This is a genomic window from Rhodococcus sp. P4_F3_2, assembly GCF_056401335.1.
In genome coordinates, this window is sequence record NZ_JBFUJN010000022.1 from 57,672 (window position 1) to 115,342 (window position 57,671).

The window sequence follows — 57,671 nt, forward strand, 5'->3', positions numbered from 1 at the left end:
CAGAAGGTATTTCTGGCAGAAGATCTCGCGATTTCATTCGACCGAGATTTCCGGTACCCAGTGGTGGGTGGCCTGTCGCCGATAACCGCCACAGCTGACAGCGTCGGAAAACTCGAGGTCGATCGGGTACGAGTGAGCTTCGACGTCGCGACGCGAGACGCCGAGATTCGTGTGAGCGATGAGAGCCGCAGCTTCCGTTTGGTGATGACACCTCCCTACGTGGAGATGCGGTTGGACCCAGTCGGGAAGCCGGCACAGTGGCGTACTTCCGTGCAGGTCCTCACCCCGGGCGACTTGGAGGACTACTCCATAATCGCTGCACGAATCCCTGGAGATGTCGCTGTCTCCTTCGCGCTACTCTCACGCAATGGCGACCTGCTTCAAGAGATCACTCCGGATGTACCGTCCGACAACACGTTTCAAGTCCTCTCGCGTACATTTGTCGACGCGGTTCGGACGGCTACGGGAGACTGTCGTATCGCGGCACTGGTAGACGATTCCGACGGCACGACAACGAGTGTGGCACTTGCCAATATTCGGCCGGCGGAACTGTGCAGCGGAATCGCCGTCGTCGATGGAACGTTGATCTTCGAGGATCTTGCAGCCGAGGACGACCTCGCGATCTATTTGTGGTCGACAACAGCGCCCTGGCTACCGATGCGAACGCTCGAAATCAGTGAAGGCCGAGTTGTACTGCCGGCGGAACTCGTGGATGCCGGGCCTCTCCTGGGGCAGGTCTTCGTCGACGATCCATGGGTGACTATCACTCCGCCGCGCTGGCCGGACTCCTCAGCAATCAGAATCGAACAGCGTGGGTGGGTTCGTGACGCCAACGGAACCAGGGACAAGTTGGCTCGGTTCCTTGCCGGGGAAGGCTCGCCGCCCACCTCGGGATTAGCGATGCCGGAGACCTGGGCTGCACTTGCGATGCTGCGCGAAGATGCAGAAGACGTCGCAACGCAGAGATTGCGTGCGGCACTTGTTCGCATTCTCGCGATCCACCCTCGGTCGGCCTTGGAAGCGTTGGGTAGCAGCACCATTCCTGCCGAGGAGATGGTGGCACTGCTGATCCGGACAGGTCTCGTGAATCGAAGCTTCAGCGCCGAGTACACGCTCAATGATCTCCACACCAACCCGTGGGTCGGTTCGATGGTTGAAATCGCTGACCTTCCGTCCTTGTTCGAACGGCGTGGTGCTGTCGGGGAGGAGCGGGCCGAAACAATCTCCTATCTCTCCGAGCAGTGCGGTCCGGTGCTGCTCGAGGTATTGCGAGGCAGCTCAGAGGCTCTGAATTCAGGGTACTTCGATCTGAATGTCGCACGCGTACACTCGCTTTCCAAGCCCGCGGTCGACAAGATGTTCGAGCAATTCCGGCTAGTTCCCGGAGCTCTGCTCGATCTCGATACCCGTGTGGACGCAACAATCGATGCTTTTCACCGCCGAGGCGAGTGGATGTCATCTGGAGCACATCAGATGCTCGCCTCGGAATCGTTGAAGTCGCTGCGTTTGGTTCGACAATCGTCGAAGGCGATCTACAACGTCATCTCATCCCGAAGCGAGGCGTTGGACGGAGTCGACACAGTGACGCATCCGTGGATGCTGCTGTCGATGCAATCTTTGACGCTCGCAGCCCTTGCGAGGCTGGACGCCCACGGAATGCTCGCATACTCCCCATTGACGACGGGGTTGATGGAAGCCTGGGCACGTATGGCTTGGCTGTGCCCGAAACTCGTTATGACTGACCTGCTGATCGCTGAAGCGCTGGTGACTTATGCCCATTGTGGGGACTTGATCGGAGTGGAAAATGAGTGATCGTCTAGACCCGCTGGAAACCGGGCACCAGATCGAAGACGGGTACAAACGCTATCTCAAGACACTCCTAGCTCCGAGTGATCCTGCGATCGCGCACGCGTTCTCCGGCGCTATCGACAACACAGATCTGTTGACCAAGGGGCCATTGCTCGAGCTGACACCGCCGTACGCGGCCGGCAGCACTTTGCAGGAGATGGTCAACGACGGCGTGCTGCACCCGGAATTCGTGGGGATCAACAGCCGCGTCGTCCCTTTGGATCGACCTCTGTACGTGCATCAGGAGACAGCGATCCGCAAAGTTGTGGCTGGGCGCAACCTAGTCGTCTCGACCGGTACGGGTTCTGGCAAGACAGAGAGCTTTCTGCTTCCCATCCTGAATTCGCTGATTGCGGAGCGTGCGGCGGGGACATTGGGACCAGGAGTGCGGGCATTGCTGCTCTACCCGATGAACGCGCTCGCGAATGACCAGCTCGGGCGTCTCCGCGAGATGTTGAAGGTGCTGCCAGACATCACTTTCGGACGCTATACCGGCGAGACGCAGGAAACTGCAGCAAGAGCGGAATCTCTGTTCAAAGCCACGAACCCAGGGCAGGAGCGACTGCCCAACGAACTGCTCAGCCGTCAGGAAATGCGCGAGAACCCGCCCAACATCCTGCTGACCAACTACGCGATGCTCGAATACCTGTTGCTGCGTCCGACCGATCTTGATCTATTCGACGGTCCGCACGCGGGAACGTGGCGATTCATCGCACTCGACGAGGCGCACGTATACGACGGTGCACAAGGCTCGGAAATCGCGTTGCTCTTGCGGCGACTCCGCCAACGAGTATCTGCAGGAAATGATTTGCAGTGCATCGCCACCTCAGCATCTCTGGACGGTGATCCAGCGGAAGCAATGACGTTTGCACGCAATCTGTTTGACGCCCCATTCGAGTTTGTCGACGGAGATGCCAACCGTCAAGATTTAGTGCGAGCGACGCGTCAAGCGCGAGCGGCCACGCCAACATGGAAGATGACAGACGAAGAGCTCTTCGAATGGGCTGCCGCTGACGGTGACCTCACGAAACTCGAGACCAAGACGTCTTCAGGCGATGCTGCGGACGCATTGCATAGTGAATACCGGATCGCTGAACTTCAAACGCACCTACGGGCTGAAGACGGTGAAGCGATTGGCTTACCTGTCGCCGCACAGGACTTGAAAGGTCGCCTCTGGCCGCATGATTCTGCGGCCGAAGCGAAGCTGGAAGCGCTTGTTGCGCTTGGAAGCAAAGTTCACGACGCCTCTGGCAATCCTGTGTTGTCGGCCCGGTATCACATGTTTGTGCGTGCTACTGAAGGCGCTTTCATCAGCTTTGTTGACGAAGGTCCGAAGGTGATGCTTGGCCGTCACGAAATCGATCCGGAAACCAGCCGTGCAGTATTCGAGTTCGGTACCTGCCAACGTTGTGGTGCTGTCCACTTGGCGGGTGAAGTGGAGAACCGACAGCGCCAGCAGTTCTTCATCCCGCCAAAGGACGATTCGTCTGTGCGCTGGCTTGTGCTGGCAGATGGAGACTCCGACAGCACAGTGGACGAGGACGAAGCGACCTTGTCCGACGAGGAGGCCAAGGAAGAGCCAGGTATTCGGTACCTGTGTACGGGATGCGGTCATCTCGGTGATACCGACGCAGGCTGCGGTCATTTGGACTGCCCCGGGGGCGCGGTGCGTCGTGTACGAGAACACAAGTTTGCGACCAGAGTAATGAGTCAATGTACCGAGTGCGGTGCCCGCGCAAGGCAAGTGATTCGCCGTCTGCGAACTGACACAAATGCTGCTCCGGCTGTGATCACCACCGCGCTGTATCAACAGCTACCACCAGCAACGGATTCGACGGTCGAAGAGGTTGGTGAGGGTCGCAAGCTGCTGATGTTCTCGGACTCGCGGCAGTCTGCAGCCTTTGCGGCGCCGTATCTCGAACGAACCTACGGACGATTGCTTGAACGTCGGTATCTCACTCAAGCATTGCAAGATAAGAAGTACGAGGACGACGATCTCACGGTCGAAGACTTGGCGTTGGTGGTCCGCAAGAAGGCTAAGGACGCCAGCCACTTTCCCGAGAATGCCGGGCGTGTGGCCATGGAGAAAGCCGCCAACGAGTGGGTGGTCGGCGAACTCATGACTATGGACCAACGACAGTCGTTGGAAGGGCTCGGACTCATGCGTGTCTCGCTGGCACGTTCGAAGAAGATAGCGCTTCCAAAGGCATTCGGTCGACTCGGACTCACAGAGGATGAGAGCTGGGGCCTACTCGATGAACTGGTAAAGACTGCCAGGCTTCAGGGCGTCATGAACCTGCTCGACGAGGTCGACATCAAGAGCGAGCGATTCGAGCCGCGAAATATGCGGATTCGCATGCGGCTGATGGAATCCGACCGAACCAGGAAGGTCCTCAGTTGGCTGCCTAGTGGTCGTGCAGGTACGACGAACAACCGTGTGAAGTTTGTCGACAAGGTTCTTCGCGCGGTGGGCGTCGATGCGCCTGTGGAGAAGGTTCTTGATGGGTGTTGGCGTTTCTTGCTCGATGCCGGCTACATCTCACCTGAGAGTGACAAGTTCGCAGCCGACGTTTTTCAGATCAATCACGCCAAACTGTGCGTTTACAACGGTCTTGATGTCGACTGGTATCGCTGCGATGCATGCCGCCGCGTGACGGCATTCAATGTGCGGGGCGTGTGCTCAAACAGCAGCTGCCCAGGGACGTTGGAGTCGTATGTGATTCCGTCCGTCGAAGCTGACAGTAACCACTACCGCAACATCTACCGGACTCTCAATGCTGCGCCGATGTCGGCGATGGAGCACACCGCACAGTGGGATGCGAAGGAAGCAGCCACTATCCAGAAAGACTTCATCGACGGCAGAGTCAACGTTCTGTCATGTTCGACGACATTCGAGCTCGGTGTAGATGTGGGCGACCTTCAATCCGTCGTCATGCGGAACATGCCGCCGAAGACCTCCAACTATGTTCAGCGGGCCGGTCGAGCTGGTCGACGAGCGGCTTCGGCGGCATTGGTCGTGACATACGCCAACCGCAACTCTCATGACCTGGCGAAATACCAGAGCCCTGAATCCATGATCGCAGGGAAGATGCGTATCCCGTGGGTGCCTATCGAGAACGAACGAATTGGCCGTCGGCATGCACATTCAGTTGCTCTGTCCGCATTCTTCCGGTATGCGTTCCAATCGGCCGGGACTACGTGGAAGTATGCCGGAGAGTTCTTTACCCCACCTGAGGCGCAACAGGATTCGCCAGCATCGACTGTGCGTGCATTCCTCACTCCGGTCCCTGCGGAGATCAAGGATGCATTGCGTCAGGTCTTGCCGCTGGAAATCCAGGAGGAGATCGGCGTCGAGACCAACGCGTGGGTCGAGTACTTGGACAAGCTGCTTACGCTGGCTGAGGAAGACGTTCGAGAAGACCTGAAAGTCTTCCGGCAACTGATCGACGATGCGAAAGAGGTTGACCAACTTGGCTTGGCCAACAAGCTGTTGAAAACCCTTCGGACAATCGAGAATCGTCAATTGCTGGGATTTCTCGCGAACAAGAACATCCTGCCGAAGTACGGATTCCCTGTTGACACAGTCGAACTGCGTACCCTGCACTGCCAGGAGCCAATCGGCAGCAAGCTGGAGCTGTCGCGCGACCTGAGCCAGGCGATCTACGACTACGCGCCTGGCAACCAAGTTGTTGCGGGCGGCAAAGTCTGGACGTCACGTGGGTTACATAAGCTTCCCAAGAGAGAACTCGACGAGCTCAAGTACAGGGTGTGTCGCAACTGTGCTCGGTTCCAATGCGGTCGCGAACTCGATGTCGATGAGAGGTGCCCGAGCTGCGATGCTCAGTTCGACAAGATCCGTTCCTTCGTGATTCCCGAGTACGGGTTTGTTGCGGATCGCGAAGCGCACGATGTTGGTACGGTGCCCCCTGAACGGCGTTGGCACGGAGCAAGTTACGTCGAAAATGTAGGCGACCAAATCGACATCTTCACATGGAACTCTACGGGCGGAATGGAAGTATCCGCGCGGGCTGGAACGAGAGCCACGTTGGCAGTCATCTCAGACGGTGATGGCGGCGGCTTCTACATCTGTGATTGGTGTGGGTGGGGTAAACCGGTTGGCGGAAAGCTCTCGAGTCGGAAGCATGAACGGCCGCATACTGGTCAAGCGTGTGATGGCCCACTTCGAGTTGTTTCGCTTGCACATCGATACCAGACCGACGTTGCCGAGTTCACGTTCGCGGACGTTGCCTACAGCAAGGAAAGCGAAGCGCAGTGGATGTCGGTGCTGTATGCGCTGTTGGAGGGTGCATCGGAAGCACTCGAGATCAGCCGGGACGATATTGACGGAACGCTGTCGTGGAGCGCTGACGGGCGACGAAGCATCGTACTGTTCGACACCGTCCCGGCAGGTGCGGGTGCAGCGAAGAAGATCGCCGAGAACCTCGGAGCCGTTCTGGAAGGAGCCGTGGAACGCGTCCAGTCATGCGAATGCGGCGAAGAAACGTCCTGCTATGGCTGCCTTCGGTCGTACAGAAACGCGAGGCACCACGAGAAGCTCTCGAGGAGAGGCGCTCTGGCGATCTTCCGGCATCTACAGATAGACGGTGCGGATTCCACTGGCGCATGGGGGCAGGATCTAGAAGGGACTTCAGCGTCAGTTTCCGAGTTGCTGTTGGCACTCGCTTTGCTCGGGGTTCATAAGCCGGAGATGGGAATCGAAATGGGCGACGTCGGGTGGCCGGTCGAAGCAGTATGGCGCCAACCTGCCGTCGTCCTGGTTGAAGGAATTGACGGGGAGCGCGACACCTGGCTCAAGGACGAAGGCTTTGCCGTGGTCCATACAGAAGAGACAGACACAGACATGTTGGTCGGGATGCTGAAGCAAGCCTAGCTCGGGTCAGCGGAACCAAGCTCTCGCGACAACTGGTCGTAGATGAGCGTGGTTCCTGATGACTGTGTAATTGTGAGTGGCCGTTCGGCGATCGGGGTTGGCACAGGCGCCCCGATCGCCGGGAATGATTCGAGCAACACAGCGATCAAGCGTTCTGCCATCTGCTGATCCAACTGAATGGACTGGCTGCTCTTCGGTGAAGACTTGCGATGGTCCGAACCGAATGTGCTGAGATGGACCAACCGCGCTCCAGACTCGTCATCAACCAGGTTGTAGAAGCAGTCAACCTCGCTACTGTGTGCGCGAATCGACTGTGTCCCGGGCTCGATGGTGCGGATGCGTGCCATGTCCGAATCGTATAGAGCATCCCGGGCTTCAATCAATTGAGCACCGGAATGCGCAGAAGTGCCGTCGATGTCTCGGGGAAATTCTGCTTCGTTGCGTGGCAGGTTAAGTAGCGTAATTCCTCCCTGCTAGGGAGGTATATATCTTCTCCGCGGTGGACCCAGGCGGATTCGCTGCGCCAGGAAGTAAGCGCAATGACTGGCTGCGTGAATCCCTTGATTCGCGACTTTTCCATCGACGAATCCAGGCGAATGCACGCAAAGCGTCGACCTTTGGCCGTAACCTACGCACAATGCCGAATGCCCGATTGGGGCAACTTCTGGAGAGACGCAATGAACATCACGAAGATAGCCGCATGTGCGGCTGCGACGCTTAGCGGAGCGGCGCTAGCCTTGACCGCGTGCACATCCGCTGACAACGCATCGACCGCAGTTGAGACAACGATGACGACTGCGAAGCCCGCGACAACACCCAAAACTTCGGCACCCAAAGTTACATCCAAGCCAGCGCCGGTGCCGTTGGGTCTCGGTGAGCAGGCTCAGAGCAGTTCCGGAGCGGTCACGTTGCATGGAGTCGATTACCCGGTTACTGCCAGTGGCACCGCAAGCCGGATACAAACAGCCGGTAAACAATTCGCCGTCGCTGATCTCGAGGTTTGCCCGAGTTCGAGTACCGGAATTTCTGCATCGAACTTCAGGCTCGCCGCATCGGACGCTGTCACATATACGTTCTGGAATGTTCAGGTCGGAGCGCAGGACCCCAACCTCACCAATCAGCTCCACAGTCCAGCAGTCGGCGTCTGCGCTCGGGGATTCTTGACATTCGAGGTAGACCCGGGAAAGACATTGTCGCAATTCATGCTTGTGGATGGTTCACGATCCCCGATCATTTGGTCGTTGACGTAGCCGTACGACAGACACCGGTGCGGTGACGTATACCCGCAAAAAGCCTCGAGCACCTCATCCGAGCAAAGTGATCTCGATAATTGGTGATCCTATGCTTTGTGGTCGTGACCGAGATTTGGCCAGCTGGTCGCGTAGGTGTCGGTCCTCCTCTGTACGGTATTGCGAAGTTAGCGCAGAGAACCCGTTCGAGATTTTCGGCGGTGCTCATCTTTTTCGAATCTTTGTAGCGAATAACAGTAGTGGTTTAGGTGATACCAGGGTTCGACCTTCGAGAGGGGCATGGTTGTGAAGATTGTATTTCTGCAGGGAATCGGTGACGGCGACCCGAAATCGAGTTGGCTCGACGGTCTCGACCGCGGTCTCGAACAGGCCGGTTTCGGCGCGGTCAATCGGGATATGGTCATCGCACCTCACTACAGTTCGTTCCTCACAACAAACGGTATTGGTGCGAAGCTGCCCCCGGTGACGTACAAACCGCGCGACGACTCGGCCAGTCGCCGCGGCTTTGAGCGGCGTCAGGCGAGAGTCCAGCGGATTCTGGGTCTCGAGGGCGGGGTCCGCACCTTCGGTTTCCATCGTGTGCCCGGGCAGGTTCTCGCTCCACTGCAGCAGGCCGCGATCGGATCGCTATCACTCTGGGATCTGCAGCAAGTACGCAAGTACGTTCGGGAGGAACCGGTCCGCGGAGCGATCCTGCGGCACATCCTTGACCATCTGCCCACCTCTGGCGAGATCATTCTGATCGGCCACAGCCTGGGCAGCGTCATCGCGATCGATCTTCTCGACCACCTTCCTGAAAATGTCCATGTCCGCAGGTTCATCACCATCGGTAGCCCGGCGAATGTGCAGGCCGTTCACGACAGCAGCGAGCGATTGCTCAAGAAGTTTCCGTACGGCCGGGTCGACGACTGGTCGAACTTCCTCGATGTCGGCGACGTCGTCACCGGCGGCAGGGGGCTGGCGACCACCTTTCCAGGCGCCCAGGATTTCGTCATCGACAACGGCGCATCCCATGCCTCTGGGGCGTATCTCGGACATCGCGCCCTCGCCATGCTGGTTGCAGATCTTCTGTACCCCTCGAAGGAAATCGCAATCCGCACATCGGATATCGCGGTTCGTCTCAATGACAACGAGGCCTCGGTGTTGTTGATGCTGCACTACGCGCATGCGGTCCACCGCAACCTCAAAGACAAAGCACTGGCCGAACGCTACCGACATGCACTCGACATCGTCCAGGACAACATCGTCGCTCAAATAGAGCAGGCCGCGTCAGTGAGTGGACAGCCCGTCGCAGTCGAACTACAGCAACTGAGCAATGGTCAATTGCCGATGATTCCGCATCGATGGGAGATACACGAAGTGGTCGGCGAGTTGGTGGTGCTCGCGCTGACGAACATCATCGATCCGTATGAACTCGAAATCGGCAACGCCCCCCGCGACGCACTCGCCGACATCGCCGTCGAATTGGGGTTCGTTCGTCAGCTCGGAAAGACAGTGAGCACCGCCCTCGAAGACGTCCAGAAATGCTTGGACAGTCGCGGTGGCGTCCCCTGGGGCAGGGTAATTACAGCCGCAGTCGGTCTTGCCTTGGTCGCGGCCGGACCGGTCGGGCTTATGCTCGCAGCGCCGGCTGCCGCGGCAGGTGGCGCCGCTATCGTCGGCGGGCTTGCAGCATTCGGGCCGGGAGGGATGATCGGCGGTCTCGGAATGCTTGGTGGTTTGGCCGGAGCGGGCGCGGCGGTGGCCGCGGGCGCGGCGGTAGGCGGCAGTGCCCCCGATCAGCCGATCACGGATTCGACCACGTTGATCCTGCGGGTATCGACCGAGCATGCACGCAAGATGCTCGGCCTTCCTCATGACGAAGCGCTCTGGTACCAGTTGGCGGATGTGGAGACGAAACTCTCCGCCCGAATCAACCGCCTGACGGCGTTCAGCGATCCGAAGTCGGGGCAGTTGGCTCAGCTGCAGGCAGCCAAGTCGACAATCACGAAATTGATGGCATTCATGCTCGATCGAGGATTGGCGCCGCGAGCCATCGAAGCAGCAACTGGAGAGAAGCCCTTAGCTGACATTGAAAAGGAACTCGTCGACTTCACAGCGCTGACGTGACGCGTTTCAGTGGCTGGTGAACGTCATTTCAGTCGCGAATGTACTTGCCTCACTTACTAGTGATACGGAATTGACCACACTTTTGCTTCGATTACCGGCGGACAGGTCGCGGAGCCAGTGTCGGTCTGCGCAAAGATCAATGAAGCGCACTGGGCCATTGGTCAGTACGGATACGCAGTAACGCGCAACTCGCTTCCTCCCGTCAAGGCTCTCGATCGGTCAATAAGCGTCGGAACTGGTCGATACGCCGACCACTGTCGCGAGTACCGCCAACACAAAGGAGTGCTACCGAAAACTGGTGAACGCCGAATCCGAAGCGGGAAAGCTGGCTGCGCTCAACTTCTCGTTCGGGCGGTCGTTCGGGGGCTCGGTGCTGGCGCGATGTTGTCGATCACAGGTGAGAGAGGCTCGCAACTCCGTAACGAGTTTTCGCGTCTGCCGATTATCAATGTAAGCCGAATCGCTACCGCGCGAAGGCGGCACGATGCGGAGAATGCTCACGGCGATGATCGCCGGAATTGCTCGTTCGACACAACAGCGTGCGGGAACACACAGGAGACTGACATGAAGAGAGCGCTTATCCTCGCTGTTGGCGCATTGCTCTCGTCGTTCAGTCTTTCTGCTTGCGGCGGCCCAGGCGCAGACTTGCCGTCGACAACCCCATCAAGCTCATCGGCAACAGCCGTCCCGGCAACTGAGTCCGTAGTACCTCCCCCAAGCAGTACACCCGAGGTCGCGCCGATCACCTTCGTATGCGGCGATCTCTCCCTGTACCAGTCGGGTACCGCATTGTACTCCGATGGCACCACTGGCTACGAGGCATCCTGCGACACCTATGTGCCTCCGGCAACTACACAAGCTTCGGAAAGGGTTCTACGGTACTGCGATTACCCGGGAACTGCGGTCTACACCGATGGCTCGTACTCCACGACCGATCCAGCCTGTGCGGAGATGCGTGCGGAGGCGAACACGAATCCCGGAGGCGGTTACCCATATGACCCTGACGAAGACCGGAACGGTGATGGTGTCGTAAACGGATACGAACGCTGCGGTGTTAAGTGTGGCAAAGAGCCGACCAGCGGTGATATCCAAACGCAGCACGGCTGCGAGCAGGGCTACATCACCGGATTTGCCTGCGAGCCGTACTCAGGCTGATCTTGGGGCGGCCACGCCCGCAATCCCAGTCGTCTGGTTGGTACAGCGACATCTAGGGTGGCGTTGCGTCGTTGAATTACACCGACGAAAGTAGCTGTAGGCGAGGAATTTTCGCGATTCAGGCGCGTTCGGCGTCTAAATCGGCGACTGATATGAGCGCTCTGCCAAGCCGCACAAAGGAATAGCAGGTCAGCCCGTCGTGGTCTGATTGATGAGTCCGCTGCCAGGCCGAAGGTCATTGCGCTGCACAGTAGCGAAACCGGCAGTGACGATCTTTCCGTCGTCGTTCCTGCCGCGCAGTCGAATTTCATTCGGTCGCTTTCGGTCGTCCCGAGAAGCGATGACAAACGTAAGCGTGCGTGCATCTCAGCAATCGCAGAGATGCACGCCGCAGTCACAGTCTCCGCCGCAACCGCCGGGATTGCAGTCGCCGGCGTAGCTGTCGTCATCCGCGTCGCAATCGAGGGATCCGCCGAAAGATTCAGCAAAATCGTCGTCGAGTTCGTGAGTGAAGTCGTGAACCTCGTCGATCAGGTTCAGCAGATGTTGTGGAGCGAAGGGGTCCGCGTCGAGCATCGTGGAGACCAGCAGGTGGTCACCGCTGAAGGCGAAACGGAGGCGCGGCCATTCCTGCGCGAGTTCGATCAGTCGAGTCGCAGCATGCGAGGGATTGCCGAGGCCGGTCAGAACGGAGGACCAGACGTTGATCTGGGGTCCGTCGTCGGCGACGGTCACGTAGACGACAAATCCGTGAACCGGCACGACGATGTCACCGTCGTCATCGGTGGCAGGCTCACTGCCCAGTAGTTCGGCGAGGGTCTGGACGCACAGGCGAACCAACTCGTCGCGCTCGTCCGTCACCAAGGCAATTGCGCCGTTGATGTGGAGGGGCTGGTCGGCGGTCGTGTCTTGGTCGCTCATGGATCCTCATGTTCTGTGCCAGTCCGAGCAGGCGCTGGGCACTGTTTTCGTGCGGTAGCTGTCAGGTCTACGGTAATCGGCGCACACTATTGGCAGCGCAGTGGATGATCAAAAATGCCTGGGTAGGTCCGCGTTGATCTGGACTTGACAGCCGACCAGTGACGAGATGCGAGCCCCGACAAATCGGGCAACCTTGTGGCAGTGAGTATCTCGGCTGTCGGTAGGTAGATCTAGCCTCCATACATGACGGGTCAGCGAGTTCGGCGAGCTTCACATCTGCGTTTGGTACCTGCATATCAAGCGGCGCAAAGCCAGATGAAGGTCCTTACGCCGAGGCAGATGCGGAATCAGCGTCGACGGCCGGAGGTGGCGAACTTTGTCATGCGGATCGAACTCGATTGCATCACGCCGCCTATTTGGAGACGGTTTTCGGTTCCGTCGAATATCGAACTGGACCAACTTCATTCGATTGTGCAGGCGGTGATGGGGTGGGGAGATCAACACGCTCATCAGTGGGTGAGTGTCCATCATTCAACGGACAATGGCCCAGATCGGTATATCGCGCCAGAGGTGATCGAGCGCGACGGATACCAGGAAGACGAGTTTGGTGAGGACGAAGTCCGGATCGACGAGGCAGTTACCGCGGTAGGGGAGTACGTCCGTTATGAGTACAACGCCCGCGCAAGGTGGAGTCACACGTTGGTTCTCGAGCAGATTGTCGAAGACCAGCCGATTTCTGAGCCATCCTGTCTCGACGGCGAGAGAGCGTGCCCGCCGGAGGATTCTGGCGGTCCGATCGGGTATCGCGAGTTCCTGAACGTGCAGGCGAGGACCGGACTGTTCGATCCCGAACGTTTTGTTCCCGCAGAGTCCAATGCAGCAGTCACCATTGCAGTGGCATTGCATAAATCACCGCCCGTGGAAAGCTCGCTGTTCGAGAAGTTCTTGCGCCGCTTGTCTGTTCATTCCGCGCCGAAACTGTTTGCCGCAGTTGCCGAAGCGGAGCTTCGTGGCGGATACGACAACTACTTCGAGGTGATGCGTGAAGGAGCAACCCGTCAACTGCTGTGGCTGCTGAACTCCGCGCGAGGTGGTGGGATTGTCTTGACGGCATCCGGGTCACTGCCTCCGGACCTTGTTGCGTATGCCCGAGACGAACTCGATTGGGGCAGTGACTGGATCGATGTCACGGCAGGGAGTGACTCGCAATTAGCAGTACTCGTTGAAGCCGCAAAGACACTGAGATTTGTCCGGAGACTCCGAGGCACATTGATTCTGACTCGACTCGGCGCGTCAGTGCTTGCATATGAAGGCGAGCTGTGGCGTCACATCGTGACGGCCATGCCGTTGGGAAAGGGCGAGTTGGGGCAGGAAGCCGGCCGAATTCTGTTCCTTACGTTGGCTGCCGGCTTGTCGGAGTCCGAACGTAGTGAAGTCATGATCGAAGGCCTCACGGCATTGGGTTGGTCGACAACAGACGGAACCCGCCTCGGCGACGACGATTGGACGTGGATGGTGCGAGACACTCTCGTGTACTTGCGAATGATCGGGGCGATTGTCTCCAATCCGCTGGACGAGCATGTTTCCGCCGATCCCGAGTGGGGCCGACGGTTTGCCAGGATGGTCCTGTCGAAGTAGCTGAGCGATCGAATCGAGCATCGATTTCAATCGATGCGGAGTTGTTATATGCGCTGGAAGCGCACGATTTTTCTGCTGCGGAATCATGAATCTTTTCGGGTGGGAAAATATTGGAGTTTTTGTTCGAAATTGCCATCATGCTATGGTCGATTCTCGGTTGTTAAATTGCGTGGTCGAGCCAAAGTTTGCGCAGAAGATTTATTTTGTGGAGGTTGGGTTTCCGAAAAGACGAAGTGCGTGGTGCTAGTCAATTGAATATGTGACCGGTGTTGGTATGACGGTCGCTCCTAGGGCGTGCAGAAACGAAGCGCAAAGATCCTGAACAGGGGTTTTGCGCTTTGTTCTGCCGATTATGTGCGAAGGATGTGGCATGTGACGGGGTCCGACATGGTCCAGTTCAGTACCTTGGTAATTGTTTCACTGCTTGTTGCTTTTTATGGTGGAACATTTCTGATTTCTCTTCGTATTGGTAAGAGGCAGGAAAATGCCGACGGCTTTATGACCGCCGGAAACAAGTTAGGATTTGGTGTCTCGGCCGCGAGTATGACGGCCACCTGGATTTGGGCGTCGTCGATGTACGCATCCGCCACTTCTGGATACACCTACGGAATCTCCGGCCCCATTCACTACGGTTTATGGGGCGCGTTGATGATTCTCTTCATTTATCCGTTTGGCCAGCGAATTCGCAAAGTAGCGCCGAAAGCCCACACGCTGGCTGAGGTCATGTACGCGCGGCACGGACGCTCGAGTCAGCTGATGCTCGCGGGTTCCAATATAGTCGGCAGTCTCATCAGTTTGATGTCGAACTTCCTCGCTGGTGGTCTGCTGATCGCGTTGCTTTCGCCGTTCAACTTCATCCAGGGTGTGTTCATCGTTGCGCTGGGCGTTTTGCTGTACACGCTGTGGTCGGGCTTCCGTGCTTCGGTGTTGACCGACTTCGTTCAGCTGATCGGAATGCTCGGTGCGGTAGCGGTTTTGGTGCCGTTTATCTTCTTTGCGGCGGGGTTCCCGGCAGCCTTCGAATCCGGGGCAGGCAACCTTACTGCTGAGCAGGGCAACTTCTTCTCGAGCGTTGCCTTCTTCGAGCAGGGCGCGCCGTACATCGCGGCAGTTCTTGCCTACGCAATCGGCAACCAGACCATTGCCCAACGTCTGTTCGCGGTCCGCGAAGACCTGATCAAGCCCACCTTCATCACCGCAACCGTGGGATATGGCGCAACGGTCATCGGTGTCGGAATGCTGGGTGTTCTCGCTCTGTACCTCGGAATCGAGCCGATGGATGGTGACGTCAACAACCTGATTCCGCAGATGGCCGCGTCGTACCTGCCCGGAATTTTGCTGGCTGTCTTCTTTGTCATGATCATCGGCGCGCTGTCATCGACGGCGGACTCGGACCTTGCTGCACTCTCGTCCATCGTGATGACCGACGTGTACGGCCAAGCCGTCGCAGGCAAGGCTAATGCGAACCCTCGACGGATGCTGCTCATCGGCCGAGTAACGATGATAGTTGCCACGGCGGCGGCTATCTCCTTGGCAAGTCTGCAACTGAGCATTCTGGATCTGTTGGTGTTCGTCGGCGCGCTGTGGGGCGCGCTGGTGTTCCCGGTTATTGCGAGCTTCTATTGGGGAAAGGTCACCAACAAGGCCTTCACTGTGTCGGTGCTGGTGGCTCTTGCTGCCTTCTTGCCCGTCCGATTCAGTTGGGTGCCGATGGATGGGATGTTCGGGATTCTCTCCGACATCGTTGCCGTTGTCGGTATCGGAGTGGTGCTGGGGCTCATGACATTTGGATTCTTCGGTCTGAAGGTTGCGCAGATCGTCGGTGGCCTGGCGATCGTGCTGTCCGCGCCGTTCGCGATCGGCTTCCTGCACGACTACCCAACGCTCAGCGGATCTTTGGTGGCCTATGCCGTCAGTACCGTCGTGTGCTTTGCGATGTCCGTCAATCAGCGTGAGACGTTCGATTTCGAACTCATCAAGCAGCGGACCGGAGACTTCGACGAGGAGGAGTTTCCTGCTGTCGGAGCGTCMGGAAAGTAACCGTCGAGACAAGTAGAAGGAATACGAATGAGTACAGCCCTACTGACCATTTATGTTCTGATCTGGCCGGCGTTGGTCTTGGTCGTGCTGGGAGTCATCAGCAAGGGATTCTTCAAGGATTGGGCAACTGCTCGCCGCAACGGTGAGGATCTGGTCTAACTCTTCACGCCGCCACCGACGGACTTCTTGTCGGTGGCGGCGGTCATATTGCGTCGGACACAGGGGTCGGCGTTATAGTTGCTCAGTGCAACACGACGGAGCAATGGCGCTCACCGGTCCACCAGCTGTTCATGACGAGCTGGTGCACCTCACGCGGCAGCTGATGACGGGGGATCGGCATTCCGATGACCACCCGTCGATCGCGCAGCATTCCTTCCTCTCCTTTATCGGCCGCAACGACGGCTGCAAGGCCACGGAGATCTCCGAAGTCTTCGGCGTCAACCGCTCGACCATCTCGCGCCAAGTTCGCGGCTGCATCGAGGCAGGCTGGGTGTATGCCGATCCGGGATCCGTTCGTCAGGGCAATCCATTGCACTTGACGGAGGCTGGCCGCAAATACCTCGACGCCGCCGMCGCGCGKCGGCTCGACCAAGTCGCCGGCAGGCTGCACGATTGGACCGAGTCCGAGGTCGCAGACTTCGCCCGCGCACTCCACCGCTTCAGAATCAGCATCGAATCGCAGACCAACGGAGATGACACCCTGTGAGTGAGTACAGCGCCAAAGCCCAGTTCACCATCTCCGACAACGAGTCCGTGGTGCACACCGTCTTCACTCACGCCGAGCGCACGCCCGAACTGACGGTGTTCTCCCGCCCCAAGGGAGAGGGTTGGGTAGACGTCACAGCCAAGGAGTTCGCCGAGCAGGTCACCGGCGTCGCAAACGGTCTCATTGCAGCCGGGGTGCAGGCAGGCGACCGCGTCGCACTCCTCTCCGCGACCCGATACGAGTGGACGCTCTTCGACTTCGCTATCTGGGCCGCCGGCGCGGCTACCGTTCCGATCTACGACTCGTCGTCTCAGGGGCAGGTCAGCTGGATCCTCGAAGACTCCGAGGCCGTCATCGCGATCGTCGAAACCGGCGCGCACGAGCAGCTGTTCCAGGACGCGCCAAGCTCTCTCAAGGCCGTCATGCAGATCGACGACGGAGCAGTCGAAAAGCTGACCGCACAGGGTGCCGACGTTGACGACACCGAGTTGAAGAAGCGACTCGCGGGCATCAAGGCCGACGATCTGGCGTCACTCGTCTACACCTCCGGCACGACAGGTCGTCCCAAAGGATGCATCCTCACGCATCGCAACTTCCTGTCCGAGGTGCGCGGGATTCTGACGGCATCGATCGGCAAGGTGGCGGTTCCGGGAAACCGAGTCCTGACCTTCCTGCCGCTCGCTCACGTGCTGGCTCGCGCGGTGTCCCTCGCGACGTTCGAAGCTGGTGCGTCGCAGGCGCACTGGTCCGACTTTGCCACCATTACAACTCAATTCGAGCGGTACAAGCCCAACACCATCCTCGGAGTTCCGCGTGTCTTCGAAAAAGTTCGTGACGGCGCAGCACGCAAGGCGGAGTCCGGTGGAAAGATTCCCGGCGCTATCTTCGCCTTCGCCGAAGCCACCGCCAAGGAGTACAGCCAAGCTCTCGACAAGGGCGGTCCTTCGCTGATCTTGAAGGCGAAGCACGCATTGGCAGACAAGCTCGTGTATTCGAAGCTTCGTGAGGCTCTCGGCGGCGAGTGCTGGTTCGCGATCTCCGGCGGCGGCGCCCTCACTCCTGAGTTGGGACACTTCTTCCGTGGGCTCGGAGTTCCGATCTACGAAGGCTATGGCCTCACCGAAACCACTGCGGCGCACTGCGTCAACGTGCCGGGTGCTCAGAAGATCGGAACCGTCGGACAGCCGATGGGCGGCAACGGGGTTCGCATCGCCGAGGATGGCGAGATCGAACTCAACGGTGGAGTCGTCTTCAAGGGATACTGGAAGAACGACAAGGCCACCGAAGAGACATTCGTCAACGGCTGGATGCGAACCGGTGATCTCGGTGAACTCGACAGCGACGGTTACCTTTCCATCACCGGACGCAAGAAGGATCTTCTGGTGACGGCGGGCGGCAAGAACGTCTCGCCCGGCCCGATGGAAGACCGTATCCGTTCGCATTCCATCGTCTCGCAGGCAGTTGTCGTCGGCGACGGGAAGACCTACATCACGGCGCTGTTGACCGTCGACCCTGAGGTGTTCGAGAAGTGGAAGTCGGAGAACGGCAAGCCTTCCGGCGCCACCGTCGCTGAGCTGCGCGATGACAAGGACCTTCGCGCGGAGCTTCAGAAGGCCGTCGACGACGCCAATGCCGCTGTCTCGCATGCGGAGTCGATCAAGAAGTTCGTCATTCTCGATCGCGATCTGACCGAGGAAGACGGTGAGATGACAGCGACGCTCAAGATCAAGCGCAATGTCGTCGTCGATCGGTTCTCGAAGGAGATCGAAGGAATGTACGCGAAGAGCTAGGCGCGTTTGGGGAACTGCTCGCGGTAAGCCATCACGTCGTCGAGGCGGAACCTGCGGTGGGTGCCGCGTAGTTCGATCGGGAGTTTCCCGGCGTCGGCGAGTTTGCGTACATACGTGTCCGAAACGCCGAGGATCTCTGCTGCCTGCGAGGTGGTGAGGAGTTCTGCGACTGGCCCGAGGGCGACGCTGTCCCCGGCAGCGAGGTAGGTCAGGAGCTGCACGACGGCGTCGCCGACCGACGGTGGAATCTCGATGCTCACGCCGTCGAACACCAGCGTGGTCGTGTCCGTCGAGGTTGCGGCTCTCTCGGCCAGAGCTGTCTTGATTCGCTCGGCAGCGTCACCGTCGACTGCGGAAACGATGTGGTCGATGCTCACGCGTTGTATCTCCGATCGAAGGCAGTGTTTCGCAAGCATAGACAGCGGTAGTGTCCGTCGGCACGCTGGCTAGCGCTGTGTGCGTTGCGTTACATGAGTGTCACGGGTGGAAAACTATTTACCCACGTAGATCGGAATTCGAAGGGTTTGGCGCGCAAAGATATTCGACTCGACGCATATGTAACTCACCAATCTTGGTGTACCCGCAAGTAACATCCTGAGCGTGGCTAGACGATCGGTAACGGTGAGATTCGACGTAGAGGAACTGAGGGCCCTAGAGGCCCTCCAAGAGCTCACGGGCGCGGACATTTCCAGCGTCATTCGTGAAGCTGTGATCGAGCATGCGCGTCGATGTGTCGCGCAGGGAAAGCCCCGCGACATCACCGAGCGACGTAAATCGCTGACCTTGCAGGAAGCCTTCGCCAAGTATTCCGCGTTGTGCACCGACGAGGAGCGGGAAGCGTCGTAGCGCTCTGTCGATGCGGCAGTGACTGGTTGAGTTCACAGTGATTCTGACTGTGGCGCTGGGTAGTTCGTTCGAGGAACATTGCGGCAACAGAAGTGTTGCGTAGACCTCTGACAGGAGCTGGCCAGTGACGGACGTCCTCGAACTCTCCACCGATGTATTGGTGATCGGTGGTGGCCCCGCCGGCGCATGGGCAGCGTTGCGTGCGGCCAAGGCCGGTGCAGACGTCGTCCTGGTCGACAAGGGATACTGCGGAACGAGTGGCGCGACGGCCCCATCCGGAACGGGTGTTTGGTACGTCGAGCCGGATTTGACAGCCCGCGAGCTGGCCAAGGCCGGACGCGAGGCGCTCGGCGGATATCTGGCCGACCACCATTGGATGGACCGCGTCCTCGAGCAGACCTACTCCAACATGGATCTCCTCGCGGTGGAGGGCAGATATCCGTTTCCCGTCGACCCCACCACGGGCAAGCAGATACGCACCGGCTTGCAGGGACCTGAGTACATGCGGCGGATGCGCACCTGGATTCGTCGAGCCGGTGTGCGAATCCTCGACCATTCGCCGACGCTGGAGTTGTTGGTGGACGACGCCGGGCGAGTTCGCGGAGCTGCGGGCTACCAACGCCACGAACACCAGGACTACCGAGTGTCGGCAGGCGCGGTAGTGGTCGCCAGCGGAGGTTGTGCGTTTCTCTCCGGTGCTTTGGGCACCAACGTCGATACCGGTGACGGTGCATTGATGGCAGCCGAAGTCGGAGCCGAGTTCTCCGGCATGGAGTTCTCCAACGCGTACGGAATCGCAGCGGCCGGATCGACGATCACCAAAACGGCTTACTACGCGTACGCGACGTTCTTTCACGCAGACGGAAGCGTGCTCGAAGGTGCCGGTTCGGCGAAGGGGAGGTCCGTCATCGCCAGCACGTTGCGGAACGAGCCGGTCTTCGCGCAGATCGATCGGGCCGACGCTGAGGTGCAGCGTCGAATGAGGCTGGGGCAACCCAACTTCTTCCTGCAATTCGATCGCCGCGGAATCGACCCCTTCACCGACAAATTCGAGGTCGGCATGCTCGCAGAAGGCACGGTGCGCGGCACTGGGGGAATYAACGTCGTCGATGACGATTGCGCGTCATCCGTTCCAGGACTGTTTGCCGCCGGGGACGCTGCGACCCGAGAGCGAATCTGCGGAGGGTTTACCGGCGGGGGAAGTCACAACGCCGCGTGGGCGATGTCTTCTGGTTCGTGGGCGGGAACCGGTGCTGCGCGCTATGCGCTGTCGGTCGGACGTGGGTCTACCAGTGGTCTTCGCGGAGCCGGAACCGTCGCATTGCGTAATCCGGCACGAACCGGGTTTACTGCCGACTATGTGGTGAAAGCTGCTCAGGCGCAGCTGATTCCCTTCGACAAGAACTACCTCCGCAGCGGTGATCGGGTATCCGCAGCGCTCGCTGAGCTCGAATCGCTGTGGGGTGCAGTGAGTGCGGATCTGGGCGCGGATCCAGCAGGTCGGATGGCGGCGCGGCAGGCTGCCGCGATCACGGCCGTCGGTCGCTGGATGTACCACTCGACGTTGGCGCGGACCGAGACTCGGGGAATGAGCAAGCGTGACGATTATCCCGAACTCGATGGAACGCAGCATCATCACGTTCTCACCGGAGGTTTGGATTCGGTGTGGACCCGAACGTCGGAACCTGTCGGGTCTGCATTGGTGGCGTCATGATCGAGCTGGTGTCTGCGCCTGACTGCATCGGTTGCGACAAGTGCGTAGACGTTTGTCCTACAGATGTTTTCGACCGGACACCCTCGGGCGTCCCGGTGATTGCGCGCCAATCGGATTGCCAGACCTGCTTCATGTGTGAGGCATATTGCCCGACGGATGCGCTGTATGTGCATCCGCAATCCACACCGTTGGAAACGGCCGATGCGATCGAGAACGATCACATCGGCCGCTACCGAGAGAAGATCGGATGGGGCAAGGGGCGCGCACCTGGGTCGCTGACTGCGGTGGGTCCCGAGGTGCCCCGTCCAGTCACGACCTGACGAGAATCTTGACTGCAGTGTCGTTGTGCTCGATCAGAGTGGTGAATCCTTCGGAGATCAACTCTTCGAGCTGAATACGACCGGTGATGAATGGCGCCAGATCGACGACACCGTCCTGGACCATCTTGATGACCGCTTCATGGTCACGTACGTACGCGATGGTTCCGCGTAGGTCGATTTCCTTGAGGACCAGCTTCTGCATGTCGATGGTCGCGGGCTTGCCCCAAATCGACACGTTGACAACAACTCCAGCAGGCCGGACCGTGTCGAGCATGGTGTCGAGGACCGCGTTGACGCCTGCGCACTCGAAGCCGATGTCTGCGCCGATGCCTCCGCTGAGTTCGAGGACGCGCGCTTTGACGTCTTCGGTGGTGGGATCGATGACGTAGTCGGCGACTCCACTGGAGAGGGCCTTGGCCTTGCGGGCTTCGCTGAGTTCGGTGACGATCGTCGTGACACCCAGACCCTTGAGAACTGCCGCAACGAGGAGTCCGATCGGTCCGGCTCCGCCCACAATTGCGACGTTGCCGCTTTCGGCTCCACTGCGCACGACTGCGTGATGGGCGACGCTCAACGGTTCGATGAGGGCTGCCTCGTCGAGCGGGATGTTGCCGATCTTGTGGATCCAGCGACGGTCGACGACGACCTTCTCGCTGAGCCCTCCACCGCCGCCGGCCAAGCCGATGAACCCCATCTTCGTACACAGGTGGTAGTTGCCCGCCTTGCACGGGGCGCACTCGTTGCAGACGAAGTACGGCTCGACGACAACATTTTCGCCCACCTCGACGTCCGTGACGCCTTCGCCGACCTCTTCGACGGTGCCGGAGAACTCGTGGCCCATCGTGACCGGCGCATTCTCGTGTGAGAGTGGATGCGGGTGTCCGGGTGCGGAGATGAAGATCGGTCCCTCGAGGTACTCGTGGAGATCGGTGCCGCAGATTCCGCACCATGCGACCTTCAGCTTGACTGTTCCTGGCCGCAATTCGGGCTCAGGGATCTCTTCGATCCGGATGTCTTTCTGCCCGTGGAACCGTGCTGCCTTCATTGATCCGCACCTCACTTCGTTGTGAATCCCCTGGTAGATCGACGTTAGGCCGATTGTTGGCGTGGGTGAAGGGTTGCAACGGAATGCAATGGGGTGGAACCGATCGGTGCTGGGGAGCGTCCAATACTGTGAGCGGGTCGCGAACGAGGGGGAGTGCTGTGGGAGTGAGGGGTGCAGTGGTCTTGGTCGCGGCCGCGCTGTTGGTTGGGGGTTGTTCCTCGACCGTCGAGGGCGAGGCTTTCCCTGTCGATGTGATTGGGATGTTTGATCCGTGTGAGGTTCTCAGCAATGAGGAATTGGAGAGAGTCGGAGTTGACCCGGCAACAAAAGAGGTTGACATAGTCAACACCCATATCGATGGGTTCAATATATGCAAGTGGGAAGGATCTTGGTTCTTCCTCCGTCTGACTTCCACAACACACTCGCTTGCGGACGTCGAAGCAAATCCGGTGATGCGCGATCTACATCGAATTCAACTTGCCGGCCGAGAGGTCCTGATGTTCCAGGAACACAATGACAAGGCGGACACCGCGTGCAATATCGCCTTCGCGACTGCTCAGTCCACGGCGATGATTCGAGTGGGTGCGAAAGTCGGTGACCAGCGCCCCGAAACTTCGTGTGAACTGGTTGAGCGGGTCGGTCTGACCGTGTTACCGCTGCTTCCCGAATAACGCTCGGAAGAGATTCGACTCGTAGTGAATTGGAGTATGTGATGTCCGGTTTGTATCTGGAGAAGAGGGTCGCAGAGGATCTGGCGAAGGCGTGTGATGATCTAATTTCGCTGTTCAGGTCACTGTCGGACGATGCGAACTATCTCGGGCAAGTGGGAGGCTTCGGCACTCTCGGATCCGCCCGGGCACTGCAGGTTAAGTTCGAGGAAAAGGCGGTTGGCGGCCCGGATGCGCTCATCGATGTGTTGGCGAGTCATATCGCGGTCGTGGAGGCAATGCAGGCTCAGTTTCAAGCCTGCATCGACAACGCATTGGATCAGGAGTCGTCGAACGTCTCGACTTTGAGGTCGATCGACCAACCGAACTGAGTCAGTGGATGTGTTGCTGCCAATCGGCTGGGACACGACCCTTAGGTCCCGGCGTCGGCTGATCTACGGGATGTGAAGTGGGCGCCGCCAATTCAGGTCCGTCGTACGCCTCGTTGGTTTCGAAGCTCCAGAACCAATCCTCACCGGGTTCGTAGCTCTGCATGAACGGATGCTTCGTCGAGGCCGCATGCTTGCTCGCGTGCTGTGACGGTGAGGAGTCACAACACCCCACGTGACCGCATTGCGCGCATCGACGCAGGTGCACCCACCAACCGCTGCTCGCATCGCATTCGACGCATCCCGCGCCACTGGGCGGCACGCTCGGATCGATCCCCGCTGGAAGTCCGTCGGTCATGGTCCACCCTCTCGCTGACTGAAGTCGGTCATTTCATCGTGCGCTTTGCCTACCGGCCGTGCAAGGGCGACTAGTCGTCGCGCGTATCCCGCGGTGGGCCCGCGATTGGCAACAAAACTCTGAACCGGGTGTTACCGGGCTCAGACGTGACCCGCAGCTCACCACGATGCTTGCCGACCACAATTCGCCACGAAATATCAAGGCCGAGACCGGTTCCCTCGCCGACCGGCTTGGTGGTGAAGAACGGTTCGAAGATCCTGTCGATGACGTCATCGGGAATCCCGGCGCCGGTGTCGCAGATCTCGATGCACACGCGGTCGCCATCGCGGCTTGTCCGAACGGTGAGTGTTCCCGATCCGTCCATGGCAGACACCGCATTGTCGATCAGGTTGGTCCACACCTGATTGAGTTCGGCGGCGTAGGCGTCGATCGGTGGCAGCGCGAGGTCGTATTCCTTGACCACTTCGATTCCGCTTCCGATCTTTTGCCCCAACATGATCAACGTGCTGTCAAGTAGTTCGTGGACATCGATGGTCTGGAAGGGCGCGCGGTCCATCTGAGAATACTGTTTAGCCGCACCGACGAGAGTCGAAATCCTCGTTGTGGAGTCGGCGATCTCGTTCATCAGGAGTTCGGATTCGATGGTGTAATTCAGCCAGCGAATTGCGCCTTCGAGTACGGACTCGTCAACGGCTGCAGCAACATTCTCGAGCCAAGCGGTGTCGAGACCAGCCTGCACGAAGGTCGGAGCCAGATCCCAACCCTCTCGAATCGAATGATCCTCGAACCATTCACCCAACGAATCCTCTCGATCCGAGGCTTCGAGGGGAGTGAGCGTCGGCGCCTTGGCGACAACCTCTGCAACTTCCTCTTGAAGCCGCATGAGCGTCACGAGGGCATCGCGGTCGTAGGTGCCCGATGCAACCATTCCCAGTTTGTGACGCATACCTGCGACACGCTCGCGCAAAGACGCGGTCGCTCGAACCGCTGCGGCTGCAGGGTTATTGAGCTCRTGAGTCAACCCGGCCGAAAGTGATCCGAGTGCAAGGAGTCGCTCTCGCTGATCGATGATCTGCTGAGTGTTCTTCTTGCCGAAGAAAACACCTTCGAGTAGATGAACCGCCATTGGAAACCACTCGCGCATCGCGTTGCCGAACTTGTCGGCGTCCAGGACGAAAAACGTCGAAGGAGTCGTCACTCGCATCGACCCCGCGTAGACCTGCGGTACACGATCGCCGAGATACGCCGTCCAGCCTCCCGAGTAGACGCCGCGCTGGGTGGTCCTGTTGATCTCGATGTCTTCGCCGCCCGACAGCTTGGACAGCACCACCTCGCCCTCGATGAGGACGTAGAAGCAGGTGGCAGGCTCACCTTCGAGGTAGACCTGACCTCGATCGATCTCGGTGATATGGCCTGCCTGGCACAGTGATTCGAGCTGATCGTCGGTGAGCTTCTCGAACAGGAACAGGGTGCGAAGCAAGTCTGGGCTGCATTCAGGAATGGACATCGAATCTCCCTATTGTTGAGCGAGATAGCGGTGGACGAACATCACGGCCATCGCGCCCTCTCCGACGGCCGACGCGACGCGCTTGGCCGATTCGGCGTGTACGTCCCCGGCGACAAACACTCCGGGGACACTGGTTTCGAGATGATGTGGTGCGCGGTCGAGCGGCCACCCGTCCGGTGTGACGCCTTCGGACGGAAGGTCCGGGCCGGCAAGAACGAAGCCATTTCCGTCGCGGACCACCACGTCTCCGAGCCAGTCGGTCAGTGGAGCGGCACCGATGAAGATGAACAACCACTGAGCATCGACAGTGTCTTCTTCTCAGGTGGCTCTGTTACGCAGTGTGATTCGTTCGAGGTGATCGTCACCCTCAGCGCCGACTACCTCCGTGCACGTGCGCACGGTGATCTTCGGATTCTTTTCGATCTGCTGAATCAAGTAGTAGGACATCGAGGCTTCGAGCGAGTTGCCGCGAATGAGAATGGTGACGGACCTAGCTCCGCGGGAGAGATAGACCGCAGCTTGGCCTGCCGAATTGGCGCCGCCGACTATGTACACATCCTGCTCGCTGCACCGTGCGGCTTCGGTGACGGCCGATCCGTAGTAAACCCCTCGGCCGGTGTATGTATCGAGTCCCGGCGCCGAAAGCTGGCGATAGGAAACACCGGTCGCCAAGATGACCGAATGGGCGTCGACCGACGAACCGTCGTCGAAACGCACTGTGCGGGCCGAGCCGTTGATTTCCAAACCGGTGACGTCGCGAGCGGTGATGACTTCGGCGCCGAACTTGGTTGCCTGGCGCCTCGCCCGATCGGCCAACTGTGCGCCGGAGACTCCGTCGGGGAAGCCGAGGTAGTTCTCGATCCGCGAACTCTGGCCGGCCTGACCGCCTGTCGCTCGCCGTTCGATGAGAACCGTCCGAAGCCCCTCCGAAGCGCCGTACAGAGCAGCGCCCAGACCCGCAGGGCCGCCGCCGATGACAACGAGATCGTAAAAGTCTTCGGAGAGGGTGGTACTCAACCCGAGTTTGTCGGCGAGTTCGGCGTCAGTGGGCTCGACGAGGACATCCCCATTGGATGCGATGACGACGGGAAGCCGCAGTTCGTCGGTACCGGCAGCCGAGAGCAGTCGTTGGCCTTCCGGCTCGTCCGACATGTACCAGCGATAGGCAAGTTGGTTGCGTGCCAAGAACTCTCGGACGTCGGATGATCGCTCGGACCAACGATGGCCGATCACCTTTGTTTCCTCGGCGGGGTGATGACTCGAGCTTGCCCAGGCATCGAGCAGCGCATCGATGACGGGGTACAGCTTCTCTTCCGGCGGATCCCAAGGCTTGAGGAGGTAGTGGTCGAGGTCGACGACGTTGATGGCGTCGATCGCAGCATCGGTGTCGGCGTACGCGGTGAGGAGAACGCGACGAGCTACGGGATACAGGTCCATTGCCTGTTCGAGGAACTCGATTCCACTCAAACCGGGCATGCGGTAATCGGCGACGATCACAGCGACTGCATCGCCGCGAAGTTTCATTTCGCGCAAGGTTTCGAGAGCCTGGTCGCCGGACTCCGCACGAATGATTCGGTACTTCTCTCCGTACCGCTTGCGGAGGTCTCGAACGACGGCACGCGAAACACCAGGATCGTCGTCGACGCTGAGGATCGCTGGTTTGGCCGGGGCTTTCGGTGCGCTCACTCGGTGCCTTCCCGAAGTCGTAGTCAACCTCTCCAGTATGCGACTGCTGAGCTGAGCGTCAATCGCTGGAGATGCGCTCTGAGTGAACCAGCAATCGTGACCTGGGAATTTCAAGATTGCGGGAACCGATCCGGCCTTCGATGCATCCAATACAGTGGGTCCACATCAACAGGGGGTGCCATGCGGGGGTCGGTGGGGGTTGGGCGACTGCTCATGGCTGGGATGTTGGTGTGGGCTGCGGCAGGATGCAGCTCAGTCGTGGAGGGGGCGGCTGAGCCTGCATCCGGCCAAGAGGGTTTGTTCGATCCGTGCAAGGACATCCCGGACTCGGTTCTGGAAGAAGTGGGGCTTGATCCGGCGACCGAGGAAGTTGATATCGCCGGCGTCGAGCAGCCGGGTTGGAAAATCTGTTCGTGGACTGAGTCCTGGTATTACTTGTCGATTTTTTCGACCGAAAGTTCCATCGAGACCACCAAACAGAATCCGAACTACGTGGGATTCAAGCCCGTGACGATCGGCCAGCGAGACGGCGTCGAGTTCCATCTTCAGGCGGATGCCGACCTTGTCAGATGTTTCGTCGCCTTGCCTGCTGCGCAGGGGGCGATTTGGCTCAGCGTCGATACCAAACTTGCTCTTAAGCCCGAAGGGTCGACATGCGAGCTCACGCAACATTACGCGAACCTGCTCGATCAACGTCTCCCCAGTTAAACACGTGTTCTATCGGCCGAATTGAGGATCTAATGTCTGAGACCCATACCTGGCGAACTCCAAGTGCCCACAGCATTGACCTCGACCCAAATGTTGCAGCACAGCTTACCGTCGCGTGTGAGGGGTTTCTTGCCGAGTTGCAAGACATGGCAGGCAACCTGAACAGACTTACTGCCTTGGACTGCTTTGGGACACTTCAGTCGGGAAAAGACATGGCTGGCAAGTTTGCCCAAAAGGCCACCGGTGGTGCCGATTCACTCGAAAAGTCACTTCTCAGTCATGCGCTTGTAATCACCGAGATGCGGGACTTCTTCCAGCAATGCGTCGACCGCTACGGCGAAGTCGACGACTCGAATGCGTCAGCGCTGACTAGCGCTGAGACGCCTCGATAGACACAAAAAATCTCGCTGAGTCGATGGCATTCGACTCAGCGAGACTTGGTTAACGACTAGCTGGTGGGCAGGGCCTTCAACGACTTGACGGTGGCGTCGACCGCGCGAGCAGCCTCGGCGCCCTTCTTCACGAAATGCGTGCTGAAGTAGTCGACGTGCTCGGCGTGCTCGTGGAAGTGATGCGGCGTCAAGACCACCGAGAAGACCGGAACGTCGGTGTCGAGCTGCACGCGCATCAGACCGTCGATGACAGCCGTCGCCACGAAGTCATGCCGGTAGATACCGCCGTCGACGACCAGACCCGCGGCAACGATCGCCTGGTAGCGGCCGGTCTTGGCCAACCGCCGGGCGTGCAGCGGGATCTCGAAAGCTCCCGGTACCTCGAAGAAATCAACCGTGTCCTTGGGGTAGCCGAGCTCGACGATCGCGTCGGTGAATCCGTCGCGTGCACGGTCGACGATGTTGCGATGCCACGTCGCCTGAATGAACGCGATGCGCTGTCCCTGGATCTCACTCATAACCATGAAACTAGCGCACTTGGAAGCATCGACGCGACCACCCGTCCTAGTCCTGCTGACGGGGGAAGGCGGTCGAACGACCCCATCCGGCGTCATTGGTGAGGTGCTCGAGGAGAGGCTGAATTCGATACGGAAGGGGATTGGTCAGAGCGATGGTCGTGGTCGAATGCGTGACGCCTGGAAGTGACACGATCTGCTCGGCCAACTTCTGCAGCGCCGCGTGCGTCGAGGTGGCGACGCGAACGAGCAAATCCTCGCGACCGGTTGTGGCGTGAATTTCGATCACCTCGGGCAACTCGGTCAGACTCCGAGCGACTGCGCTGATCTTGCCCTGCTCGAGTTCCAGACCGACAAATGCCTGAATTGGGATACCGACCTCGGGGAGATTGAGATTCGGCCGAAACCCGGTGAGAAGTCCGTTGGATTCCATGCGCTTCATTCGCGACTGGACGGTGTTGCGGGCGACGCCCAACGAGTTGGCCAACTCGGCCACACTCATCCTTGAGTCCTTGCTGAGCAGTCCGAGCAACTGGACGTCGAGCTTGTCGATGCTGAGCACTTTGTGAACCTCTCCTCAGTGATATGGGTCACTGGATGATCGAATTGACTAGTTCAAGAGATTTGCATTGACCAAATCGTAGCTCAGGCAGAGCATTGGTTCCACGAATTGCTCAGCGGGATTCTCTTTGGGTTATTTGTCCCCAATAGTACCCAACGCCCATTTCTTCCCAATGTTTCGACTGCACCCCGTTTATCCTTCGGAAAGGTCTATCCCACAATGACTCTCACCGCCGAGCCCGTGAACTCTGTTGTTTCCCATGACGACACTGCGGGCGTGTTCGATCGCGCCGACTACCTGCGCGATTACCCCCACGAGCAGGTGAGCTTCTTCCAGGATCCCGCGAGCGGCCTCAAGGCCATCGTTGCCATCCACTCCACGACGCTCGGCCCCGCGCTCGGCGGAACGCGCTTCTACCCGTACTCCGACGAATCCGCCGCAGTCACAGACGTTTTGCGTCTCTCGCGCGGAATGACCTACAAGGCTGCGGTTGCCGGCGTGGACCTCGGCGGCGGCAAGGCAGTCATCATCGGCGACCCCGCAACGGCCAAGACCGACGAATTGCTCGGCGCCTACGCAAAATTCGTCCAGACCCTCGGCGGCCGCTACATCACCGCTGGTGATGTCGGAACCAACTCCAACGATCTTGACATCATCGGTCGTAACACCGACTTCGTCGTCGGCCGCAACGCTACAGTCGGCGGTTCCGGCGACAGCGCTCCGATGACGGCCCTCGGCGTATTCCAGTCGATGCGCGCCGCGGCACAGTCGCATTGGGGCACTCCGTCGCTCGCAGGCAAGACTGTTGGTGTCGAGGGCACAGGCAAGGTCGGCTACGAACTCATCAAGCTTCTCCTCGCAGACGGCGCAACCGTGTTGGCGACCGACGTCAACGCCGGAGCACTCGACCGCGTCAAGGCTGACTTCCCGCAGGTGAGCATCGTCGACAGCATCATCGACGCCGATCTCGACGTCTACGCACCGTGTGCGATGGGCGCAACCCTCACCGACACGACCGCACGCTCGATCAAGGCCGAGGTTGTCTGCGGCGCTGCCAACAACCAGCTCACCGTGCCCGAGGTCGAGAACATCCTCCGCGACCGCGGCATCACCTGGACCCCCGACTACGTCGCCAACGGCGGCGGCCTCATCCAGGTTGCCGGCGAGCTGAAGGGCAACTCGGCCGAAGAGGTCAAGCTCAAGGTCGAGAAGATCTTCGACACGGTCACCGAGATCTTCGCGAAGTCGAAGAACGACGGAATCCTCGCCGGCGAGGCTGCTGACGCGGTCGCCGAGGCTCGGATCGCCGAGGCAGCTCGCGTCGCCAAGGGCTGACATCCCTCTCGCAGTCATGTAGCGCGGCCGGTCCCGACTAGTGTGGACACCAGACGAGCAGATTTTGCAGATCTGGACCACATCAGCCGGTAGACCGGCCGCTATGCGTCGGACGCCGGAAGGGCTTACATGACTGAACAATTCGCAGTGTGGACCGAGAACGACGTCGAGCAATCGGCCCGTTGGGGTTCGACGAGCAACGCCCCGGTGCCCAAGCGCATCGTCGTCGCCGACGACACGATGAAGGCCGACGACGCCTATCGCTTGGCATGCGAAGGCACGGCGTTGTTGTGGCGCGGAGATTTTCAGAACGCTCGCCAACTGTCGAAGGCCGTCGCGTCGCGCATCGACCGCAAGCCGCGCCGAGCGTCCGACGACCCAGCCAAAGCCTTCCATCTCCACCGGCAGACCCAAGGACGCCGCGCGCAGATCCTCGGTATGCTGCTCATTCCCTTGGATGCAGATCTGTCGATTCCACTCCGGCGAGCCCCGGACGCGCAAGTAGCGTTGACCGAAGCCTTCGGGATTACCGGTGAGCCTTCGGTTCGCTCGTTGCGTGACATCCTCGGCGCGATCGGCGCTCACGAGTGGCACCGCAAAGGTGTTTTCATCGAGGCTCTCGACGCACGAGTGCATCCCGCTTTCGGAGTGTTCTCACCCGTCCGCGGGGAGTATGTCGATCTTGTCGCGTCTGCTCCGCTACCGTCGACGGAATCTGCTTTCGATATCGGAACAGGTACCGGCGTTCTTGCTGCCGTCCTGGCGCGGCGTGGCGTCAAGACAGTGACGGCCACCGACCAGGACCCCCGGGCATTGCAATGCGCGCGCACCAACCTGTCGCGGCTTGGCTACGGCGATCAGGTGAACGTGGTGGAAGCAGACCTCTTTCCCGAAGGCTCCGCTCCGTTGGTGGTCTGCAATCCTCCCTGGATTCCGGCCAAGGCCACCTCGCCCATCGAATACGCCGTCTACGACCCTGCTGGAGCGATGCTGAAGGGCTTCCTGACTGGTGTCGCAGCGCATCTGGACGACGGGGGAGAAGCGTGGCTGATCCTCTCGGACATTGCCGAACACCTCGGTCTCCGAACGCGATCCGAACTACACGATCTGATTGCGGCCGGTGGGCTCACTGTTGTCGATCGCATGGACGTCAAACCGACGCACGCAAAGGTCAGTGACCGAACCGATGCGCTTCACGCTGCCCGGGCACGAGAGACGACCTCGCTCTGGCGGCTTCGCCGTCGCTGAATTCATTCTCAGTCAACGGTATTTCCCTGCCATGAAATGGTAATGAACGAGTAACAAATCGGGTCTAGCTTTCTTCGCAGTCGCACATCGTCACGCACTCCGGAGGAATCTCGATGGAAAACACTCTTGCCCGCAACGCAGCCGAGGACCTGACGAAAGGTCTTGGCCGACGCGGATTCATGAGGGCAGTCGCTGCCCTCGGTGCGGGCGTAGGAGTTGCCGGTGTGGCTTCGGGATGCGCGCACTCGAACGCGTCACCGGCTGGATCGTCCTCCTCTGCACTACCGTTCGCCGATGGCATTCCGATTCTGCAACCGGGCAGTGGAAACGTCAGTGGCGATCACTATCTGAGTTCGGATCCGTCGGACGTCATGTGGGGTTATGTGCCCAACATCCACACCCGCGAGGTGATGCGGATGAAGTCGGGTCAGACCGTCACGATCGACGCCCTCTCGCACGAGGGAATTCTCGAGGATCAAGGGCGCAATCCTCTCGAATACTTCGGTAGCAAAGGCGTTTCCGAGAAGGACGTGCTCGAAGATGCGATTGCCGTTGCGGCCGAATACAACCGAACCGAACGAAACTTCGACAAGGACGGACCGCACGTCGTCACCGGCCCGGTCTTCGTCGAAGGCGCCCAGCCTGGAGACGTACTCAAGATCGAGACTCTCGAAGCCATTCCCCGCGTGCCGTACGGCGTTGTGTCGAGCAGACACGGCAAGGGCGCTCTCGCCGTCACAGCAGACGGAACCGCTCCAGCGGGAATCACTCTGGACGAAGTCATGCCGCCGGTCGCCACAGACGGGCGCGCAACAAAGGACCCGTTGAAGTACGGCGGTGTTTCCACCTTCACGGCGATCGAAGACGGCAAGGGCGTGATGCCTTTCGGACAGTCGAAGGTGCGGTTTCCCTTGCGACCCTTCATGGGAATGATGGGAGTTGCCTATTCCTCGGATGCCGACCCGACGTCCCCGTCGTCGAACTCCATTCCTCCGACCCTGGGCGGCGGAAACATCGACATCAGGCATCTCGGTGTCGGATCAACCTTCTATTTGCCGGTATTCGCTGAAGGCGCCCTCTTCTACGTCGGTGACCCACACATGGCCATGGGCGACGGTGAGGCGGCGCTGACGGCGATGGAAGGATCGCTGCGCGGCACCTTCCGACTCAGCGTGTGCAAGAAGGATTCCGGTGACGCTCCATCGGTGGCTTTCGGATACCCGTTCGCCGAGACCGAGGAGGCCTGGATTCCGATCGGCCTGTCCGACCCCAACGGTTCGGTCGATGGGCAGAACAGTGACCTCAACGGCGCCATGCGGCGCGCGGTGGTCAACGCGCTCGACTTCCTCGAGCATGATCGCGGAATGGATCGAGCGACGGCCTACGCCTATCTTTCTGCCGCAGCGGATTTCACGGTCTCGCAGGTAGTCGATCGAACCGTGGGCGTCCACGGACAGATCTTCAAATCCCACTTCGAATAGAGGGAAGGCGATCCGTCGTGTCAGGACGGATCGTCGAAGAGACTCTGTTGCAAGGGATCGGCAAACAGGCCCATCTGCTCAGGTTGCGGCTTTGCCGGCGTCTCGGTTCGAGAATTGGGCAGGACCACCAGTCGCAAAGCCCCGCGAAGACGGTCGACCATGAGTTCCCACCCACCGACCTGATCCTCGTATCCTGCAGCCTCTTCGGCGTCCCCGCGACTGTGGGCGTCCACCGCCTGACTGCGGAGCTGAATCTGCCATTCGTTACTGATGTGGAGGAGCTGAAGAATCAGATCGCGATCGCGCCCGCAGACATCGGCTACCGCGTCGAGATCCTCGGCCACGTCCAGATCGAGATGCAGCAGGGTCTCGAGTTCGGGAGGCAGGTCCTCGGCCGTCAGATCGGGCTGCAGCGAGGAGGAGTCACCGGTCTTGTTCGCGAAGAAGAGGTCTCCGCCGACGCGTGCGGCGAACTCGTCGTCCACGGTACGCAGGAACGACGTCAAGGCTGAGCATGTATCGGTGAGTTGTTTGGGAACGAATGGTGAGCCCGCCACCTCGAGGAACACCGACAGACGGTCGTCGATCAAGACGAACTTGATGCGCGACCATTTGCGGTTGAGATCGGCGATGACCTCGGCTGCACGAGTGCGGTTGCTGATGTCCTGAACGAGTGGGGAGAACAACTGCACGTCCATGGACTCGGAAAGCGGACCGACGAACATGACAGTCGAACCGACCCGAATTGGTATGTCGCCGTCGCTGTCCCGCTCGGGAAGCGTGCCGAGCATGGGAAGCAAAGCGAGAGTGACCAACTCTTTGAGGTGGTCGACGTCGTTGGGCATGTAGGCCGCGGTGGGGTCGAGTGTCGGAAGTTCTGTCGACTCGACAACCGACGGATCGAAATCCGGAGTCTGCTCGTTGCCGGTGAGATCGCTGGATAGAAAAGCCGGGTGCTGCACACCGAACACATCACGGAACGCAGCGACAGTCATCGCTGCGAGCTGATCGGCCCAGTTCTGCGCCTTGTCGACGCAGAAGGCGGGGGAGTTGTTCGGATCGTCGAGATTCTCGGAAGGCGGATTCCAGCCGAGTGCGATCAACTTTTGTTCGTCGGCATCTTCGAGTCGATAGCGCGGATGAAGGAAGTCGTTGGAAGGAACCTCGCAGCGGACTGTGTTCTCGTCCCACACGAGGAACTGAACGCATGGCGCTGCGCCGTCAGCTGGATCGAAGTCGCCGGTGGACGATTCCACGGCAAGCACGTCGCCGTCGACCATGATGGAAATGTGATCGCCGAGGCGACGTTGAAATTCTGCCCATGCCCGGTCGACACTGACATCGAGATCGAAGCCCATTGCGCTCATCAGCCACCTCCTTCCGCAAAAGCTCAGACCTATACGGTATCGCGAGCTCCCGACAATGCTGCTGTCCTTTTCCGGTCGACCGGATTGCAGCGGGCCACGAACCGTGACGACTAGGAAGGTTGTCGCAGGTAGATCGGGTATTTGAGAGCGGCGACTGAAGTGTGCCTGTAACCGCCGTCACGCCAGGCGGTATGCAGGCGAAAGAGCGAGGACTATCCGGCGAGAACGGGCGAGACCTCGACGACGGGCGGCGTGGACCCGGTCGTGACAACTGGGGTGGTGCTGGTCTTGGTGGTCGTGGCTGTCGCGGTCGGTGACGAGGTCGCGGTAGCCGACGCGGTGGTGGACGAGACCGGTGTTGTCGTACTCGTTGCAGTCGTAGTGGACGTAGCGGAGCTCGTGCTTGTCGCGGTCACCACCAGCGGCTGATTACGAGGAGCAGTCGTCTCGTCGGCGATTCGCCAGGTCGGCGTCGGCGGGATGACAACCGTGGGAACTGCAACCGAGCTGTAGAACGCGGCCGGTTCGATCCCGGCGACGGACTCCACGGAAACCGACGAGACCAGAGCGGGAGGCTTCACCACAGGGCCGCCGGAACCGAATGCGCCGGCTGCTCCGCCGAAAACGAGGCCTGATGTCAGAGAGAGAGCGGCCACTGCGACAGCGCCGATCATGACTGTTCTGTCTTTCATGCACACCTGTCCTTCGGGAGCAGTACGGAAGTACTGTAGGCGAAAAGATGCCGCAATGGAGTATCAGGGCCTGCTGGGCGGGACGCGAATCTGTGTGGCGTAGAACACAAAAGGCCCCGGGTGCCGACGCGGACGTCGGCACCCAGGGTCGGGATGCCGTTTGCATCCGCGATGCGCTGGTACTGGTTGCCGTCACCGTAGAAACGCTCCGCGATTGCCCACAGGGTGTCGCCGCTTTCGACGGTGTAGCTCTGCGCTGCCGGAGCGGCGGGTGCAGGCTCGGGCTCCGGTGCCGGAGCGGGCTCCGGGGCAGCCTCGGCGGCCGGAGCCTCGATTGCAGTGTCCGAAGACCACAGAGCATTTCCACCGGCGGACAGAACGACGTTGCGATCGTCCTGAACCGAGAGGGAGGCACCGTCGTTGCCTGCGGTCTGCGATGCCCACACGGCGTCGGAGTCCTTGTAGATGACGAAGTTTCCGTCAGTCTGCACCTCGGCGCGGTTGGCGCCGGATCCGTTGGTGCCTGCGGCCCAAACAGCCTGTCCGCCCTCGGACAGAACCAGGTTGCCGTCGTCCTGCAAGGTGAGGGTGTATGCGCCGTTGTCGGACTTGAGTTCCTGGCCGACTCCGAGGCTTTGACCTGACTGCAGTGTGCTCACGCTGTCCCTTTCCAAATCTGTTGCGATGACTGTGCCTCCACGATTCCGCTTTACCGTCCAGTTACCTTCTGGCCGTTGGTCTCGTAGGCGACCGAGTGTACGTTACCGAAGAGTACGGAGAATTGTGCAGCGTTGACGGACTGCGTGTCGAGCGTTCGGATCTTGCTGATATTAAGGCGTTTTGGGTGAAAGTGCCGGATCATGGTACGTGACCTCGTCAGGTTTCGGTGCGCATTCTCCTGAACTCCAGGTGAACTCGAAACTCTCTCAGCGCATTATCAGTAACTACTGCATTATCAGTAACCGCTAGGGGCGTAGCGACTTGCGCGTCTCGTCGTGGAGAACGGCAAGCAGTTCACGCTCGACGTCGGCGAACTCGGGCGTGGTGATCATGTCCAGCTCGCGTGGTCTCGGCAAGGGAACGTCGACTACGCACCTGACCGTTGCCGGACGCGCAGACAGAACGACCACGCGGTCGGACAGATAGATCGCTTCACGAATATCGTGGGTGATCATCAGCACGGTCCACCGGTACTGCTGCCACACGTCTTGCAGCCAAGCCTGCATCTCGGTGCGGGTCAACGAGTCCAGTGCGCCGAACGGCTCGTCGAGCAGCAGGACAGGTTTGCCCTGAACAACGGTGCGCAGCATCGCCGCTCGCTGGCGCATACCGCCGGACAGCTGTGACGGCCGGGCGTCCTCGAATCCGGACAGGCCGAACGCGGGGAACAACTCACGAGCGCGCTCGCGTGCTTCCTTCTTGCCGACTCCCTGCACTTCCAAACCGAGGGCCGTGTTGTCGAGTACCGAGCGCCAAGGGAACAGAAGATCCTTCTGCGGCATGTACGCGGTGTGCACCTCGGCGGCTGCTTCGGATTCAGTTGCGCGCGTGCCCACACGGACCGAACCCGAGGTCGGGGATTCGAGCCCGGCCAGGACGTTGAAGATCGTGCTCTTGCCGCAGCCGCTCGGCCCGATCACCGACACGAATTCGCCCGCGTCGGCGCGGAAGGACACCGAATCGAGTACGAGACGCGATTCTCCGGCCGTGTCGAACCTCTTGGTCAGGTCCTGGATTTCGACCATTGCATCCTCGACCATCGGGTCAGTCATGTCCGCGACCTTTCGTTCATCGCCCATGGTGCAACGATGCGCTCGATGGCGAACGTCAGCAAGTACAGCGTGACGCTGATCAACGCGGTCACCAGTACGGCCGCCAACACCAGGTCGGTGCGGAAGGAGTTCTTCTGGGTGCTCATGTAAATGCCCAAACCGGAAGTAGCGCCGACGTATTCGGAGAACACCGCGCCCACGACCGCGTAGGTGATACCGATACGCAGGGCGGTGAAGAATCGCGGAATCGCCGAAGGAAGGCGGACGTATCGGAACTCCTGCCAGCGAGTGCTGCCCATACTGCGCAGGAGAGCGCCCGCTTCACGGTCGGCCGCGGCAAATCCCTCGATGAGTCCGATGGTCATGGGGAAGAACGTCGCAAGCGCGATCACCAACACCTTCGGCAACAACCCGAAGCCGAACCAGATGATCATCAGCGGCGCGATGGCGATGATCGGCAGCGTCTGCGAGACGACAAAAAGTGGTACCAGCGCGCGTGACAACCACGGCGAAAAGTCCACGACCACAGCAAGAATCCAGGCCAACACCAGTGAAACAGTGAAGCCGACCAACGTGACCTGCAATGTCGACCAGGCGTGGCCGGAGATGATCTCGCGATTGTCCCACCCTTGGGACAGAACGCGACCAGGAGACGGAAGTACCTGCGGCCGAATCCCACTGATCTCGACGTAGATCTGCCACGCCGCTACGAGGAGCACCACCACGGCGAGCGCGGGAAGCGCCCGCCGCATGGCCGAGACCAGCCGTCCGCTCACGTCAGGACGCGTCGAGATACTCATTGGTGAAGTACTCCGACCAGTCCGGCTTCTGGGTCAGCGGCTTCCCGTCCGGTCCGGCGAGCAATCCGTTGTCGAAGAGGAATCCCGAATAACCCGACCAGGTTTCGAGATTCTGGGCGCCCACGACGCCGTTGGCGTCTTTCATGTAGTCGGCGGCGAGCATCCGCTGACTGTCACGGACGAGGTCTTCGTCGGTGAAAGCTCCGGGGTTCGCGTCGATGAGATCCTGCGCGGCCTGGTCCGGGTTGTCGGCAGCAGTCTGATATCCGCGTTGAACGGCTTTGACGAACTTGCGTGCCTCGTCGGGATGGTCCTTCAACCACTGCTGGTTGCCGTTGATCACGATCGAATACGCATCGGGGAAGCCGTAATCGGTGTACTGGAAGTACCGCATCGGAGTTCCGTTTCGCTCCGCTTCGAGGCCTTCCCACGCAAAGTAGGAGACCGTGAAATCGGCCTGGCCCGAGTACACGGCTTCGTACGCGGACGTACCGAGCGTGACCGTCGTGAAGTTCCCGGTCCCGCCGTCGTTGCGGATGATCTGCTGCAGTGTCTCGACTTCGCCGGGATCGCCGAACCCGGCGTACGTCTTTCCGTCGAGATCACGCGGGCGCGTGATGTCCGCACGATCCGCCTTCACACCGATGCCGGTGGCGCGGTGCTGAAGTGGCGCGATGACGGACGTCGTGGCGGCGCCGGCCGCTCGGGCGAACGTGGCCTGACTCTGTGTGCTGATGCCGAACTCCGCGTTGCCGGCGTCGACCAGGGTGTCGGGCGAGGTGTTGTTGTACGGCAGGATCGAGACGTCCAGACCGGCGTCCTCGAAGTAGCCCTCTTGGAGTGCAACGTACAAACCGGTGTGGTTCGTGTTCGGGGTCCAGTCGAGTGCGAACCGAATGGTCCCGTCGGACGAGCCGGTGTCAGCGGCGCATCCGGTCAGAACTGTGAATGCGGCTGCGATCGCGGCAGACGTGGCAAGTGTGCGGCGCAGCGCCGCAAACGACATCACGACGCCGGCCAAGGCTGCTGGTGGAGTGCGGAATCCCAGAACATCAACTCGTAGCGACTGGCGATGCGGAATGCTTCACTCATCGCCTCACGCTCTGTCTCGGTGGCTGCTTCGGCCGCAGCATTGACCAGTACGCGGGCCTGCGCCACCGACTCGTGGAATTCGGGTGCGTCGTACGTCGTGACCCACTGTGCGTACGGATGCGACGGATCGGCGTCGAGTACCTCGCGCGCTGAAGCGGCAAGATCGCGGCCGACCTCGGCGTAGATCCAGAAGCAGGGGAGTACTGCCGCTGCGGAGACCGGGTAAGGCGCAGTTGCCGCAGTCGCCGTCAGATACGAGACGTATCCCAGGCAGGCCTGCGAATGCTCGAGCCTTCCCGATCCCGCTGGAAGAATTCCACCGGTGAGAAGTCCGTCGTGAAGCGCAGATTCCACTGTCGCTGCCGTGGACGCGGAATTCGACCAGAAGCCCGCCGACTGCGGATCCGGGGCGTGGGCCGCGACCAGGGACAACGCTTTCGAATACCCCTCGAGATAAAGCTTGTCCTGCTCGATGTACGTGCGGAACGCGTCGAGAGGCAAGGTTCCGTCGCCGAGGCGTTTGAGGAACTCCAGTGAGTCGATCGACTCGCGGAGGACCTTCGTCTCGGCCCAGAGCCGATCGGTGAACCGATCCGTCGACGGCGCTGTGGCCACCGAGTTTTCGGCAGAATTGTATGCAGGCTGCGTAGTAGCCATGACATCCCTTCGTCAGCATTACCTGATCAGGTTCCCGGGTGTGTTCTCAGCCCCGCCCATGCGGAGCACCCCGTGTCAGAACTAGGCGACCTTAACACCGAGCCTCTGCTTCGTCGGCGGCTACCTGGCAGTTGAGTAGTCGGCGCACATCGGCCTTATGTTGGTACGTTTGGTCTTGTTTGCCACACGCGCGGGTCGGGAGGGGATTCAGACATGGAGACCGACGTTCGACCGAATCTCGGCGAGGACGGAACTCTGGTGATCCGTGCCCGCGGCGGAGAAGCCCGCGGGTATCCGGATGGCGGAATGTTCGCGTGGAAGGGCATGCCTTACGCAGCAGCGCCGGTGGGTGAACGGAGATTCCGCGCGCCGCAACCCGCTGAGCCGTGGGACGGGGTGCGCGACTGTCGTGAGTTCGGGCCGATCGCGCCGCAGGGCCAGAGCCCGGCGGTTCCGATCGACCGGGCCTTCAAAATCGACGAAGACTGTCTGTCGATCAACGTGTGGGCCCCGCGCCCCGACGGCACGCCGCGACCGGTGATGGTGTGGATTCACGGCGGCGCCTACTGCCTCGGGTCCGCCGCCCAAACGATCTACGACGGCCGTCATCTGGCTGAAACCGGTGACGTCGTTCTCGTCTCCTTCAACTATCGCGTCGGTGCCCTCGGATTCCTGGACCTGTCTGGATTCTCCACCGCGGATACCGTTTTCGAATCGAACTGTGGTCTGCGAGACCAGATTGCGGCACTCGAATGGGTTCGAGACAACATCGACGCCTTCGGGGGTGACCCGAGTGCGGTGACGGTGTTCGGTGAGTCGTCCGGCGCAGGATCCATCACGACGCTCATGACCTGTCCGAGCGCCGAAGGTCTGTTCCATCGTGCGATTGCCCAGAGTCCTCCCGCGACATCCGTCTACGGGGCCGAGCGCGCCAAGACCGTGGCGGAGCGGTTTCTCGAACTGCTCTCGATCGACCCTGAAGACGCAGGCGATCTGCTGACCACGGATCTGGAACTGCTCGTCAAGGCAAGCGATGACCTGGTCAACGAAATTCCGACCCGGATTCCGGGAACTTTGGCGATGGCACCCGTTGTCGATCGTGATCTGGTGCCGCACTACCCGGTTGCGGCTTTCCAGAAGGGTTACGCGCACCGAATCCCACTGATCATCGGTTCCAACAAGGACGAGGCGTCGATCTTCAAGTTCATGAAGTCTCCGCTGATGCCGGTGAGCGCGCAGTCGGTCGAGGCCATGCTGCAACTGCTGGCGGATGATCACCCAGACATCTCCGCGACCAAACTTGCCGAGATCATGTCGGCTTACCCTGATCACGCGAAACCAAGTGGCGCGCTGGCACTGTCGCGGGACGCGGCGTTTCGCATGCCGACTCTGTGGATCGCCGACGCCCACTGCCGGCATTCCCCTACGTGGGTGTACCGCTTCGATCACGCGACGCCGATGCTCAAGGCCGCACGGATCGGCGCGGGCCACGCGACCGAATTACCCTATGTATTCGGCAATTTCGGAACACTGAACGTCGACCCCACGTTCTGGCTGGGTGGACGGAAGGCTGCGATGGAGGTAGCCGGCCGTATTCAACGGCGATGGCTGGCCTTCGCGCGGCATGCCGTGCCGGCAGCTCTCGACGGTTCGAAGCACTGGGCGCCGTACGAGGAAGAGAAGCGGTCGACGCTGTTGATCGACTCGGCCGACACCCTCGTCAGCGACCCCGATCACGGACTGCGCGTCGCCTGGGGAAACGACGTGATGGGGTTCAACTGACGTCGGTCGAGTGCCGCGGACGATCCAGTTCGCGAAGCACCGGCAGGGAGGCACAGACTGCGGCGATCAGGATGATCGGAATCGACAGGGCCACAAAGGTCGACGCGATTCCGAGTTGATCGAGCAGAGGGCCGACCGCGAGGTAACCCAGCGGGCCGGCGGCGTAGGCAGTCGACGTCATGACACCGACGACGCGTCCGCGCATGTGCTCCGGGCTGTGCGTCTGCATGGCGTAGTTGGCGATCGGGCCGACTGGTCCGTAGACGAGCCCCTGCAGTCCGGCGAGCACGAGGATCACCCACAGCGGAGGTAGAAGCGCCATTGCAAGCATCGCTATGCCGAGAACGGCAACGGCAAAAATCATGATCAGTCGCCGGGACATGATCGGTGCCAGCGGAGCGTAGGCGAGAGAGCCGATGATGCCGCCGATCGCCAATGCCATCAGCACCGATCCGAGTTGCGCCGGTTGATCCAACTCTGTGAAGTACACCGGGAACACGACACTCTCCACCGGCATGTAGAGCGCGACGACGGCCATGTCGATCAGCGCCAGAGTGCGCAGCAGTTTGTTGTTCCAGACGAACCGAAGACCGTCGAGTGTGCCGTGCCAGATCGATTTCGGACGATGTTCGTGTTCGGGGACTCCGGCGCCAGGAAGGCGGATGAAGGCAACCACGACGATCGAGAACACAAAACCAGCCGCCGTCACCCAGAGCGTGTTCACCGCCCCGATCGTTGCGATCAGGACACCGCCGATGCCAGGGCCGATCAGATATGCGACGTTGAAATTGGCCTCGTACACGCTGTTGGTGCGATCGAGCTTCCACTTGGCTGTCCGAGTTGCTGCAGGCAGCATGGACTCCCTCGCCGCCATTCCGGCGGGGTCGAACACCGCACCGAGCGCGGCCAACGCCGCGATCACCGGGATCGTCAAGCCCGCGGTGGCCGCGATGATCGGGATCGCCGCTACGGACATCGCCGAAAGAGCGTCGGAAATCATCGACGTTCGACGGCGTCCGAATTTGTCGACGAATGTCCCCGAGAACAGGCTCGACACGAGTAACGGAATGGCTGCTGCGCCGGCAACTATCGCCGCGTCGGTAGCCCTGCCGGTTCGTTCGAGAACAAGCCAGGGGAGTACGACGATGGCGATACCGTTGCCGATCGCCGAGAACAGCGTCGCGAGATTGACGAGGACGAGAGGGAGATAGCTGGGGGTAACTACGTCCTCGGATGCAGGTGGGCGCCGATCTGCTGAGGCGACCACGTTCTTTCCTTCCCCGAGATGGTGCCGACCAGGATTTCGAGAGTTTCGACGACGGCACCATCGACGCTAGCAGCGGGGGTTGCAGGTCCGCGAGTGATTTTTCGCGGACCGTCCTCGTTCGGCTATGCCTGGTAAACGGGGTTCTCTGCAACAAACTTCTCGACGTACGAGCACGTCGGAAGGATCTTCAATCCCTCGTTCCGGGTCTGATCGAGCGCTTCACGCACCACGATGGCGGCAAGCCCGCGCCCGCGAAACTGTGGGTACGTCACCGTGTGGTGGAAATCACGGACACCGGAATGGTCCGAGTACTCGGCAAAACCGGCCAGTTCGCCGTCGACACGGATCTCGAAGCGCGTTTCCGCGGAGTTGTGCGCCACTGTCTCGGTCATCTTCGGGCTCCGTTTCGAAAGGGCGGCCGGTTGCGGCGCGCCGCGTCTGCGTTCTGTGGAGCCACGCTACCTGGCAGGCGGTCCGCAATATCGCTTGCCGGCGTGAGTTCCGTTACTTAGCGCAACTACAACTGGACGACCGTTCAAGGGACCTTGGTCGTGTCGGATCAGGAAGAAAACTGGTCTGTACGTGCCGATTTGCCCGTACTTTTGTGCCCACATTGGGTGATACATATGCATCACGAACGTAAACATCCCAATATGTGGGACTCGTCACAAAGTTTTTTGTCATCTGTTCGGATGGATTAAGTGGAGGGCCTGAAACGGGCAAATTGCAGGTCAGCGGGGCGCGGATTGTGTGTCGGCGAAGGGTGCGAGCGCCCGGAAACCCCAGGGGTATTGCCTTGGTCATCAGATCGTTTCTCGGACGTGATCCCAAAGACCCGCTTGGGGGGTTAGCGTTTGAATCGTCGGGGATAGAAGAAGCGTTACAACTTCGCCAAAGAAACTTTGGTGCGGCTTCGCAACGGTTCGATTTCGAGTCTTCGTCGGACAACTTCGAGGAAGGAACGCACATGATTTTCGGGCAGCGTGAGTCGAACAGTTACTTTGCCGCAATTTTTTCGTACGACTTCCTTGACGAAGGTCTGGGATACGAGACCATCGCGCGGATCCACCGGGGCGAGATCTGCGAGTGGATTCGCGATCTCGAGGCGTCCGGGTTGTTCTCGGCTGCGGAGGTCCATGCCGCCGAACTGGCATGGCGCGAAAATCCGCGCCTGCTCCTCGACGCCCTTCTCGAGGACGCCGACGAGGTCTCGGTCAAGCGCTGGGAGATTGCGTGGACGAGGCTGGAGCGTCAGTCGCCGGCAGCCGGAACCGCGGTGGCAGAGCACGGCTGATCCAGTCGGGCCAAGTCGACTCCCCAGTCTGCGTCAAGATCAACCGTCTGCGTCAGATCAGCGGTCGACGACTATCACCTCTTGATCAGTAAGCACGGTGAATTGCGCGCCAGCAGTGGTCAGCGCTGCGACCGTCCGCGCGGTCACCTGCGGATCTTCGAGTAACGAATCGCCGCCGTGCGGCACTATCGCGAAGTCGACCAGCGCGAGCCCGGACCAGATCGGGTCGATACCGCACGTAGGCGTGACTTCAGCGGGGTCGTCCGACGCGTCGAGCCCGATCAGAGTCGGAGTCACCAGACACGCTCCCGCGCTGTATCCCGCATAGGCCACGAGGCCCGAACGAACCAGCATCTCTATGACCCGATCTGCGCCGCTTCGGGCTAGCTGAGCTCGCAGGACAAACGTGTTTCCGCCGCGAACCCACAGACAGTCGAATTCGCGAAGTCGGACTTCGAGTGCTTCCGTTGCACCCAGGAAGTCTCGGACGTCAACTTCCTCTGCCGTGAAGCCCGCGGCCCGTAGTGGAGTCAATTCGCTTGTCACTGCCGAACTGCGGGCATTGACGGGCCACGAATCTGCAGCCGCGGCGATCACCGCTATGCGTGCGCCGCGGCCTACAAGATCGACAAAAGCCTCGCGGTGGTCGCCGAAACGGTAGGACGAGAGAAACAGTTTCACTTCTCAGTACCTTCGCGACCTACCCGCCCAGCTCTCAAATCGTGAACGCCAGATTGTCGACGACGCGTGCGCCCACGGTGGTGTCACCGCGAAGCGAGATGTCGGTTCGGTGATCGGACGCCTGGACGCGGCCACCGGCAATCCGGGTGAAGAGCGGTGAGCTCATCGAGATGGTCGTGGTCGCCGGGCCGTCCAGCTCCGGGACGAGCGTTGCACGCGCATCGACCGAGATGTGAAGTGAACGGGCAAGTGGCCCTTCGAGTTCGAAAGTGATCCGTGCTCCCTCGGGTGCCTTTCCTCGTTTCCCGACGACAAATCCGAGCGCGCTGGTGATTTCGCCGAATGCAGTCTCCGCGCGCAATCCGCCTTCCTCGCCCGGAATGCCGACTGCATCTCTGATGTCGAGTTCGTGCATCCAACAGTCGAAGGTCCGAATGCGCATGAACCGGCCATAGGGCGCAAGACCGACTGGTGTTTGTGTCTCGGCGTCCCAGTCTGCGCCCGTCATCGAGCGAAGAGCGTCGGCTCGCGTGGCAGTGATATCGCGATAGTGGGCCAATAAGTCCGCGTGCGGTGTCCGCCTCAGGCCTTCGACCCAGCGCTCGTTGAACGCCGCAATCTCGTTGTGGACGTGAGGCAATGCGTGCACGTCCAGGTCGATCGACGGCGGATTGATGCCCGCGAGCAGTGATTCCGTACCGATCAGGTGGGACACGATGTCATGGACCGTCCACCCCGGCAGGTTGGACGGTGCCAACCACTGGTCACCGTCGAGTTCTGCAAGCAGTGCGTCGATGACTCTCCATTCCTCGGTCAACGCGTCGACTACTGCGTCCTGGGGCCAACCACTCATGCGGACATCTCCTGTTTCGGACGGTGCGGTTCTCCTCACTGTATGTCGCGCCGGATAAGTGAGCGGGCATTCCCATGCTTCGAGTCGGTGTCGCCAAACATCCGAGGGAGGCAGAGTTCCTGTGGTAGACCAGGATTGTCGACGCCGAAGCAGGCTCACGCGGCGTTGTCGTCACCGACAGAGGAGTCTTCGTGTTTCCAGGAAATTTTGTCCAGTCCACGCCGGACAAGCCCGCCGTCATTCGCCCGGCGACGGGTGAGTCCATCACCTACCGGGAACTCGACGAACGGTCGACGCAGTTGGCGCGATACTTCCGAAGTGTCGGTGCCAAGCCTGGGGACCACGTCGCTCTCATCTCGAACAACGATCTCCGGGCGTTCGAGGTGTACTGGGCAGCATTGAGATCAGGTCTCTACATCACTGCGGTGAACTGGCATCTCACGGCTGCGGAGACCGCCTACATCGTCGACGACTGCGAGGCGACAATTCTGGTGGCGTCGGGTCAGGCGTCGACAGCAGTTCCGTTGGACGAGAAGCTGATTCCGCGCGTGCGTCACCGATTGGTGTACGGCGGCGCCCTCGAGGGTTTCGACGACTACGAGGATGCGGTCGATGCTCAGTCCGCCGATCCACTCGACTCGCAGCCACGTGGGGCTGACATGTTGTACTCGTCCGGAACCACCGGCAGGCCGAAGGGGATCAAGGGAGACCTTCCGGAGGGCGAGGTGGACGCCACCATGGATCCGTACACCGCGGTGTTCGCGCCGATGTACGGGTTCGATTACGACACAGTCTATTTGTGCCCGGCTCCGGTCTATCACGCGGCGCCCCTGCGCTTTTGTGGCGTGATCAATTCGGTCGGCGGAACCGTGATCTTGATGGATGCATTCGAAGCCGAAACCGCGCTGGAGTTGATCGGTAAATACGCTGTGACGCACAGTCAGTGGGTACCGACGATGTTCGTTCGAATGTTGAAACTTCCGAAGGAGACCCGCGATCGTTACGACGTTTCGACGGTGAAGGTCGCCATTCATGCTGCTGCTCCTTGTCCGCCTGAAGTGAAGGCGGCAATGATCGACTGGTGGGGGCCGGTGATCCACGAGTACTACGCCTCGACCGAGGGTTCGGGCGCCACCTTCATCAACAGCGAGCAGGCCTTGGCGCATCCGGGTTCCGTCGGTCGTGACGGAGTGATGGGGATCGTGCACATCTGTGACGACGCCGGGCGTGATCTTCCGGTCGGCGAGATCGGTACCGTGTTCTGGGAGCGGGAGACTCTGCCATTCCGGTACCACAACGACCCTGAGAAAACGGCTGCCGCGCAGCATCCGGATCATCCGACGTGGACGACGAGTGGAGATATCGGCTATATCGACTCCGAGCGTTTCCTTTATCTGACCGATCGTGCGGCATTCACGATTATCTCTGGTGGCGTCAATATCTATCCGCAGGAGTCCGAGAACATCCTTACCTTGCATCCGAAAGTGTTCGACGTGGCGGTCATCGGTGTTCCCGATGAAGAAATGGGCGAACAGGTCAAGGCGGTTGTCCAACTGGCGGAGGGAGTCGAGCCGAGTGCCCATGTCGCCGAGGAATTGCTGGAATACGTTCGCAGCCAGGTTGCACATTTCAAAGCTCCGAGAAGCATCGACTTTGCCGACGAATTGCCTAGGACCGCGACAGGAAAGCTCGTAAAGCACAAGTTGCGGTCTCAATATGTGAGCAGTTGATCCTCCGGTGAAATACTAGGACATCAGAGTAATTCTGCGAGATAGTCGGCAAGGACCTGCGCGTGGCTGTATGGCAGGTCCTTGCTTGCTGTCAGTAGAACAACGGGTCGAGAATCCGATGCCGGTGCGATGCGTACTGCAGGTTTTCGCGTTTGACGCCGCGCGGCCAGAGTCAGTCGACGAGGAGACGGACGGCGTTACATTCGGAAGCTGGTTCGTAAACTCGCTCGACGGTGATTATTCGGCGCGTCATTCTCATGCCTTTTCGTCTTTCGGCCGTTTCAAATAGTGGAATAGCCCGCCATTCGAGTGTGATCGGCCTCACAGTAGGCTTCTTGGGGTATGTCCAAACATACTGTTCGGACTCGATTCAGATGGAGAAAGTGCGTCGTCGGTTTCCCTACGCCGCGGTAACTCTGGCTACTATCAGTCACCATTCACCCAAAAGCGGGTCATCTTCCGCTCATCACATGCTGGTTGCCGCTCGTCGCAGCAGGCGAACCACCAACCGCAGAAGGTAATGGAAAATGGAAACATCGAAGAGCGCACAAGTGCGTCCGACGGTCGGCGTCCCTCGAGAATCGAGTGATGGTGAGCGTCGGGTCGCATTGGTGCCGAAAATTGTGTCCGCTTTGATCGGCAAGGGCGTCGACGTGGTCGTCGAGTCCGGGGCCGGTCTCGGGGCGTTGATTCCCGACGAGTTGTACACCGCTGCCGGCGCGAAGATCGGCGATCCGTGGACTGCTGACGTCGTGGTCAAGGTTGCGCCCCCGTCGACAGAAGAGATCGCCCGGATCAGTACCGGCGCGAAGCTCATCGGTTTCCTGAATCCGCGTAATGCGGACAACCGCATCGCCGAGTTGAAGGCCGCCGGCATCGAGGGATACGCCGTGGAGGCGATTCCTCGTATCTCCCGCGCGCAGGTGATGGACGCGTTGTCTTCGCAGGCGAACGTGTCGGGGTACAAGGCTGTTCTGTTGGCAGCATCGGAGTCGACGCGGTTCTTCCCGATGCTCACCACCGCTGCAGGCACGGTGAAGCCTGCGACCGTTCTGGTGCTCGGAGTGGGTGTGGCAGGTCTGCAGGCGCTGGCGACAGCCAAGCGCCTCGGTGGCCGCGCTACCGGGTACGACGTGCGTCCTGAGGTCGCCGACCAGGTGCGTTCGGTGGGTGCACAGTGGCTCGACCTCGGAATCGATGCGGCGGGTGAGGGTGGATACGCCCGCGAGTTGACCGACGACGAGCGAGCGAAGCAGCAGCAGGCACTCGAAGATGCGATCAAGGGCTTCGACGTTGTGATCACCACTGCTCTGGTTCCGGGTCGTCCGGCGCCGCGCCTGGTCACCGCTGCCGCGGTCGAAGGCATGAAGCCGGGCAGTGTCGTGGTCGACCTCGCGGGTGAAACCGGTGGTAACTGCGAGCTGACCGAGCCGGGTCAAACCGTCGTCAAGCACGGCGTGACCATTTGCTCTCCGCTGAATTTGCCGGCGTCCATGCCTGAGCATGCGTCCGAGTTGTACTCGAAGAACATTTCCGCGCTGATCGAACTGATGCTCGTCGACGGTGCATTGGCGCCTGATTTCTCCGACGAGGTTCTGGCCGGTGCGTGCGTCACCCGTGAAGAGAAGGGCGCCTGATGTACACATCACTTCTGGCGAACATCGCGATCCTGGTGTTGTCCGGGTTCGTCGGTTTCGCTGTGATCTCCAAAGTTCCGAATACCCTGCACACCCCGTTGATGTCCGGCACGAACGCCATCCACGGCATCGTCGTCCTGGGTGCGTTGGTCGTCCTGGGCAAGGTGCACGATCCCTCGATCGGGTTGCAGATCATCTTGTTCGTCGCGCTCGTCTTCGGAACCGTGAACGTTGTCGGTGGTTTTGTGGTCACGGACCGCATGTTGGCGATGTTCAAGGCCAAGCCGGCCGCCAAGTCTGTGTCGAAGGATGGTGACCAGTAATGGAATACCTGGTCAATGCGCTCTACATTGTCGCGTTCTCGATGTTCATCTACGGCCTCATGGGCCTTACCGGCCCGAAGACCGCAGTCCGCGGCAACCAGATCGCCGCGGTCGGCATGCTCATCGCCGTCGTTGCAACTCTGATCTCCATTCGTGATGCGGAAATGGGGAACTGGATCCTCATCGCTGCCGGCCTTGTCATCGGTGTCGTGCTCGGCGTCCCGCCGGCGCTGCGCACGAAGATGACGGCCATGCCGCAGTTGGTGGCACTGTTCAACGGTGTCGGCGGCGGCACGGTCGCGTTGATCGCGTACGCGGAATTCCTGGACTCGGACGGGTTCACCGCTTTCCAGCACGGCGAGTCGCCGACGGTGCACATCGTCATCGCTTCGCTCTTTGCTGCGGTGATCGGATCGATCTCCTTCTGGGGCAGCGTGATCGCGTTCCTGAAGCTGCAGGAAACTCTGCCTGGTCGTCCGATCGGAATCGGTAAGCTCCAGCAGCCGCTCAATGCGCTGCTGCTCATTGCCGCCGTCGCATTCTCGGTAATCATCGGTATCAAGGCGATCTCACCGGAAGGCCCAACCAGCTCACTGTGGATCGTCGGCGTGCTCGTACTCTCGGGCATTCTCGGACTGATGGTCGTGCTGCCCATCGGCGGCGCGGACATGCCCGTCGTCATCTCGCTGCTCAACGCTCTGACCGGTTTGTCAGCTGCTGCTGCAGGTTTGGCGCTCAACAACCAGGCGATGATCGTCGCCGGCATGATCGTGGGTGCTTCGGGCACCATCTTGACCAACCTCATGGCCAAAGCCATGAACCGGTCCATCCCGGCCATCGTGGCCGGCGGCTTCGGTGGCGGCGGCGAAGCGCCGACCTCCGACGGCGTCGTGCGCACGGCAAAGGCGACCTCGGCCGCCGACGCGGCTATCCAGATGGCCTACGCCAACCAGGTCATCGTCGTACCCGGATACGGTCTTGCCGTCGCGCAGGCTCAGCACGCGGTCAAGGACATGGCGAAATTGCTCGAGTCGAAGGGCGTCGAGGTCAAGTACGCCATTCACCCGGTCGCCGGCCGTATGCCTGGTCACATGAACGTTCTTCTCGCAGAGGCGGATGTCTCGTACGACGCGATGAAGGAAATGGACGACATCAACGACGAGTTCTCTCGTACCGATGTCACCTTGGTGATCGGCGCGAACGACGTCACCAACCCGGCGGCGCGCAACGATCCGAGCTCACCGATTCACGGAATGCCGATCCTCAACGTCGACCAGTCGAAGTCGGTCATCGTGCTCAAGCGTTCGATGAACTCCGGTTTCGCCGGTATCGAGAACCCGCTCTTCTTCGCCGAGGGCACCTCGATGCTCTTCGGTGATGCCAAGAAGTCGGTCTCCGAAGTAACCGAGGAGCTCAAGGCGCTGTAGCGCTCGAGCTCGGAAGGGCGTCCACTCGTAACCACGGGTGGGCGCCTTTTTCGTGTCCCTGTGTCGAAACGGCTTCTTGTGCTGAAACGACTTCTTGAAACGACAAAGGCGCCTGGTCCGAGACGAAACTCGGAACAGGCGCCTCTGGCGACGTTTTACGGGACCTCGGGGGTTTCGGGGTCGGAAGAGAAGCCGGAAAGTAGTTCGATCAACTTCTGGATCAGTTCGAGCGGGTTCAGATCTTCGAGGCTCACGGTAAAGACTCCTTCGCTGTGGAACTACTTGATTCGGACATTTCAGAACATACGTCATGCCCCGCCGTCGCGGGAGGGCTTAACGGCGAGAATCTCTGAATCACAAAGATTTAGGACTAAAGTCGGATGCTCCGGTGCCTTGAGAACGCGATTGCTGCCGTATCCGGGCGTAGCGCTTCACGTTTCGCGGCGATGGGCGATCGTGCCATCAAAATGGCTGCAGCACAGGCCCATACCAGAGCGATCAGAACGCCAGCTATCACTCCGAAAAGGCCGCTCAACTCGGCGGCCAGTGCGCTGGCACCGATCGCAGCAACCCCCACGAATCCGAGACCGGCGACCACCGGACGCCACTGCGGGGCGGAGATCAAGATCGCCGAGCAGTACAGCGCGGTCGCCGCTGCGACGTGACCGCTGGGCAACAGGTCCTGGGGCACATCGGGGAGCCAGGAGCCGAACGCCGCGTTGGTGAGATTGGCGCCCATTCCGAGGAGCAGGATCGCGCCGATGCCGTATGGCAGTCCGCGGACCATCGAGACGACGGCCAGAGCAGTAGTGGCTGCGAGTACAGCGGTGACGTCGAATCGGCCTACCGTCCACTCGGCAAGTGCGCGCACCTGTTCGGGGACGCTCACCCCAGGCGAGGTGGGTCGCACGAAATACAAGACGCCCAGCGCTACGACGGCGATCGCAGCAAAGACGAGGAAGCGAGTGGTTGTGGAGGGAGCGGGGTGCTGGGTGGAGGTCGAGACGGTCACGAGTACCAGCATCCCTGTTGAGTCTGTGCCGATCGTGAGGATCAGCTGTGAGGTCTGTAGGCGGTCGGAGAATCGCGCCGAACGACACCCGCACAAGCCGCTGCGACCAGGACGCATGCAAACGGGATCAACATTGCTGTGGTGAGAGGCACAAGCGTGGTGACCCAGCCGATGGTTGCCGGACCGGCGAGGAATCCGATGTATCCCATGCCGACGACGCGAGACATGTTGGTGCCGGCCGAACCTGAGCCCAGATTTCCCGCCGTGGTGAAGATCTGCGGAATGCATCCCGACAGGCCGGCGCCGAACAGCGCCCAACCGAGCAACGTCAGTGGTAGCCAGCCCGACACCACGACGGTCAGCATTCCGATGGACGAGAGCAACGCACCGTAGCGAACCACTGCCACCGGGCCGACTGCCGCGCTGATCCGATCCGCGGTGAACCGGCCGACGGTCATCATGGCGGAGAATGCACCGAACGACAGTGCAGCAACGGCATTCGAGACACCCAGATCTTCCTTGACCTGCAGTGCGCTCCAGTCGTTTGCCACTCCCTCGGCCAGCATCAGAACAAAGGCGAGGGTTCCGAGGGCAAGTACGCGAGCCGAGAATCTGCCGTGTGTCTTTCCGGTAGTCGACGCGGTTTCGGCATGCACGTCGACGTGAGGGAGCAGGGGTCGCGAGCACAACCAGACCGCGAGCAAGCCGATTGCCGACGCGATGCTGAGCGTGACGTACGGCGGAAGATCCAGTGCGAGAGTGCCGAATCCGATGACGGACCCTAATACGCCGCCGACCGAGAACATGCCGTGAAAGGCCGCCATGATCGGGCGCCGGTACAACTGTTCGGCCTCGACAGCCTGCGAGTTCATCGACACGTCCAACGCGCCGTTCGCGAAGCCGAATACAACAAGTGCAGCACCCAGTTGCCAGGTGTTCGTGGCAAATCCCGGGCCGAGAGTGGCGAATGCCAGCCCGCTACCCGCCAGGATGACCATGCGCCTGCTGCCGTATCGATCGGCGAGCGGACCGCTCAATTGCATACCGGCAATGGCTCCGACAGCAAGAAGGAGAAGCAGTGAGCCGAGCGTCGAGTGACTGATTCCCACACGGTGTTCGATGGACGGAATGTGGACGACCCACATCGCGAGCAGAAATCCGTTGATGCCGAAGATGCCGAAGATGCCGGCCCGGGCGCGTACCAGGGCGGAGGTGGGGACTACTCGGTCGGTGGGGTTGACGCTCACTCGTTCCTTTTTACAGGTGAGACAGCAACAGGTCCGGGTCCGCGAGCATCTGTGCGACAAATGAGAGGAATCTCGCGGCCTGCTCACCATCGAGTATCCGGTGGTCGAACGTCAACGTCAGTGTCGCGACGCTCCGCGCTTCGATCTTGCGCTCGATTACCCAGGGACGCTCGCTCACTGTGCCCAGGCAAAGGATGACGGCTTCTCCCGGATTGAGGAGCGGAATGCCCCCGTCGACGCCGAAGACTCCGACATTGGTGATCGTGACGGTGCCACCGGTCAGGTGATGGACGTCGGTCACTCCCGCGCGGGCAGCGACGGTCAGTTCGGTCACCGCGCGTGCAAGTTGGACCAGGCTCAGCGTCTCGGCGCTTTTGATGTTGGGCACGGACAGTCCACGTTCGGAGGCGACGGCGATGCCGAGATTCACGTGATCGTCGATGACGGCGTCGCCGCGGGCCTCGTCCCAATGCGCGTTCACCATCGGGTGCGACGAGATCGCCGTAACCAAGGCCTTGGCCGCGAGAGTCAGCGGAGTGAGAGAAAGCCCGGTGAATGCGTCCGAGGGACGGAGCCTGCCGAGTAGTTCCATCGAAGGCGTGACATCGGCGGTGAGGAAGACGCTGGCCTGAGGGGCACGGGTACTGGCGACCATCGCCGACGCCATCTGTTTCCGCATGCCGGACGAGACCGGCTGTTTCTGTATACCGGATCCGGCCGGCCGCGGAGCTTCATTCGACGCGGCCTTCACGCGAAGCGCGTCTGCGACGTCCGCTGCCGTGACGGCACCGTCGAATCCACTTCCGGTGATTTCGCTCAGGTCGATGCCGACTTCGCGGGCCGCGCGCCGCGCCGAGGGTGTTGCGGGCCGACGCTCGGTACTCGCCGCGGTTTGCGAGTGTGGCGTAACCCTGTTCCGTCGTCGGCTCGGTCTCTCGGCCGCGGGTCCGTATCCGACAAGCACACTCGGAGACTGTGAATCACTTGGAGACGGTGAATCTGCAGGCTCCTCGATTCGGATGATCGGAGTGCCGACCGGGACGGTAGAGCCAGGTTCGACGAGGAGTTCTCTGACAACGCCCACGTAGGGCGACGGCAGTTCGACAAGAGCTTTGGCTGTCTCTACCTGGGCGAGAACTTGATTGAGTTTCACCTTGTCGCCGATGCCGACCGTCCATTCGACCAGATCGGCGGACGTCAGGCCCTCGCCGAGATCCGGCAACCGGAATTCGTGCCCTGTACTCATGCTGCCAGCGTCCGGTCGAGTGCTGCGAGGATCCGGTCGGCGTCCGGAAGGTGAAATCGCTCGAGCTTGGCGGGCGGGTAGGGGATGTCGAATCCGGTGACCCGCAGGATCGGTGACTCGAGCTGATAGAAGCAGTGTTCCGCGACGTGTGCTGCGATTTCGGCGCCGACGCCGAGAAACTTCGGCGCCTCGTGGACGACGACCAGCCGTCCTGTCTTGTTCACCGACGCCTCGATCGTGTCGAAGTCGAGGGGGGAGAGTGAACGCAGATCCACGACCTCCAGATCATGGCCTTCTTCTTCGGCGATCCGCGCGGCGTCGAGCGCGGTGGCGACCATGGATCCGTACGCAACTACTGTCGCGTAGTCTCCAGGGCGAGCGACGCGGGCACGGTGGAGCGGAAGCTCGGGCGCGGCATCGGTATTCACGTCGGCGGTATCCCAGTAGCGCCGTTTGGGTTCGAGGAATATCACCGGGTCGTCGGCCGCAATGGATTGGCGGATCATGTGAAAACCGTCGATCGGATTGCTCGGGTACACCACCCGCAGTCCCGCGGTGTGAGCGAAGTACGCTTCCGGCGACTCCGAATGATGTTCCACCGCACCGATTCCGCCGCCACTGGGAATCCGAATCGTCAGTGGCGCAGACGCAGCGCCTCGGGTGCGGTACTGGATCTTGGCCACCTGCGAGACGATCTGATCGAAAGCCGGGTAGACAAACCCGTCGAACTGAATTTCGCAGACAGGCCGATATCCGCGCAAGGCAAGACCGAAAGCTGTTCCCACGATCCCTGATTCGGCGAGGGGCATGTCGATCACCCGAGTATCGCCGAAGTCCTTCTGCAGGGCGTCGGTAACCCGGAATACACCGCCGAGACGGCCCACGTCCTCTCCCATGATGACAACGCGACGATCGTCTTCGAGTGCGCGTCGAAGGCCGGTGTTGAGCGCGGTCACCAGATTCATGACGGTCATGACGAAGCCCCTTCCATGCTGCGGAGATACGCGCGATGCTCTTCGCGTTCAACGTCGATCAGTGGGTGTGCCTCGGCGTAGACGTGATCGAAGAGCGCTGACGGGGGTGGATCGGCGAGCGCGATGGTTGCGCGTCGCAGTCCAGCTGCGACGCCGTCGGCCGCCGCCGCGATGGTGCTGAGTTCGTTTTCTCCGAGAAGATCGCGACGGCCGAGGAACAGACGCATTCGCTCGAGCGGATCGCGGCTTCTCCACTCCGACATGTCCGTATCGGCGCGGTACCTGCTCGGATCGTCGGACGTCGTGTGCGGGCCCATTCGGCAGGTGATCGCCTCGATGAACGTCGGGCCGCTGCCTTCGCGTGCGCGATTGAGCGCCGAGCGCGTGACTGCGAGAACGGCGAGGACGTCGTTGCCGTCGACGCGGATCGCGGGGATGCCGTAACCGATCGCCCGATGTGAGATGGGCGTGCGTGACTGGAGGGATACCGGTTCACTGATGGCCCACTGGTTGTTCTGGCAGAAGAAGACAACGCCGACACGGAAACTGGCGGCAAATCCCATCGCCTCGGCGATGTCGCCCTGACTTGTGGCGCCGTCGCCGAAGTACGCGATCGTTGCGATCTCGGCGCCGTCCAGGTGTGCGCCGAGTGCGTATCCGGTGGCGTGCAGCCCTTGGGAGCCGACGACGATCGCCGGATTGGTGACGTTGAATTGTTCTGGATCCCAACCGGAATGGGAGATTCCTCGCCACATGGTGGTCAGCAATTCGGGGGGAACTCCCCGGCAGTACGCGACGGCATGTTCGCGGTAGCTGGTGAACGCGAAGTCGTCTGGGGCGAGTGCTCTCGCGGAACCGACCTGGGCGGCTTCTTGGCCGAGCATCGGAGCCCACAAACCTATTTCGCCTTGACGCTGCAGGGCAACAGCTTCGGTGTCGATTCGGCGACTCACGACGAGATCGCGATACAACGACAGCAGTTCGTCAGGCCCAATGTCTGTTATCAGGCGGTCGAATTCGGGACGGCACACTCGTGCGCCGTTCGGTTGGATGAGTTGGACCGGATAATCGAGGTTGTCGATCATCTTCGCTCACCTCGGTTTCTGCTCATGCCCGGCGCGCCTCGTGAGTACGCCGCACAATCCCGATGTGTTGTATGCAGTTGTCGCTCTACCATCAGGATCCCCCTGATTGGGAAATCCGCAAGTATTTCCACTGCCGTATCAGGACCGGAACTGCGAACTGGCGAGTAACAAACGTGTCGGTACGGCCAACCGATCGGAATTCAACCGCTAGCATCGGTGCGGTGACTGCAGTCGGTTTGAACGAAGAAGCTGTTTCCGCGTGGATCGCCGAACTGGGGGTCGGCGCCACGACACCACTGACTTTCGAGAGGATCGGTAACGGGCAATCGAACCTGACCTACTCCGTGACGGATGCGGGCGGAGGACGGTGGGTACTGCGCAGACCTCCACTCGGCACGTTGTTGGCGTCCGCGCACGACGTCGTTCGCGAGCACCGCATCCTGTCCTCGCTCCAGGGAACCAAAGTGCCGGTTCCGAAGATCCTCGGCATCACGGAAGATCCGGAGATCACGGACGCTCCGCTGGTCCTCATGAGCTACATCGACGGCGTTGTGATCGACGGCGTTCCAGTGGCGCAGAAGTTGACCGAGGACGAGCGTCGCGCGGTCGGATTGGCGATGCCGAAAACCCTTGCAAGCATTCACGGGGTTGACCTGGAAGAGACCGGCCTCGACGATCTGGCCAGCCGCAAGCCCTTTGCCGAGCGTCAGCTCAAACGGTGGTCGGCGCAGTGGGAGAAGTCGAAGACCCGCGATGTTCCGGACGTCGACAGGTTGGCCGAGATTCTGCACCGAAACATTCCGGAACAGAACGAAGTGACCTTGGTTCACGGCGACTTCCACCTCAACAACGTCATCACCGACCCGGTCGAGGGGCGCATTGTTGCCGTCGTCGACTGGGAGCTGTGCACGTTGGGGGAGCCGCTCGCGGATCTCGGTGCGCTACTCGCGTACTGGCCGGAAGCCGGTGACAAAGTTGCCGGTCCGTTCATGGCGTCCACGCTGGAAGGCTTCCCGAACCGCGACGAGCTGGTCGCTGCCTACGTCGAGGCGACCGGCCGCGACGTGTCAGCGGTCGGATATTGGCACGTACTCGCTCTGTGGAAGCTCTCGATCATCGCCGAGGGCGTGCTGCGACGCATTCTCGACGATCCGCGCAACAAGGCCGAGCACGGCGGCCCGACGGTCGCGCTGATCGACGGAATCGTTGCACGCGCCGTCTTGACGGCAGATCAGCTCGGTCTGAGCTAGTTTTCGGTCAAGGTCCCGGCTGCTGATCTGATCGCAGCCGGGATCTCCACCGGCTTACGGGTGTCGGCATCGACGTAGACGTGCACGAAGCGACCAGTCGCGGCAGGTTCCCAATGGCCGTTTTCGACCTCGTGGAATATCGCCAGGGCGTAGACGATGCTCTTGGTGCCCAGCTTCTCGACGGAGATACCCACCTGCAACTGCTCGGGGAACGACAGTTCGCTCAGGTACCGGCACGACGTCTCGGCGACGACGCCGATGGCAGGCAGATTGCGGATGTCGGTTCCAGTGGAAGACATCAGCCAGGCGTTGACCGCGGTGTCGAAATACGAGTAGTAGGTCACGTTGTTGACGTGGCCGTAGTGATCGTTGTCGTCCCACC

The 57,671-nt window shown here is 60.5% G+C and carries 50 protein-coding genes, 2 pseudogenes and 1 riboswitch (2 of these 53 cut by a window edge); of the genes and pseudogenes, 26 read left to right on the forward strand and 26 right to left on the reverse strand.

Going from position 1 to position 57,671, the window contains the following annotated elements:
- Positions 1-1,812: the 3' portion of a hypothetical protein gene (locus AC1DWA_RS22395; RefSeq protein ID WP_477846133.1), read on the forward strand. The gene continues 1,605 nt to the left of window position 1, outside the view; the window shows 1,812 of its 3,417 coding nt (coding positions 1,606-3,417); its start codon lies beyond the left edge, outside the window; it ends in the stop codon at positions 1,810-1,812.
- Positions 1,805-6,739: a DEAD/DEAH box helicase gene (locus tag AC1DWA_RS22400; RefSeq protein WP_477846134.1), complete on the forward strand. Its 4,935-nt coding sequence runs from the start codon at positions 1,805-1,807 to the stop codon at positions 6,737-6,739. The genes AC1DWA_RS22395 and AC1DWA_RS22400 overlap by 8 nt, the downstream gene beginning before the upstream one ends.
- Here the strand turns inward: AC1DWA_RS22400 and AC1DWA_RS22405 are convergent.
- A complete protein-coding gene (locus AC1DWA_RS22405; protein ID WP_095888587.1) occupies positions 6,736-7,086 on the reverse strand; it encodes a hypothetical protein in 351 nt (116 codons plus the stop codon). The two genes, AC1DWA_RS22400 and AC1DWA_RS22405, sit on opposite strands and share 4 nt — an antisense overlap.
- A gap of 1,188 nt (positions 7,087-8,274) precedes the next feature.
- Here AC1DWA_RS22405 and AC1DWA_RS22410 point away from each other — a divergent pair.
- A complete protein-coding gene (locus tag AC1DWA_RS22410) occupies positions 8,275-10,098 on the forward strand; it encodes a lipase family protein (protein ID WP_477846135.1) in 1,824 nt (607 codons plus the stop codon).
- A 564-nt stretch (positions 10,099-10,662) separates the two neighbouring features.
- Positions 10,663-11,253: a hypothetical protein gene (locus AC1DWA_RS22415; protein ID WP_416315536.1), complete on the forward strand. Its 591-nt coding sequence runs from the start codon at positions 10,663-10,665 to the stop codon at positions 11,251-11,253.
- Positions 11,254-11,619: 366 nt separating this feature from the next.
- Here the strand turns inward: AC1DWA_RS22415 and AC1DWA_RS22420 are convergent, their stop codons facing one another.
- Complete coding sequence (locus AC1DWA_RS22420) at positions 11,620-12,174, reverse strand: T3SS (YopN, CesT) and YbjN peptide-binding chaperone 1 (protein ID WP_477917051.1); 555 nt, start codon at positions 12,172-12,174, stop codon at positions 11,620-11,622.
- Positions 12,175-12,555: 381 nt separating this feature from the next.
- On the opposite strand from AC1DWA_RS22420, the gene AC1DWA_RS22425 reads away from it, so the two are divergent.
- From AC1DWA_RS22425 to AC1DWA_RS22445, 5 genes are all read left to right on the forward strand, one after another.
- Positions 12,556-13,812, forward strand: a complete 1,257-nt coding sequence (locus AC1DWA_RS22425; protein ID WP_477846158.1) for a plasmid pRiA4b ORF-3 family protein — start codon at positions 12,556-12,558, stop codon at positions 13,810-13,812.
- 387 nt (positions 13,813-14,199) lie between these two features.
- Positions 14,200-15,852, forward strand: coding sequence for a sodium:solute symporter family protein (locus AC1DWA_RS22430; protein ID WP_232816929.1), 1,653 nt, complete (start codon positions 14,200-14,202; stop codon positions 15,850-15,852).
- A gap of 27 nt (positions 15,853-15,879) precedes the next feature.
- Positions 15,880-16,011, forward strand: a complete 132-nt coding sequence (locus tag AC1DWA_RS22435) for a putative transporter small subunit (protein WP_003941363.1) — start codon at positions 15,880-15,882, stop codon at positions 16,009-16,011.
- A 103-nt stretch (positions 16,012-16,114) separates the two neighbouring features.
- Positions 16,115-16,558, forward strand: coding sequence for a MarR family winged helix-turn-helix transcriptional regulator (locus AC1DWA_RS22440; RefSeq protein WP_477917053.1), 444 nt, complete (start codon positions 16,115-16,117; stop codon positions 16,556-16,558).
- Positions 16,555-18,348 carry an AMP-dependent synthetase/ligase gene (locus tag AC1DWA_RS22445; protein WP_477846136.1) on the forward strand — a complete coding sequence of 598 codons (1,794 nt, stop codon included), beginning with the start codon at positions 16,555-16,557 and terminating at the stop codon, positions 18,346-18,348. Before AC1DWA_RS22440 ends, AC1DWA_RS22445 begins: the two co-directional genes overlap by 4 nt.
- Here the strand turns inward: AC1DWA_RS22445 and AC1DWA_RS22450 are convergent.
- Positions 18,345-18,725: a helix-turn-helix domain-containing protein gene (locus AC1DWA_RS22450; RefSeq protein ID WP_003941392.1), complete on the reverse strand. Its 381-nt coding sequence runs from the start codon at positions 18,723-18,725 to the stop codon at positions 18,345-18,347. The genes AC1DWA_RS22445 and AC1DWA_RS22450 overlap by 4 nt on opposite strands.
- Positions 18,726-18,948: 223 nt before the next feature.
- Between AC1DWA_RS22450 and AC1DWA_RS22455 the strand changes: the two genes are divergently transcribed.
- The 3 genes from AC1DWA_RS22455 (at position 18,949) to AC1DWA_RS22465 (ending at position 21,228) form a co-directional block, all read left to right on the forward strand.
- Positions 18,949-19,194, forward strand: a complete 246-nt coding sequence (locus tag AC1DWA_RS22455; RefSeq protein WP_257237256.1) for a hypothetical protein — start codon at positions 18,949-18,951, stop codon at positions 19,192-19,194.
- A 124-nt stretch (positions 19,195-19,318) separates the two neighbouring features.
- The gene (locus AC1DWA_RS22460) at positions 19,319-20,908 is read left to right on the forward strand and encodes an FAD-dependent oxidoreductase (RefSeq protein WP_477846137.1); all 1,590 of its coding nucleotides are present in this window, start codon (positions 19,319-19,321) and stop codon (positions 20,906-20,908) included.
- A complete protein-coding gene (locus AC1DWA_RS22465) occupies positions 20,905-21,228 on the forward strand; it encodes a 4Fe-4S dicluster domain-containing protein (RefSeq protein ID WP_134999619.1) in 324 nt (107 codons plus the stop codon). The genes AC1DWA_RS22460 and AC1DWA_RS22465 overlap by 4 nt, the downstream gene beginning before the upstream one ends.
- Here AC1DWA_RS22465 and AC1DWA_RS22470 read toward each other — a convergent pair.
- Positions 21,218-22,273 carry a 2,3-butanediol dehydrogenase gene (locus tag AC1DWA_RS22470; protein ID WP_003941279.1) on the reverse strand — a complete coding sequence of 352 codons (1,056 nt, stop codon included), beginning with the start codon at positions 22,271-22,273 and terminating at the stop codon, positions 21,218-21,220. The genes AC1DWA_RS22465 and AC1DWA_RS22470 overlap by 11 nt on opposite strands.
- A 176-nt stretch (positions 22,274-22,449) precedes the next feature.
- On the opposite strand from AC1DWA_RS22470, the gene AC1DWA_RS22475 reads away from it, so the two are divergent.
- Entirely contained in the window at positions 22,450-22,944 is a 495-nt protein-coding gene (locus AC1DWA_RS22475; protein ID WP_230587588.1) for a DUF3558 family protein, read from the forward strand.
- Positions 22,945-22,985: 41 nt separating this feature from the next.
- The gene (locus AC1DWA_RS22480) at positions 22,986-23,312 is read left to right on the forward strand and encodes a hypothetical protein (RefSeq protein ID WP_477846138.1); all 327 of its coding nucleotides are present in this window, start codon (positions 22,986-22,988) and stop codon (positions 23,310-23,312) included.
- Between the two features lies 1 nt (position 23,313).
- On the opposite strand, the gene AC1DWA_RS22485 is transcribed toward AC1DWA_RS22480, so the two are convergent.
- The 3 genes and pseudogenes from AC1DWA_RS22485 to AC1DWA_RS22495 form a co-directional block, all read right to left on the reverse strand.
- Positions 23,314-23,667: a UBP-type zinc finger domain-containing protein gene (locus AC1DWA_RS22485; RefSeq protein WP_020970111.1), complete on the reverse strand. Its 354-nt coding sequence runs from the start codon at positions 23,665-23,667 to the stop codon at positions 23,314-23,316.
- Between the two features lie 70 nt (positions 23,668-23,737).
- A complete protein-coding gene (locus tag AC1DWA_RS22490; RefSeq protein ID WP_003941311.1) occupies positions 23,738-25,174 on the reverse strand; it encodes an ATP-binding protein in 1,437 nt (478 codons plus the stop codon).
- A 9-nt stretch (positions 25,175-25,183) separates the two neighbouring features.
- A pseudogene (locus tag AC1DWA_RS22495) lies at positions 25,184-26,860 on the reverse strand (NAD(P)/FAD-dependent oxidoreductase).
- 213 nt (positions 26,861-27,073) lie between these two features.
- Between AC1DWA_RS22495 and AC1DWA_RS22500 the strand changes: the two are divergent.
- Both AC1DWA_RS22500 and AC1DWA_RS22505 read left to right on the forward strand, forming a co-directional pair.
- Positions 27,074-27,568 carry a DUF3558 domain-containing protein gene (locus AC1DWA_RS22500; protein ID WP_080657184.1) on the forward strand — a complete coding sequence of 165 codons (495 nt, stop codon included), beginning with the start codon at positions 27,074-27,076 and terminating at the stop codon, positions 27,566-27,568.
- A 212-nt stretch (positions 27,569-27,780) separates the two neighbouring features.
- Entirely contained in the window at positions 27,781-27,960 is a 180-nt protein-coding gene (locus AC1DWA_RS22505) for a hypothetical protein (RefSeq protein WP_230544101.1), read from the forward strand.
- A 56-nt stretch (positions 27,961-28,016) separates the two neighbouring features.
- Here AC1DWA_RS22505 and AC1DWA_RS22510 read toward each other — a convergent pair whose 3' ends face one another.
- Positions 28,017-28,478 (reverse strand): 6,7-dimethyl-8-ribityllumazine synthase, encoded by a 462-nt coding sequence (locus AC1DWA_RS22510; RefSeq protein ID WP_003941401.1) that lies wholly within the window; start codon positions 28,476-28,478, stop codon positions 28,017-28,019.
- Between the two features lie 46 nt (positions 28,479-28,524).
- On the reverse strand, positions 28,525-29,037 hold the full coding sequence (locus AC1DWA_RS22515) for an Lrp/AsnC family transcriptional regulator (RefSeq protein WP_003941343.1): 513 nt from the start codon (positions 29,035-29,037) through the stop codon (positions 28,525-28,527).
- Between the two features lie 219 nt (positions 29,038-29,256).
- Here AC1DWA_RS22515 and AC1DWA_RS22520 point away from each other — a divergent pair, with 219 nt between their 5' ends.
- The 3 genes from AC1DWA_RS22520 (at position 29,257) to AC1DWA_RS22530 (ending at position 33,101) form a co-directional block, all read left to right on the forward strand.
- Positions 29,257-30,372: a Glu/Leu/Phe/Val family dehydrogenase gene (locus AC1DWA_RS22520; RefSeq protein WP_060938982.1), complete on the forward strand. Its 1,116-nt coding sequence runs from the start codon at positions 29,257-29,259 to the stop codon at positions 30,370-30,372.
- Positions 30,373-30,501: 129 nt separating this feature from the next.
- The gene (locus AC1DWA_RS22525; protein WP_477846139.1) at positions 30,502-31,620 is read left to right on the forward strand and encodes a methyltransferase; all 1,119 of its coding nucleotides are present in this window, start codon (positions 30,502-30,504) and stop codon (positions 31,618-31,620) included.
- Between the two features lie 113 nt (positions 31,621-31,733).
- Complete coding sequence (locus AC1DWA_RS22530; RefSeq protein WP_182262221.1) at positions 31,734-33,101, forward strand: acetamidase/formamidase family protein; 1,368 nt, start codon at positions 31,734-31,736, stop codon at positions 33,099-33,101.
- Positions 33,102-33,121: 20 nt separating this feature from the next.
- On the opposite strand, the gene AC1DWA_RS22535 is transcribed toward AC1DWA_RS22530, so the two are convergent.
- The 7 genes and pseudogenes from AC1DWA_RS22535 to AC1DWA_RS22565 form a co-directional block, all read right to left on the reverse strand.
- The gene (locus AC1DWA_RS22535; protein WP_477846140.1) at positions 33,122-34,468 is read right to left on the reverse strand and encodes a T3SS (YopN, CesT) and YbjN peptide-binding chaperone 1; all 1,347 of its coding nucleotides are present in this window, start codon (positions 34,466-34,468) and stop codon (positions 33,122-33,124) included.
- Positions 34,469-34,680: 212 nt separating this feature from the next.
- Entirely contained in the window at positions 34,681-35,160 is a 480-nt protein-coding gene (locus AC1DWA_RS22540; RefSeq protein ID WP_069147281.1) for a hypothetical protein, read from the reverse strand.
- A gap of 152 nt (positions 35,161-35,312) precedes the next feature.
- Positions 35,313-35,819: pseudogene (locus tag AC1DWA_RS22545) on the reverse strand (LysM peptidoglycan-binding domain-containing protein); the annotation flags it as partial.
- A gap of 306 nt (positions 35,820-36,125) precedes the next feature.
- Positions 36,126-36,920: an ABC transporter ATP-binding protein gene (locus AC1DWA_RS22550; RefSeq protein WP_041816070.1), complete on the reverse strand. Its 795-nt coding sequence runs from the start codon at positions 36,918-36,920 to the stop codon at positions 36,126-36,128.
- Positions 36,921-36,928: 8 nt separating this feature from the next.
- Entirely contained in the window at positions 36,929-37,732 is an 804-nt protein-coding gene (locus tag AC1DWA_RS22555; RefSeq protein ID WP_041815060.1) for an ABC transporter permease, read from the reverse strand.
- Complete coding sequence (locus tag AC1DWA_RS22560) at positions 37,710-38,738, reverse strand: ABC transporter substrate-binding protein (RefSeq protein WP_019749243.1); 1,029 nt, start codon at positions 38,736-38,738, stop codon at positions 37,710-37,712. Before AC1DWA_RS22560 ends, AC1DWA_RS22555 begins: the two co-directional genes overlap by 23 nt.
- Positions 38,738-39,481, reverse strand: coding sequence for a TenA family protein (locus tag AC1DWA_RS22565; RefSeq protein WP_020908359.1), 744 nt, complete (start codon positions 39,479-39,481; stop codon positions 38,738-38,740). The genes AC1DWA_RS22560 and AC1DWA_RS22565 overlap by 1 nt, the downstream gene beginning before the upstream one ends.
- Positions 39,469-39,564: riboswitch (TPP riboswitch) on the reverse strand. It overlaps the preceding gene by 13 nt.
- 130 nt (positions 39,565-39,694) lie before the next feature.
- Here AC1DWA_RS22565 and AC1DWA_RS22570 point away from each other — a divergent pair.
- A complete protein-coding gene (locus AC1DWA_RS22570; RefSeq protein ID WP_477846141.1) occupies positions 39,695-41,263 on the forward strand; it encodes a carboxylesterase/lipase family protein in 1,569 nt (522 codons plus the stop codon).
- On the opposite strand, the gene AC1DWA_RS22575 is transcribed toward AC1DWA_RS22570, so the two are convergent.
- Positions 41,256-42,530: an MFS transporter gene (locus AC1DWA_RS22575; RefSeq protein WP_020908357.1), complete on the reverse strand. Its 1,275-nt coding sequence runs from the start codon at positions 42,528-42,530 to the stop codon at positions 41,256-41,258. The genes AC1DWA_RS22570 and AC1DWA_RS22575 overlap by 8 nt on opposite strands.
- 122 nt (positions 42,531-42,652) lie before the next feature.
- Positions 42,653-42,922 (reverse strand): GNAT family N-acetyltransferase, encoded by a 270-nt coding sequence (locus AC1DWA_RS22580; RefSeq protein WP_020908356.1) that lies wholly within the window; start codon positions 42,920-42,922, stop codon positions 42,653-42,655.
- 575 nt (positions 42,923-43,497) lie between these two features.
- Here AC1DWA_RS22580 and AC1DWA_RS22585 point away from each other — a divergent pair.
- Positions 43,498-43,824 carry a hypothetical protein gene (locus AC1DWA_RS22585; RefSeq protein ID WP_003941297.1) on the forward strand — a complete coding sequence of 109 codons (327 nt, stop codon included), beginning with the start codon at positions 43,498-43,500 and terminating at the stop codon, positions 43,822-43,824.
- Positions 43,825-43,881: 57 nt separating this feature from the next.
- On the opposite strand, the gene AC1DWA_RS22590 is transcribed toward AC1DWA_RS22585, so the two are convergent.
- Together AC1DWA_RS22590 and AC1DWA_RS22595 are read right to left on the reverse strand one after the other, a co-directional pair.
- Positions 43,882-44,505: a Type 1 glutamine amidotransferase-like domain-containing protein gene (locus tag AC1DWA_RS22590; RefSeq protein ID WP_021334158.1), complete on the reverse strand. Its 624-nt coding sequence runs from the start codon at positions 44,503-44,505 to the stop codon at positions 43,882-43,884.
- Positions 44,506-44,539: 34 nt separating this feature from the next.
- Complete coding sequence (locus tag AC1DWA_RS22595) at positions 44,540-45,358, reverse strand: maleylpyruvate isomerase family mycothiol-dependent enzyme (protein WP_070385711.1); 819 nt, start codon at positions 45,356-45,358, stop codon at positions 44,540-44,542.
- 191 nt (positions 45,359-45,549) lie between these two features.
- On the opposite strand from AC1DWA_RS22595, the gene AC1DWA_RS22600 reads away from it, so the two are divergent.
- The 4 genes from AC1DWA_RS22600 to AC1DWA_RS22615 all read left to right on the forward strand — a co-directional run bounded on the left by AC1DWA_RS22600 (position 45,550) and on the right by AC1DWA_RS22615 (position 50,475).
- Positions 45,550-47,088 (forward strand): AMP-binding protein, encoded by a 1,539-nt coding sequence (locus tag AC1DWA_RS22600; RefSeq protein ID WP_477846142.1) that lies wholly within the window; start codon positions 45,550-45,552, stop codon positions 47,086-47,088.
- Between the two features lie 527 nt (positions 47,089-47,615).
- A complete protein-coding gene (locus AC1DWA_RS22605) occupies positions 47,616-48,725 on the forward strand; it encodes a Re/Si-specific NAD(P)(+) transhydrogenase subunit alpha (RefSeq protein ID WP_031333613.1) in 1,110 nt (369 codons plus the stop codon).
- The gene (locus AC1DWA_RS22610) at positions 48,725-49,048 is read left to right on the forward strand and encodes an NAD(P) transhydrogenase subunit alpha part 2 (RefSeq protein WP_003941319.1); all 324 of its coding nucleotides are present in this window, start codon (positions 48,725-48,727) and stop codon (positions 49,046-49,048) included. Before AC1DWA_RS22605 ends, AC1DWA_RS22610 begins: the two co-directional genes overlap by 1 nt.
- Positions 49,048-50,475: an NAD(P)(+) transhydrogenase (Re/Si-specific) subunit beta gene (locus AC1DWA_RS22615; protein WP_020908350.1), complete on the forward strand. Its 1,428-nt coding sequence runs from the start codon at positions 49,048-49,050 to the stop codon at positions 50,473-50,475. The genes AC1DWA_RS22610 and AC1DWA_RS22615 overlap by 1 nt, the downstream gene beginning before the upstream one ends.
- A gap of 370 nt (positions 50,476-50,845) precedes the next feature.
- Here AC1DWA_RS22615 and AC1DWA_RS22620 read toward each other — a convergent pair whose 3' ends face one another.
- The 5 genes from AC1DWA_RS22620 to pdhA are packed head-to-tail and all read right to left on the reverse strand — an operon-like array spanning position 50,846 to position 56,039.
- Positions 50,846-51,499, reverse strand: coding sequence for a hypothetical protein (locus AC1DWA_RS22620; RefSeq protein ID WP_197941082.1), 654 nt, complete (start codon positions 51,497-51,499; stop codon positions 50,846-50,848).
- Between the two features lie 29 nt (positions 51,500-51,528).
- Positions 51,529-52,734, reverse strand: a complete 1,206-nt coding sequence (locus AC1DWA_RS22625; RefSeq protein ID WP_019749231.1) for an MFS transporter — start codon at positions 52,732-52,734, stop codon at positions 51,529-51,531.
- 10 nt (positions 52,735-52,744) lie between these two features.
- Positions 52,745-53,980: a dihydrolipoamide acetyltransferase family protein gene (locus AC1DWA_RS22630; protein ID WP_477846143.1), complete on the reverse strand. Its 1,236-nt coding sequence runs from the start codon at positions 53,978-53,980 to the stop codon at positions 52,745-52,747.
- Positions 53,977-54,954 (reverse strand): alpha-ketoacid dehydrogenase subunit beta, encoded by a 978-nt coding sequence (locus AC1DWA_RS22635; protein ID WP_283385446.1) that lies wholly within the window; start codon positions 54,952-54,954, stop codon positions 53,977-53,979. Before AC1DWA_RS22635 ends, AC1DWA_RS22630 begins: the two co-directional genes overlap by 4 nt.
- Positions 54,951-56,039, reverse strand: a complete 1,089-nt coding sequence (gene pdhA, locus AC1DWA_RS22640; protein ID WP_020970087.1) for a pyruvate dehydrogenase (acetyl-transferring) E1 component subunit alpha — start codon at positions 56,037-56,039, stop codon at positions 54,951-54,953. Before pdhA ends, AC1DWA_RS22635 begins: the two co-directional genes overlap by 4 nt.
- A gap of 221 nt (positions 56,040-56,260) precedes the next feature.
- On the opposite strand from pdhA, the gene AC1DWA_RS22645 reads away from it, so the two are divergent.
- Positions 56,261-57,289 carry a phosphotransferase family protein gene (locus AC1DWA_RS22645; RefSeq protein WP_020908344.1) on the forward strand — a complete coding sequence of 343 codons (1,029 nt, stop codon included), beginning with the start codon at positions 56,261-56,263 and terminating at the stop codon, positions 57,287-57,289.
- On the opposite strand, the gene AC1DWA_RS22650 is transcribed toward AC1DWA_RS22645, so the two are convergent.
- On the reverse strand, positions 57,286-57,671 hold the 3' portion of the coding sequence (locus AC1DWA_RS22650; RefSeq protein WP_019749226.1) for an acyl-CoA thioesterase. Its footprint extends 64 nt past the window's final position; only the last 386 of its 450 coding nucleotides appear in the window; its start codon lies off the right edge, out of view; its stop codon occupies positions 57,286-57,288. The two genes, AC1DWA_RS22645 and AC1DWA_RS22650, sit on opposite strands and share 4 nt — an antisense overlap.

Excerpts from the sequence above, each read along its gene's own strand:
- AC1DWA_RS22400 (WP_477846134.1), top strand. The coding sequence starts at position 1,805 with ATGAGTGATCGTCTAGACCCGCTGGAAACCGGGCACCAGATCGAAGAC.
- AC1DWA_RS22405 (WP_095888587.1), bottom strand. The coding sequence starts at position 7,086 with ATGGCACGCATCCGCACCATCGAGCCCGGGACACAGTCGATTCGCGCA.
- AC1DWA_RS22415 (WP_416315536.1), top strand. The coding sequence starts at position 10,663 with ATGAAGAGAGCGCTTATCCTCGCTGTTGGCGCATTGCTCTCGTCGTTC.
- AC1DWA_RS22420 (WP_477917051.1), bottom strand. The coding sequence starts at position 12,174 with ATGAGCGACCAAGACACGACCGCCGACCAGCCCCTCCACATCAACGGC.
- AC1DWA_RS22425 (WP_477846158.1), top strand. The coding sequence starts at position 12,556 with ATGCGGATCGAACTCGATTGCATCACGCCGCCTATTTGGAGACGGTTT.
- AC1DWA_RS22435 (WP_003941363.1), top strand. The coding sequence starts at position 15,880 with ATGAGTACAGCCCTACTGACCATTTATGTTCTGATCTGGCCGGCGTTG.
- AC1DWA_RS22465 (WP_134999619.1), top strand. The coding sequence starts at position 20,905 with ATGATCGAGCTGGTGTCTGCGCCTGACTGCATCGGTTGCGACAAGTGC.
- AC1DWA_RS22470 (WP_003941279.1), bottom strand. The coding sequence starts at position 22,273 with ATGAAGGCAGCACGGTTCCACGGGCAGAAAGACATCCGGATCGAAGAG.
- AC1DWA_RS22480 (WP_477846138.1), top strand. The coding sequence starts at position 22,986 with ATGTCCGGTTTGTATCTGGAGAAGAGGGTCGCAGAGGATCTGGCGAAG.
- AC1DWA_RS22485 (WP_020970111.1), bottom strand. The coding sequence starts at position 23,667 with ATGACCGACGGACTTCCAGCGGGGATCGATCCGAGCGTGCCGCCCAGT.
- AC1DWA_RS22500 (WP_080657184.1), top strand. The coding sequence starts at position 27,074 with ATGGCTGGGATGTTGGTGTGGGCTGCGGCAGGATGCAGCTCAGTCGTG.
- AC1DWA_RS22505 (WP_230544101.1), top strand. The coding sequence starts at position 27,781 with ATGGCTGGCAAGTTTGCCCAAAAGGCCACCGGTGGTGCCGATTCACTC.
- AC1DWA_RS22510 (WP_003941401.1), bottom strand. The coding sequence starts at position 28,478 with ATGAGTGAGATCCAGGGACAGCGCATCGCGTTCATTCAGGCGACGTGG.
- AC1DWA_RS22520 (WP_060938982.1), top strand. The coding sequence starts at position 29,257 with ATGACTCTCACCGCCGAGCCCGTGAACTCTGTTGTTTCCCATGACGAC.
- AC1DWA_RS22525 (WP_477846139.1), top strand. The coding sequence starts at position 30,502 with ATGACTGAACAATTCGCAGTGTGGACCGAGAACGACGTCGAGCAATCG.
- AC1DWA_RS22530 (WP_182262221.1), top strand. The coding sequence starts at position 31,734 with ATGGAAAACACTCTTGCCCGCAACGCAGCCGAGGACCTGACGAAAGGT.
- AC1DWA_RS22535 (WP_477846140.1), bottom strand. The coding sequence starts at position 34,468 with ATGAGCGCAATGGGCTTCGATCTCGATGTCAGTGTCGACCGGGCATGG.
- AC1DWA_RS22540 (WP_069147281.1), bottom strand. The coding sequence starts at position 35,160 with ATGAAAGACAGAACAGTCATGATCGGCGCTGTCGCAGTGGCCGCTCTC.
- AC1DWA_RS22550 (WP_041816070.1), bottom strand. The coding sequence starts at position 36,920 with ATGGTCGAGGATGCAATGGTCGAAATCCAGGACCTGACCAAGAGGTTC.
- AC1DWA_RS22555 (WP_041815060.1), bottom strand. The coding sequence starts at position 37,732 with ATGAGTATCTCGACGCGTCCTGACGTGAGCGGACGGCTGGTCTCGGCC.
- AC1DWA_RS22560 (WP_019749243.1), bottom strand. The coding sequence starts at position 38,738 with ATGTCGTTTGCGGCGCTGCGCCGCACACTTGCCACGTCTGCCGCGATC.
- AC1DWA_RS22565 (WP_020908359.1), bottom strand. The coding sequence starts at position 39,481 with ATGGCTACTACGCAGCCTGCATACAATTCTGCCGAAAACTCGGTGGCC.
- AC1DWA_RS22570 (WP_477846141.1), top strand. The coding sequence starts at position 39,695 with ATGGAGACCGACGTTCGACCGAATCTCGGCGAGGACGGAACTCTGGTG.
- AC1DWA_RS22580 (WP_020908356.1), bottom strand. The coding sequence starts at position 42,922 with ATGACCGAGACAGTGGCGCACAACTCCGCGGAAACGCGCTTCGAGATC.
- AC1DWA_RS22585 (WP_003941297.1), top strand. The coding sequence starts at position 43,498 with ATGATTTTCGGGCAGCGTGAGTCGAACAGTTACTTTGCCGCAATTTTT.
- AC1DWA_RS22595 (WP_070385711.1), bottom strand. The coding sequence starts at position 45,358 with ATGAGTGGTTGGCCCCAGGACGCAGTAGTCGACGCGTTGACCGAGGAA.
- AC1DWA_RS22605 (WP_031333613.1), top strand. The coding sequence starts at position 47,616 with ATGGAAACATCGAAGAGCGCACAAGTGCGTCCGACGGTCGGCGTCCCT.
- AC1DWA_RS22610 (WP_003941319.1), top strand. The coding sequence starts at position 48,725 with ATGTACACATCACTTCTGGCGAACATCGCGATCCTGGTGTTGTCCGGG.
- AC1DWA_RS22615 (WP_020908350.1), top strand. The coding sequence starts at position 49,048 with ATGGAATACCTGGTCAATGCGCTCTACATTGTCGCGTTCTCGATGTTC.
- AC1DWA_RS22620 (WP_197941082.1), bottom strand. The coding sequence starts at position 51,499 with ATGCTGGTACTCGTGACCGTCTCGACCTCCACCCAGCACCCCGCTCCC.
- AC1DWA_RS22630 (WP_477846143.1), bottom strand. The coding sequence starts at position 53,980 with ATGAGTACAGGGCACGAATTCCGGTTGCCGGATCTCGGCGAGGGCCTG.
- AC1DWA_RS22635 (WP_283385446.1), bottom strand. The coding sequence starts at position 54,954 with ATGACCGTCATGAATCTGGTGACCGCGCTCAACACCGGCCTTCGACGC.
- pdhA (WP_020970087.1), bottom strand. The coding sequence starts at position 56,039 with ATGATCGACAACCTCGATTATCCGGTCCAACTCATCCAACCGAACGGC.